51 protein-coding genes (1 of these 51 running past the window's edge) are annotated in these 57,671 nt (G+C 66.7%); 12 read left to right on the forward strand and 39 right to left on the reverse strand.

Features of this window, described 5'->3' with window-relative positions; all coding sequences use genetic code 11:
- The 6 genes from GH2_RS05810 to GH2_RS05835 all read right to left on the reverse strand — a co-directional run.
- Nucleotides 1–9,888 (reverse strand): non-ribosomal peptide synthetase (locus GH2_RS05810; RefSeq protein WP_066164378.1); only part of this gene is annotated, 9,888 nt, incomplete at its 3' end.
- A complete protein-coding gene (locus tag GH2_RS05815) occupies nt 9,885–17,828 on the reverse strand; it encodes a non-ribosomal peptide synthetase (protein ID WP_066165428.1) in 7,944 nt (2,647 codons plus the stop codon). The genes GH2_RS05815 and GH2_RS05810, both read right to left, overlap by 4 nt.
- Nucleotides 17,829–17,884: 56 nt before the next feature.
- Nucleotides 17,885–18,709, reverse strand: a complete 825-nt coding sequence (locus tag GH2_RS05820) for an ABC transporter permease (RefSeq protein WP_066164380.1) — start codon at nt 18,707–18,709, stop codon at nt 17,885–17,887.
- The gene (locus GH2_RS05825) at nt 18,706–19,521 is read right to left on the reverse strand and encodes an ABC transporter permease (protein WP_066164382.1); all 816 of its coding nucleotides are present in this window, start codon (nt 19,519–19,521) and stop codon (nt 18,706–18,708) included. Before GH2_RS05825 ends, GH2_RS05820 begins: the two co-directional genes overlap by 4 nt.
- A complete protein-coding gene (locus GH2_RS05830; RefSeq protein WP_066164385.1) occupies nt 19,518–21,071 on the reverse strand; it encodes an ATP-binding cassette domain-containing protein in 1,554 nt (517 codons plus the stop codon). The genes GH2_RS05825 and GH2_RS05830 overlap by 4 nt, the downstream gene beginning before the upstream one ends.
- Nucleotides 21,072–21,300: 229 nt before the next feature.
- Entirely contained in the window at nt 21,301–21,738 is a 438-nt protein-coding gene (locus tag GH2_RS05835) for a type II toxin-antitoxin system Rv0910 family toxin (protein WP_066164388.1), read from the reverse strand.
- 221 nt (nt 21,739–21,959) lie between these two features.
- Between GH2_RS05835 and GH2_RS22115 the strand changes: the two genes are divergently transcribed.
- On the forward strand, nt 21,960–23,534 hold the full coding sequence (locus GH2_RS22115; protein WP_157086023.1) for a PGRS repeat-containing protein: 1,575 nt from the start codon (nt 21,960–21,962) through the stop codon (nt 23,532–23,534).
- A 104-nt stretch (nt 23,535–23,638) separates the two neighbouring features.
- Here the strand turns inward: GH2_RS22115 and rpsQ are convergent, their stop codons facing one another.
- From rpsQ to GH2_RS05900, 12 genes are all read right to left on the reverse strand, one after another.
- Nucleotides 23,639–23,917, reverse strand: a complete 279-nt coding sequence (gene rpsQ / locus GH2_RS05845; protein ID WP_066164399.1) for a 30S ribosomal protein S17 — start codon at nt 23,915–23,917, stop codon at nt 23,639–23,641.
- Nucleotides 23,914–24,147, reverse strand: coding sequence for a 50S ribosomal protein L29 (rpmC, locus tag GH2_RS05850; protein ID WP_062393766.1), 234 nt, complete (start codon nt 24,145–24,147; stop codon nt 23,914–23,916). The genes rpsQ and rpmC overlap by 4 nt, the downstream gene beginning before the upstream one ends.
- Nucleotides 24,147–24,563 carry a 50S ribosomal protein L16 gene (gene rplP / locus GH2_RS05855; protein ID WP_066164402.1) on the reverse strand — a complete coding sequence of 139 codons (417 nt, stop codon included), beginning with the start codon at nt 24,561–24,563 and terminating at the stop codon, nt 24,147–24,149. The genes rpmC and rplP overlap by 1 nt, the downstream gene beginning before the upstream one ends.
- 4 nt (nt 24,564–24,567) lie before the next feature.
- The gene (gene rpsC, locus GH2_RS05860) at nt 24,568–25,371 is read right to left on the reverse strand and encodes a 30S ribosomal protein S3 (protein ID WP_062393767.1); all 804 of its coding nucleotides are present in this window, start codon (nt 25,369–25,371) and stop codon (nt 24,568–24,570) included.
- 2 nt (nt 25,372–25,373) lie between these two features.
- The gene (gene rplV, locus GH2_RS05865) at nt 25,374–25,781 is read right to left on the reverse strand and encodes a 50S ribosomal protein L22 (protein WP_066164405.1); all 408 of its coding nucleotides are present in this window, start codon (nt 25,779–25,781) and stop codon (nt 25,374–25,376) included.
- A gap of 2 nt (nt 25,782–25,783) precedes the next feature.
- Entirely contained in the window at nt 25,784–26,065 is a 282-nt protein-coding gene (gene rpsS, locus GH2_RS05870) for a 30S ribosomal protein S19 (protein WP_026917259.1), read from the reverse strand.
- 16 nt (nt 26,066–26,081) lie between these two features.
- Nucleotides 26,082–26,918, reverse strand: a complete 837-nt coding sequence (gene rplB / locus GH2_RS05875; protein ID WP_066164408.1) for a 50S ribosomal protein L2 — start codon at nt 26,916–26,918, stop codon at nt 26,082–26,084.
- A gap of 32 nt (nt 26,919–26,950) precedes the next feature.
- Nucleotides 26,951–27,256, reverse strand: a complete 306-nt coding sequence (gene rplW / locus GH2_RS05880) for a 50S ribosomal protein L23 (protein ID WP_062393770.1) — start codon at nt 27,254–27,256, stop codon at nt 26,951–26,953.
- A 2-nt stretch (nt 27,257–27,258) separates the two neighbouring features.
- On the reverse strand, nt 27,259–27,918 hold the full coding sequence (rplD, locus tag GH2_RS05885; RefSeq protein ID WP_066164411.1) for a 50S ribosomal protein L4: 660 nt from the start codon (nt 27,916–27,918) through the stop codon (nt 27,259–27,261).
- A complete protein-coding gene (rplC, locus tag GH2_RS05890; protein WP_066164414.1) occupies nt 27,915–28,571 on the reverse strand; it encodes a 50S ribosomal protein L3 in 657 nt (218 codons plus the stop codon). The genes rplD and rplC overlap by 4 nt, the downstream gene beginning before the upstream one ends.
- A 15-nt stretch (nt 28,572–28,586) precedes the next feature.
- Nucleotides 28,587–28,892: a 30S ribosomal protein S10 gene (rpsJ, locus tag GH2_RS05895; RefSeq protein ID WP_003938093.1), complete on the reverse strand. Its 306-nt coding sequence runs from the start codon at nt 28,890–28,892 to the stop codon at nt 28,587–28,589.
- A gap of 500 nt (nt 28,893–29,392) precedes the next feature.
- The gene (locus GH2_RS05900) at nt 29,393–30,346 is read right to left on the reverse strand and encodes a type IV toxin-antitoxin system AbiEi family antitoxin (protein WP_066164415.1); all 954 of its coding nucleotides are present in this window, start codon (nt 30,344–30,346) and stop codon (nt 29,393–29,395) included.
- A 184-nt stretch (nt 30,347–30,530) separates the two neighbouring features.
- On the opposite strand from GH2_RS05900, the gene GH2_RS05905 reads away from it, so the two are divergent.
- From GH2_RS05905 to GH2_RS05920, 4 genes are all read left to right on the forward strand, one after another.
- A complete protein-coding gene (locus GH2_RS05905; protein ID WP_066164417.1) occupies nt 30,531–31,022 on the forward strand; it encodes a hotdog fold domain-containing protein in 492 nt (163 codons plus the stop codon).
- Entirely contained in the window at nt 31,019–31,747 is a 729-nt protein-coding gene (locus tag GH2_RS05910) for a DsbA family protein (protein WP_066164420.1), read from the forward strand. The genes GH2_RS05905 and GH2_RS05910 overlap by 4 nt, the downstream gene beginning before the upstream one ends.
- Nucleotides 31,748–31,883: 136 nt before the next feature.
- Nucleotides 31,884–32,633: a DsbA family protein gene (locus GH2_RS05915; RefSeq protein ID WP_066164423.1), complete on the forward strand. Its 750-nt coding sequence runs from the start codon at nt 31,884–31,886 to the stop codon at nt 32,631–32,633.
- A gap of 9 nt (nt 32,634–32,642) precedes the next feature.
- Entirely contained in the window at nt 32,643–33,296 is a 654-nt protein-coding gene (locus GH2_RS05920; RefSeq protein ID WP_066165431.1) for a vitamin K epoxide reductase family protein, read from the forward strand.
- A 95-nt stretch (nt 33,297–33,391) separates the two neighbouring features.
- On the opposite strand, the gene mftG is transcribed toward GH2_RS05920, so the two are convergent.
- The 3 genes from mftG to mftE are packed head-to-tail and all read right to left on the reverse strand — an operon-like array spanning nt 33,392 to nt 36,770.
- Complete coding sequence (gene mftG, locus GH2_RS05925) at nt 33,392–34,648, reverse strand: mycofactocin system GMC family oxidoreductase MftG (RefSeq protein ID WP_066164426.1); 1,257 nt, start codon at nt 34,646–34,648, stop codon at nt 33,392–33,394.
- Complete coding sequence (mftF, locus tag GH2_RS05930; protein ID WP_084247341.1) at nt 34,648–36,060, reverse strand: mycofactocin biosynthesis glycosyltransferase MftF; 1,413 nt, start codon at nt 36,058–36,060, stop codon at nt 34,648–34,650. The genes mftG and mftF overlap by 1 nt, the downstream gene beginning before the upstream one ends.
- Nucleotides 36,057–36,770 (reverse strand): mycofactocin biosynthesis peptidyl-dipeptidase MftE, encoded by a 714-nt coding sequence (mftE, locus tag GH2_RS05935; RefSeq protein WP_066164429.1) that lies wholly within the window; start codon nt 36,768–36,770, stop codon nt 36,057–36,059. The genes mftF and mftE overlap by 4 nt, the downstream gene beginning before the upstream one ends.
- A gap of 193 nt (nt 36,771–36,963) precedes the next feature.
- Here mftE and GH2_RS05940 point away from each other — a divergent pair, with 193 nt between their 5' ends.
- Nucleotides 36,964–38,079 carry a CaiB/BaiF CoA transferase family protein gene (locus GH2_RS05940; protein ID WP_066165436.1) on the forward strand — a complete coding sequence of 372 codons (1,116 nt, stop codon included), beginning with the start codon at nt 36,964–36,966 and terminating at the stop codon, nt 38,077–38,079.
- Between the two features lie 103 nt (nt 38,080–38,182).
- Here GH2_RS05940 and GH2_RS05945 read toward each other — a convergent pair whose 3' ends face one another.
- Nucleotides 38,183–38,872: a TetR/AcrR family transcriptional regulator gene (locus GH2_RS05945; protein ID WP_244885315.1), complete on the reverse strand. Its 690-nt coding sequence runs from the start codon at nt 38,870–38,872 to the stop codon at nt 38,183–38,185.
- 82 nt (nt 38,873–38,954) lie between these two features.
- Here GH2_RS05945 and GH2_RS05950 point away from each other — a divergent pair, with 82 nt between their 5' ends.
- On the forward strand, nt 38,955–39,707 hold the full coding sequence (locus GH2_RS05950; protein WP_066164435.1) for an SDR family oxidoreductase: 753 nt from the start codon (nt 38,955–38,957) through the stop codon (nt 39,705–39,707).
- A 17-nt stretch (nt 39,708–39,724) separates the two neighbouring features.
- A complete protein-coding gene (locus GH2_RS05955) occupies nt 39,725–40,054 on the forward strand; it encodes a nuclear transport factor 2 family protein (RefSeq protein WP_066164439.1) in 330 nt (109 codons plus the stop codon).
- 146 nt (nt 40,055–40,200) lie between these two features.
- Here GH2_RS05955 and GH2_RS05960 read toward each other — a convergent pair whose 3' ends face one another.
- The 5 genes from GH2_RS05960 to mftA all read right to left on the reverse strand — a co-directional run bounded on the left by GH2_RS05960 (nt 40,201) and on the right by mftA (nt 44,447).
- Complete coding sequence (locus GH2_RS05960) at nt 40,201–41,001, reverse strand: mycofactocin-coupled SDR family oxidoreductase (RefSeq protein ID WP_066164443.1); 801 nt, start codon at nt 40,999–41,001, stop codon at nt 40,201–40,203.
- Between the two features lie 223 nt (nt 41,002–41,224).
- Nucleotides 41,225–42,445: a pre-mycofactocin synthase MftD gene (gene mftD, locus GH2_RS05965; protein WP_066164446.1), complete on the reverse strand. Its 1,221-nt coding sequence runs from the start codon at nt 42,443–42,445 to the stop codon at nt 41,225–41,227.
- A gap of 253 nt (nt 42,446–42,698) precedes the next feature.
- Complete coding sequence (gene mftC / locus GH2_RS05970) at nt 42,699–43,979, reverse strand: mycofactocin radical SAM maturase (RefSeq protein WP_066164449.1); 1,281 nt, start codon at nt 43,977–43,979, stop codon at nt 42,699–42,701.
- A 4-nt stretch (nt 43,980–43,983) separates the two neighbouring features.
- On the reverse strand, nt 43,984–44,355 hold the full coding sequence (mftB, locus tag GH2_RS05975; protein ID WP_066164452.1) for a mycofactocin biosynthesis chaperone MftB: 372 nt from the start codon (nt 44,353–44,355) through the stop codon (nt 43,984–43,986).
- Entirely contained in the window at nt 44,355–44,447 is a 93-nt protein-coding gene (gene mftA, locus GH2_RS05980; protein WP_157086024.1) for a mycofactocin precursor MftA, read from the reverse strand. The genes mftB and mftA overlap by 1 nt, the downstream gene beginning before the upstream one ends.
- Nucleotides 44,448–44,587: 140 nt before the next feature.
- Between mftA and mftR the strand changes: the two genes are divergently transcribed.
- The 3 genes from mftR (at nt 44,588) to GH2_RS05995 (ending at nt 46,822) form a co-directional block, all read left to right on the forward strand.
- The gene (gene mftR / locus GH2_RS05985) at nt 44,588–45,196 is read left to right on the forward strand and encodes a mycofactocin system transcriptional regulator MftR (protein WP_066164458.1); all 609 of its coding nucleotides are present in this window, start codon (nt 44,588–44,590) and stop codon (nt 45,194–45,196) included.
- Nucleotides 45,197–45,321: 125 nt separating this feature from the next.
- On the forward strand, nt 45,322–46,380 hold the full coding sequence (locus GH2_RS05990; protein ID WP_066164461.1) for a ferredoxin--NADP reductase: 1,059 nt from the start codon (nt 45,322–45,324) through the stop codon (nt 46,378–46,380).
- A 40-nt stretch (nt 46,381–46,420) separates the two neighbouring features.
- Nucleotides 46,421–46,822, forward strand: coding sequence for a DoxX family protein (locus GH2_RS05995; protein ID WP_066164465.1), 402 nt, complete (start codon nt 46,421–46,423; stop codon nt 46,820–46,822).
- A 41-nt stretch (nt 46,823–46,863) separates the two neighbouring features.
- Here GH2_RS05995 and GH2_RS06000 read toward each other — a convergent pair whose 3' ends face one another.
- The 3 genes from GH2_RS06000 to GH2_RS06010 all read right to left on the reverse strand — a co-directional run bounded on the left by GH2_RS06000 (nt 46,864) and on the right by GH2_RS06010 (nt 50,055).
- Nucleotides 46,864–47,583, reverse strand: coding sequence for a DNA alkylation repair protein (locus GH2_RS06000; protein ID WP_066164468.1), 720 nt, complete (start codon nt 47,581–47,583; stop codon nt 46,864–46,866).
- Nucleotides 47,580–48,833 carry an NAD(P)/FAD-dependent oxidoreductase gene (locus GH2_RS06005; protein ID WP_066164471.1) on the reverse strand — a complete coding sequence of 418 codons (1,254 nt, stop codon included), beginning with the start codon at nt 48,831–48,833 and terminating at the stop codon, nt 47,580–47,582. The genes GH2_RS06000 and GH2_RS06005 overlap by 4 nt, the downstream gene beginning before the upstream one ends.
- A gap of 118 nt (nt 48,834–48,951) precedes the next feature.
- Nucleotides 48,952–50,055 carry a DUF6670 family protein gene (locus tag GH2_RS06010; protein WP_066164477.1) on the reverse strand — a complete coding sequence of 368 codons (1,104 nt, stop codon included), beginning with the start codon at nt 50,053–50,055 and terminating at the stop codon, nt 48,952–48,954.
- A 91-nt stretch (nt 50,056–50,146) separates the two neighbouring features.
- Here GH2_RS06010 and GH2_RS06015 point away from each other — a divergent pair, with 91 nt between their 5' ends.
- Nucleotides 50,147–50,764 (forward strand): TetR/AcrR family transcriptional regulator, encoded by a 618-nt coding sequence (locus tag GH2_RS06015; protein ID WP_066164481.1) that lies wholly within the window; start codon nt 50,147–50,149, stop codon nt 50,762–50,764.
- A 29-nt stretch (nt 50,765–50,793) separates the two neighbouring features.
- Here the strand turns inward: GH2_RS06015 and GH2_RS06020 are convergent, their stop codons facing one another.
- From GH2_RS06020 to GH2_RS06060, 9 genes are all read right to left on the reverse strand, one after another.
- Nucleotides 50,794–51,876: a DUF6670 family protein gene (locus tag GH2_RS06020; protein ID WP_066164484.1), complete on the reverse strand. Its 1,083-nt coding sequence runs from the start codon at nt 51,874–51,876 to the stop codon at nt 50,794–50,796.
- A 99-nt stretch (nt 51,877–51,975) separates the two neighbouring features.
- Entirely contained in the window at nt 51,976–52,560 is a 585-nt protein-coding gene (locus tag GH2_RS06025; protein WP_066165439.1) for a hypothetical protein, read from the reverse strand.
- Nucleotides 52,560–53,219 (reverse strand): hypothetical protein, encoded by a 660-nt coding sequence (locus GH2_RS06030; RefSeq protein WP_244885316.1) that lies wholly within the window; start codon nt 53,217–53,219, stop codon nt 52,560–52,562. Before GH2_RS06030 ends, GH2_RS06025 begins: the two co-directional genes overlap by 1 nt.
- A complete protein-coding gene (locus GH2_RS06035) occupies nt 53,216–53,725 on the reverse strand; it encodes a hypothetical protein (RefSeq protein ID WP_066164488.1) in 510 nt (169 codons plus the stop codon). The genes GH2_RS06030 and GH2_RS06035 overlap by 4 nt, the downstream gene beginning before the upstream one ends.
- Nucleotides 53,722–54,318, reverse strand: a complete 597-nt coding sequence (locus GH2_RS06040) for an Rv1363c family protein (RefSeq protein ID WP_066164490.1) — start codon at nt 54,316–54,318, stop codon at nt 53,722–53,724. Before GH2_RS06040 ends, GH2_RS06035 begins: the two co-directional genes overlap by 4 nt.
- 19 nt (nt 54,319–54,337) lie before the next feature.
- Nucleotides 54,338–55,213: an SDR family oxidoreductase gene (locus GH2_RS06045; RefSeq protein WP_066164493.1), complete on the reverse strand. Its 876-nt coding sequence runs from the start codon at nt 55,211–55,213 to the stop codon at nt 54,338–54,340.
- A gap of 24 nt (nt 55,214–55,237) precedes the next feature.
- Entirely contained in the window at nt 55,238–55,843 is a 606-nt protein-coding gene (locus GH2_RS06050; RefSeq protein WP_066164497.1) for a TetR/AcrR family transcriptional regulator, read from the reverse strand.
- A gap of 3 nt (nt 55,844–55,846) precedes the next feature.
- Nucleotides 55,847–57,184 (reverse strand): cytochrome P450, encoded by a 1,338-nt coding sequence (locus tag GH2_RS06055; protein ID WP_066164501.1) that lies wholly within the window; start codon nt 57,182–57,184, stop codon nt 55,847–55,849.
- A 133-nt stretch (nt 57,185–57,317) separates the two neighbouring features.
- A protein-coding gene (locus GH2_RS06060; RefSeq protein ID WP_084247342.1) for an o-succinylbenzoate synthase crosses the window boundary here: on the reverse strand, nt 57,318–57,671 show its end. It continues 708 nt past the right edge of the window; 354 of the gene's 1,062 nt are visible here — the last part of the coding sequence; its start codon lies off the right edge, out of view; the stop codon is at nt 57,318–57,320.

The raw sequence follows: 57,671 nt of genomic DNA on the forward strand, positions 1-57,671 counted from the left end.
ATCGGCGAACAAATCGGTCAACGACCGACCGGCATTCACCGTCTCCGTCACCGCAACCGGCAACCCAGCCAACACCGCACGCTCACCCGCAGACAACACATCCACATCACCCACAGGCAACAACGGATCAGCACACAGCGACTCCAGAACGCGGACGAAACGATCAGCGAACGCCTCCACACTCGAGTTGTCGAACAGGTCGGCGGCCGCGACGACAGCTGCATTCCAAGATCCGTCGCCGAGTTCGACCGTGACCGTGAGGTCGCGCTGCGCCGGGAACTCCTCTGGAGGCATCGGCGCGAACTCGATGCCGCTGATCTCGACCGGGCTAGCCACTGACGCGGCGTCTCGGGCCGCGACCAGCATGACCTGGGTGAGCGGCGTGAACGACTGGGAGCGAACCGGGTTCAGCGCGTCGACGAGGATCTCGAAGGGCACGTCGGCGTTCGCGAAGGCCTCGACGTCGACGGACTTGGCCTGGCTGAGAAGCTCCTCGAACGTTGCTCCGGAATCGACTTGCAACCGCAGGACGAGGGTGTTGACGAACATGCCGATCAACGAATCGAGGGCTTCCCGACCGCGCCCGGCGACCGGGGTGCCGACGGCGATGTCGGAGGTCCCGGTGAGGCGCGCGAGGGTGACGGACAGTCCGGCGTGCAGAACCATGAACGGCGTGACACCGTGCTGTTCGGCAACCGTGCGAACGCGCTCGGCGACCGCGTCGGGGACGACGAACTCCGACCTGACTCCGTTGCCCGAAGCGACCTGCGGTCGCGGGCGATCGGCGGGGAGTTCGAGTACGTCTGGCAGGCCCTCCAGAGTCTGTGTCCACCGGGACAACTGCGATCCGACGACCGAGGTCGGGTCGTCGGGTGAACCGAGGACGTCGTGTTGCCACAGCGCGTAGTCGGCGAACTGAACGTCAAGCGGCGCGAACTCCGGCGCACGGTTATCGGCACGCGCTGCGTACGCCTGGACGAGGTCAGAGACGAGCGGAGCGAAGGACTCGCCGTCGGCGGCGATGTGATGGAGCACCACCGCGAGGACGTGATCCGCCGGGCCGCGGCTCCAGAGTCGCACGCGGATCGGCCAGTCGGTGTCGACGGCGAATCCGGATCCGATCGCGTCTGCGATCGCTTCGTGCGAGTCGACGCGCTGCCAATCGAGCCGCTCGTCGATCGCGTCGACGCTGTGAATCGACTGGTAGGGCTCTCCATCGGTGCTCGGGTAGGTGCTGCGCAGAACTTCGTGGCGTGACACCACGTCGACGACGGCCGCGCGCAGGGCGTCGATGTCCAGGGCACCGCGGAGGCTCATGACCAGCGGAATGTTGTACGCCGGAGACTCCGGCTCCAACCGGTTGATGAACCACATGCGCTGCTGGGCGAACGACAACGGAATCCGATCAGGACGCGGTACCACAGCCGTCACCGGCGGCAGTGCCGCAGCGCGCCCCTGTACGGCGGCGACCAGTTCGCGGACGCTCGGGCCGTCGAAGATGTCTCGGACGGACACCTGCACGCCGAGTGCGTCGGAGGCACGAGCGGCGAGACGCATCGCAGCGAGCGAGTTCCCGCCGAGATCGAAGAACGACTCGGTGACGCTCACCCTGTCAGCACCGACGAGGCCGGCGAAGACCTCGGCGACGGCGGCTTCCGCATCCGACTCGGGCGCCACGTACTCGGCGGCCTCGAACTCCGGATCGGGCAGTGCCCGCCGGTCCACCTTGCCCGCCGCGTTGAGCGGCATCTCGTCAAGCAGGACCCACACCGTCGGACGCATGTACTCGGCGAGCTCGGCGGCGATCGACTCCTGCACAGTGGTCAGGTCGACCGTGGCCGGGGCCGCGTATCCGACCAGCTGATCACCCGCCGGTCCGGCCACGACGCGCGCGGCAGCGTGCGTCACGCCCGGCGCGTCGGCGATCGCGGTCTCGACCTCACCGAGCTCCATCCGCTGACCGCGCAGTTTCACCTGGAAGTCGGTGCGTCCGAGGTACTCCAGCTGCCCGGTCGCGTTGCGTCGGACCAGGTCGCCGGTCCGGTACATGCGCGCACCGGTGTGGCCGAACGGGTCGGCGACGAATCGCTCCGCCGTCAGGTCGGGGCGTGCCGCGTAACCGCGTGCCGACTGAACGCCGCCCAGGTACAGCTCGCCGGCCACACCGTCGGGCACCGGGTGCAGGCGGGAGTCGAGAATTAACGACGTGGTGTTCTGCATCGGCGTACCGATCGGCACCACGCCGTCGACGTCGTCGAGGACGGTCGACATCGTGTAGACCGCCGCTTCGGTGGGGCCGAAGAGGTTGACCACCTTCACGTTCGGCACCCGTTCGACGAACCGGTGGTGGACCGCCGGCGAGAGTGCTTCGCCACCGCTGAACAGAACCTGCAGGCCCGGCATCAGGTCGGCGTCGTCAACCACTTCGAGGAACACCGAGAGCAGCGACGGCACGAACTGCGCGACGGTCACTCCGGTCGCCGCCATCAGGCGCGCCAGGTACTGCGGGTCACGATGGCCTTCGGCCTCGGCCACCACCATCGTCTGGCCCGCAGTGAGCGGCCAGAACAGTTCCAGGACGGAAGCGTCGAAGGTGTGGATCGTCTTGAACAGCAAGCGCTGCTCGCCGTCGGGAACGAACTCGTCGAACCAGGCCACGAAGTTCGCGACCGCACGGTGCGAGATCGTGACGCCCTTCGGCCGTCCGGTGGAACCGGAGGTGAACAGGGTGTACGCAGCGTCGTCGAGGCGCAGCGGTGTCGACCGGTCCCCCGCATCCAACGGCTGCGTGCCCGCGGGGATCTCCGCATCGACGTCGATCTCGATGATCGGAGACCTGGCTCCGAGCGTGGCCACGGCGCTCGGGACGGGGCGACCCGCTTCCACGACCACGGGGCCGACACCGGCCGTCGTGATCATGTACTCGGAGCGGTCGAGCGGAGTCTCGGGATCGATCGGCACGTACTGACCGCCGGCGGCCATGATCGCGTGGATGGCGATGACCGTTCCCGGCGTCCGACGCATGGCAACACCGACCGCGACGTTCGGGCCGACACCGACGGCGATCAATTGGCGCGCGAGTAGCGCGACCCGCTGGCCGAACTCGGCGTACGAGAACGTCCGGTCCTCGGTCACCAGTGCCGGACGGTCCGCTGAGTCGGCGATACGTCCCGCGACCAGGTCGGCAATGGTCTGACCGGCCTCGGCGACCACGGTGCCCGCGGAGTTGTTCAGCAACCGCGTCGTCTCTGCGGTGTCGACCATCGGAGCGTCGCCGACGGGCTGGTCGACGTCAGAGAGGAGTTCGGTGAGCACCTGCACGAACCGCGCCGAGTACTGCTCGACGGTCGAGTGGTCGAACAAGTCGGTGGCGTAGGTGAAGATCGCCGACCAGTCGGTGTCGTCGGCGCCCGTGGAGATGGTCAGGTTGAGGTCCACCTGGGCCGGGGCCTCGGTGATGTCGATCGGCGTCACCGTCATCCCGGCGACCGTTGTCGACGTGGTCGCAGCAGCGATCGGGTCGACGGACAGGATCACCTGCGCCAGCGGTGAGAAGGCCTCCGAACGAACCGGATTGACTGCGTCGACGACCGATTCGAACGGCACGTCAGCGTGAGCGAACGCATCGAGATCGGCATCGCGGACGTGCTTCAGAAGATCGGCGAACGACGTTGCGGGCTCGATCTCGGTACGGAGGACCAAGGTGTTGACGAACATGCCGACCATGGCGTCGAGCGCTTGCTGACCTCGACCGCCCACCGGGGTGCCGACAGCGATGTCGGTGGTTCCGGTGAGACGTGCCAGCAGTGCGGCGAATGCCGCGTGCAGGACCATGAACCGGGTGGCGCCATGCTGAGCCGCGACCGTGTCGATTCGGCGTCCCAGCTCTGCGGGAAGAACGAAGTCGTGGAGTGCGCCGTCGTGGGTCGCGACCAGCGGCCTCGGACGATCGGTCGGGAGATCGAGGACATCCGGCATCCCCGCAAGGTTCCGGGTCCAGAAGTCCAACTGCTCACCGAGCACGGACGACGGGTCGTCGGGAGCACCGAGCACCTCACGCTGCCAGATCGCGTAGTCCGCGAACTGCACATCGAGCGGAGCCACGTCGGGCACCGAACCGGCGACGCGCGCCGAATATGCGATCAGCAGGTCGGCGGCGAGCGGGCCGAACGACTGACCGTCGAAGGCGATGTGGTGCGCCACCAGTCCGAAGGTGGCCTGGCCGTCACCGGTGTGCACGAGCCGCGCGCGCAGGGGAAGGTCACGGGACACGTCGAAACCGCGACGGAGGTCTGCCTCGAGCTGATCCGCCGATTCGACGACACGCCAGTCCAGCGCGTCCGGTACGGCGTCGATGTCTGTCACCGACTGGTACGGCGTGCCCTCCACATCGGGGAACGTCGTGCGCAACACCTCGTGGCGTGACATGACGTCGACCGTCGCTGCCCGCAGCGCATCGACGTCGATCTCACCGGCGAGCTGGAACAGCGCCGGGATGTTGTACGTGGCGAGCTCGGGTTCCATCTGGTTGATGAACCACATGCGCTGCTGCGCAAACGAGAGAGGAACAAGTGCCGGGCGCGCCTCCGCATACGTGACCGGCGGCAGTGCCGGGGCGCGTCCAGCGACGGCCGCCGCCAGTTCGCGGACGGTCGGGGCGTCGAACAGGTCTCGGATGGAGACCTCCACCCCGAGGGCGTCCGACACGCGCGCCACCGCGCGCATCGCAGACAGCGAGTTGCCGCCGAGATCGAAGAAGGATTCGGTGGCCGACACGCGGTCGGCACCGACCAGGCCGACGAAGACCTCGGCGATGCGCTGTTCGGCGTCGGTGGCCGGCGCGACGAACTCGGCGTGCGTCACGACCGGAGCGGGCAGAGCCTTGCGATCCACCTTGCCGGACGACGTGAGAACCATCGTGTCGACAGGCACCCAGACGGACGGGCGCATGTACTCGGGCAGTGCTTCCGCAACGGCCGCGCGGAGCCCGTCGACGTTGACGCTCGACGGGCTGAACCAGCCGACGAGTTGGTCGCCACCGCCGATCGCGACCACCGACGCCGCGGCGTGCACGACACCGGGCGCGGCGCTGATCGCCGACTCGACTTCACCCAGCTCCAATCGCTGGCCGCGGAGCTTGACCTGGAAGTCGGTGCGACCCAGGTACTCGAGCTCACCGGCGGCGTTCCACCGCACCAGGTCACCGGTTCGGTACAGCAGAGAACCGTTCCCGACCGGATCCGCGACGAAACGTTCGGCCGTGAGGTCAGCACGGGAGGCGTATCCGCGCGCGAGCTGAACTCCCCCGAGATACAGCTCTCCCGGCACACCCACCGGAACCCGCCGCAACCGCGCATCGAGGACGACGGTGCTGGTGTTCGCGACGGGTGCGCCGATCGGCACAACGAGCTCACCGAGGGCGACACGGTGCGCTGTCACGTCGACTGCGGCCTCCGTGGGGCCGTACAGATTGTGCAGTGCGACGTCCGGCAGACGCGTCAACAGGGAATCCGCGACAGTCGGCGTGAGGGCCTCACCGGAGGTGAACACCGTTCGCACCGAAGTGAGTTCGGCGGTCCGTGCGCCCAGGACGTCCGTGAAGGTGGCGAGCATCGACGGTACGAAGTGCAGAACCGAGACCTGCTCGGCTGCGATCAGCTCCGCCAGGTACTGGGGGTCACCGTGCCGATCCGGCTCAGCGATGACGAGCGGAACGCCTGCGATCAGCGGCCAGTACAGCTCCCACACCGAGACGTCGAAGGTGGTCGGAGTCTTCTGGACGACCCGGTCTTCGGAAGTCATCGGATATGCGGCGTCCATCCAAGCGAGACGATTGACGATCGCCTCGTGGCTGACGGTGACGCCCTTCGGCCGCCCGGTGGACCCCGATGTGAAGAGCGTGTACGCGGCATTCGACGCCCGCAATGCGCCCGCACGCTCAGCGTCGGCGATCGCTGCGGTCGAAAGGTCGATCTCCCCGGAAGCATCCACGCCGAGCAGCCGAACGCCTGCAGCAAGCCCACCGAGTGCATCGGGCGCCTCGACGCCCGCACGCACCAGCACGAGCGAGACACCCGCCGTCGCCACCATGTACTCGGCACGTTCCCGCGGCGCCGACGGATCGATCGGCACATAATGCCCACCGGCAGCGGTGATCGCGTGGATTGCGACCATCATCTCCACCGACCGCTCCATGCACACACCGACGGCGGCGTCCGGGCCGATTCCCGCCGCGATGAGCTCGCGGCCCAGGGTCGCCACGCGCGCACCGAACTCGGCGAAGGAGACACTTCTCCCCTGGAACACCAAAGCGGTTCGGTCCGAGTGGGCGGCGACCGATGCCGCGACCATCGAAGCCAGGGTGTCGGCCGAAACCGTCAGGTCGTCCCCGCGCTCGAATCCGGAGACCAGCGCCGACTCGTGCTCGGTCAGGAGCGGTGCGTCGCCGACCACGGTCGCAGGCGCGGCGGTCAGGGCCGACAGCAGCTGTACGAGCTTGGCGGTGAGGTCGTCGACGGTCGACTGATCGAACAGGTCCGTCGCGTAGGTCACCGAACCCGACCAGTCGCCGGTCGGGTCTGTGGACACGACGACGGTGAGATCCACCTGCGACGGGACGTCGGTGGCGGGAATCTGCTCCAGCCGGAGGCCTGCGACATCCACGGTGTCGACACCGCCGAGCGAGGCCGCGGGATCGAATGAAAGCATCACCTGTGCGAGCGGCGCGAAGGCCTCGCTGCGAATCGGATCCACGGCGTCCACGACGGCTTCGAAGGGAACGTCGAGATTCGCGAAGGCATCGAGGTCGACGGCCTTGACCGCATCAAGCAGGTCCGCGAAGCGGGCGGCCTGGTCGACGGGGGTGCGCAGGACGAGCGTGTTGACGAACATGCCGATCTGGCGGTCGAGGACCGCCTGACCGCGTCCGGCAACAGGCGTCGAGACCGCGATGTCGTCCGTCGCGGACAGTCGAGACAGCAGCGTCGCGAGCGCGGCGTGGACCACCATGAATGCCGTCGCGCCATGCGTCGCGGCGAGGGCTTCGATCCTCTCGGCGACATCAGCGGGGATCGAGAAATTGGTTTCCGCACCGCGGTAGCTCGCGGTGGCCGGACGGGGACGATCGGTCGGCAGTTCGAGCACGTCCGGGACGTCGTCCAACTGCTTCCGCCAGTAGTCGAGCTGCCCGCCGACCACTGACGTCGCATCGTCAATGTCTCCGAGGACGTTGTGCTGCCACACGGCGAAGTCTGCGAACTGGACGGCCAACGGTTCGAAGGCCGGCGCACCGCCTGCGGCCCGTGCCGAGTAGGCGACGAGAAGGTCACCGATCAACGGTCCGAACGATTCACCGTCGGCACCGATGTGGTGCACGACGAGTGCGAAGACATGCTCATCAGCCGAAACTGTCAGGAGACGGGCTCGGATAGGCCATTCCGTGGAGAGATCGAAGCCGTCGGTGACCGCAGCATGGACGTCGTCCGCCGAGGTGACGAGGGCCCAGTCGAGTCGCTCTGAGACAGAGTCCGACGGTGCGATCGACTGGTAGGGACGGCCCTCCTCATCGGGGAAGGTGGTGCGCAGAACCTCGTACCGTTCCACCACATCGACGACTGCCTGCCGGAGCACGGCCGGATCGAGCGTCCCCGTGAGCTTGAGGACCGCCGGGATGTTATAGGTTCCGGAAGCGGCGTCGAACCGGTTGATGAACCACATCCGCTGCTGTGCGAACGACAGGGGTATGCGATCCGGTCGCGATTCGACGGCTGCGATGGGCGGCAGCGCCGGCGCCTTGTCGCCTACTGCGTTCGCGAGTTCCCGAACACTCGGGGCATCGAAGAGGTCGCGCACGGAGAGGTCGACGTCGAGCGCTTCGCCAACACGGCCGACGATGCGGGCCGCCGCCAGTGAGTTGCCGCCGAGATCGAAGAACGATGCGGTGGCGCTGATCTCGTCGATGCCGAGCACCTCGGCGAACTGTGCCGCGATGCGCTGCTCGGTGTCGGTCTCGGGCGAGACGAACTCGTCGGACCCCAGCGTGGGTTCGGGCAGGGCGCGGCGGTCGAGCTTGCCGTTGACGGTGAGCGGAAGCTGGTCGAGTTCCACGATGACGTCGGGGACCATGTAGCCCGGCACGTGGGCGCCGATCGCGCGCCGCAGTTCCGCCGAGTCGACGACGACGCCGTCGGCGGGCACCACGTAGCCGACCAGCAGGTCGTCGCCGTTGGCGGCCTTCGTGACCTTGGCTGCGGCACCGGAGATCTCGTCGACGCGGAGCATGCCGCCCTCCACCTCGCCCATCTCGACGCGGAAGCCGCGGAGCTGAACCTGGCCGTCGCTGCGGCCGAGGTACTCGACGGTGTCGCCGCGACGGATCGCCATGTCGCCGGAGCGATACATGCGGGTGCCGTCGGCGGCGAAGGGATCGGCGATGAACCGGGTGGCGGTGAGGTCCGAACGGTTCTGGTAGCCGCGAGTCACCTGCGTGCCGCTGACGTAGATCTCGCCGGGCACGCCGTCGGGAGTGTGGCGGAGTCGTTCGTCGAGGACGTGAACGGTCAGTGCGGGCAGGCCGTCACCGACATCGGAGGCATCAGTCGACTCGACCAACTCTGCGCTGAGGGCACGGAACGTGGAGTGGACCGTGGTCTCGGTGATGCCGTACATGTTGACTACGACGGTCTGCTCGTCCGGGAAGCTTCGGTACCAGCGACGCATCTGCTCGAAGCTGACGGCCTCACCGGCGAGGACGGCGTACCGGATCGTGGAGTCGACGTGGACGCGCTCGCGCGCCTCGACGTACTGATAGAACGCCGATGGCGTCTGGCTGAACACCGTGACGCCCTGTTCGGCGAGGAGTTCGACCAACTGTCCGGGCTCCCGTGCCACCGCGCGGTCGACGACCAGCAGACGACCGCCGAACAGGAGCGGACCCCACAGTTCGAACACCGACACGTCGAAGGCGTGCGAGTGGAACATGGACCACACGTCGTTCTCGGTGAAGCCGTAGTGGATCTGAGCGGCCGCCATCAGCGCGACGACGTTCCGGTGCTCCACCTGAACGCCCTTCGGCCGACCGGTGGAGCCCGACGTGTAGATCACGTACGCGGAGGCCGAGGCGGGGATGCTCGCGGGCAGTTCGGCGGAGGATTCACGGCCGGCGGCGATCAGCGCCTCGAGGTCCCACCGGGGCAAGTCGAGTTCGTCGAGACGGTCCCCCACCGAATCGTCCACGAGAAGGCCTGTGGGACGCGCGTTCTCGACGATGTACCCGAGACGTTCCGTCGGGTGGGCCAGATCCAGCGGAATATAGGCGCCCCCAGCCTTGAGGATGCCGAGGATCGCGACGGGCAGATTGACCGTCCGACTCACCGCAAGGGCGATACTCGTGTCCACACCCACGCCTCGGTCCACGAGAGCCCGCGCGACCGCCGTCGACTGATCATCGAGTTCGATATACGTCAGTTCCCGGCCATTCGGGTCGGTGACCGCCGTCCGATTGCCGAAGCGGTGGACCGCGGATGTGAACAGCCCCGGAAGCGAGTTCAGATCAGTGGTACCGACGAACTCCAAAGCTGCCGACCGCAGCGCGGTGACAGCCTTCGCGGAGGCGAGCAGGGCATCGACGGGCGTCATCTCGGGTGTCTTGACGATCGCCGACACACCGGCGGTCACCGCACCATCCGTGTCGAGGCCCTGGTCGGCGAGCACGCCCGCCGTCGCCGACAGTCGCGTGTAGAGGGCGGCATAGGTGACGGGGCCCGAGGCGCCCTCCAGTGCGGTCACGTCGGGCGCCAGTGTCGCGGCGACCTCCAGCAGGTCCAGCGTCGCAGGTGTTCGGCCCCAGTTCTGCGTCAGCAGGGTCGACTTCGCCTGACGATCACTCATTGCTTCACAGTCTCCTCAGTCACACTGCCGCCAGAGGCGGCCTCCGCGTTAGTACGTAACGCGTGCAGTACTTCCTCCAGTGCCTCAGAACCGGCTTCCGCCAGTCCGGGCACCATGCTCATCACCGTCATGGTGAGCAGCGAATCACGGTCACTGTCCGGCATCGCCGTCGCCAAGACATCCATCGTCGACGTCAAATCAGCGAAGGTGAGGACGGTCCCGTCGCGCTCAATCGCCGTCGCGATGGCATCTGTGTCAGTAGCCTCTGCCACCAAGTCGCCGAGATTACGGGGGGCGGTGGCCTCATCGCCGACGGCGTCGACCGAAGCCTCGTCGACCACGATGTCGCCGATGATCACGTCGGGGTCGGCGGCGATCGTCTCCAGCACGCGGAGGTATCGGCGCACCATCGCCTCGGCTGTCTCCCGCTCGAACAGGTCCGTCGCATAGATGAGTTGTCCGCGCACAGCCCCGTCGGTCGACGGCGCCTTGGGATCACTCGGGAACAGCGTGAGTTGCACATCCACCTTCGCCGAGGTGAGTTGCTCCTCCTCCGCCTCGATCACCAGACCGGGCAGCGAAACATGCGGGAAGGTCAGGTTCTGGAACACGAACATGGCCTGGAACACCGCGTTGTGCGAGCGAGGAGTGGAGCCCGCGACCCTGGCGACGATGTCGTCGAAAGCCACGTCGGCGTTCGCCATCGCTTCGAGATCGTCTCGACGTACGCGATCGAGCACCATCCGGAACGACTCTCCCGGTTCTGTCCGTGTCCGCATCGCGAGAGTATTGACGAACATTCCGACGACCCCGTCCAGTTCACCGACATCTCGGCCTGCGTAGGGCGTGCCGATCACGATGTCGCGTTGGCCGGACAGCTTGGCGAGCAAGACCGCGAAGGCAGCGCGCGTGATCATGAACGGCGACGCGCCGGAAGCGATCGCAGCAGTCTCCAAATCCGACATCACACCAGCGTCGATCTTGAAGTCGACGGCGTCGCCGACGAAGCTCGGGCTCTTCGGGCGTGTCTTATCTGCGGGCAGTTCCAGAACCGGCGGTGCGCCGGCCAGTCGTTCGGCCCAGAAGTCCAATTGTTGTTCGGCCCGGGTGCGACCGTTGCCACCGACAGCGGCGAGTTGCTCAGCGCGCCATAGCGCGAAGTCCGCGTACTGAAGCGGCAGCGGGGCCCAATCCGGAGCAGTTCCCGCCGCGCGGGCTGCGTAGGCGGTCATCATGTCGATTGCCAGGGGTGCCATTGAGCTGCCGTCGCCGCTGATGTGATGGATCACCAGCACCAAGACGTGCGAATGATCACCAGTCCTCAGGACGGCCGCGCGGATCGGAAGGTCGGTCTGCACGTCGAATCCGCGTGCGGTGACAGCCGCGACGGACTCGGCGAGCGACCCGGTCGCGTCGGAACGGATCAGTTCCAGTCGCTTGCCGGCCGCTACCGGGTCGATGATGTTCTGCAGGATCTCGTCACCGACCATCGGGTAGATGGTGCGCAATGCCTCGTGGCGACCCACGACGTCTGCGAAGGCGAGACGCAGAGCGTCGATATCCAGTGCACCGGTCATCTCCAGCGCCATTGCGATGTTGTACGCGGCTGATTCTGGGTCTCCACGGTTCAGCAACCACATGGTGCGCTGAGTGCCGGAGACGGGAACCATCTCGGTAGTGGTCCTCGGACGGAGTGGCGCGGACGGCGCCTCATCCTCCGCGGCGCGGACCGCCTGCGCGAGCTCCGCGACAGTCGGCGCCACGAACAGATCCCGCACACCGGTATGACGGCCGGTCAACTTGCTGAGTTTGCCTGTCAACGCCGTCGCCGACAGCGAGTTACCGCCGAGGTCGAAGAAGTTGTCGTATCGTCCAACACGTTCCACCCCAAGGATCGAGGCGAAGAGTTCGGCGATCGACGCTTCGATGCCAGGTTCTGGCTCTTCATAGGCGATGTCAGACGTCAGGTCCACCTCGGGCAACGCAGAGCGGTCTACCTTACCGACGTTGTTGACGACAAAAGCTGCCACCGGCAACACGGTGTGCGGCACCATGTGCCCAGGCAACAGCCCCGCGACGTGAACGCGCACGTCGTCGCCGTTCGGAAGCCTCCCGTTGCTCGGCGTCACGTACGAGATCAGGACAGGGTCGCCCGCCGGCCCTGGCACACCGACGGTGAGGGCCGCCGCCACCCCGGGATGCGTTGCCAGGGCCGCATCGATCTCGCCCGGCTCGATCCGCATGCCACGAATCTTGAGCTGAAAATCAGTGCGGCCCAGGTACGTCAAGACACCATCGGGGCCGCGCGTCACACGGTCACCCGTGCGGTACATCCGGGCACCGGAGGCGAATGGGTCAGCGACGAACCGGGAGGTGGTCAGATCTGGGCGGCCGAGGTAGCCGAGCGCTATCTGGTCGCCGGCCAGGTACAGCTCACCGGGGACGTCGGCCGGAGTCGGGCGCAGAGAATCACCCAGAACGTACGCGTGGACTCCCGGTGCAGCGGTGCCGATCGTAACCTCGTCGTCGGCGCTCAATGGCCCGGCAGAGGTCGCCCAGATCGTCGATTCGGTTGGGCCGTAGAGGTTGAAGAATCTCCGGCCCGCCGAGGCCCAACGCCGCATCAGTTCGGGCGGGCATGCTTCGCCGACGCTGGCGAGCGTCTGCAGAGTCGGCAAGCTCTCCGGCTCCAAGCTGATCATCGCCGACGGGGTCATGACGACATGGGTGACGAGGTGCGCGGCGATCAGATCGGCAAGATCGTCTCCGGCAAAGACGTCGGCCGGGCTGATCACCAACGCGCTGCCACTGCACAGTGCCATCGTGATCTCGAAGACAGATGCGTCGAAGCTCAGCGCCGCCACCTGCAACACTCGGCTGCTCTGATCCAGACCAAGAATCGTCCGCTGGTTCACGGTCATGTTCGCCAGTCCGCGATGGCTGACTGCGGCAGCCTTCGGTTTACCGGTCGAGCCCGAGGTGTAGATCAGGTAGGCGAGGTCGTCGATCGCGACGGAACGAACGAGCTCGTCCTTCCGGATCGGAGTCGTATCGATGCCGGCGTCAGAAGAATGATCGACCGTCAACCAATCCACTGTTCCCGGGGCCGCGTCCCGGAGACTCGCCACCGTCAGTCCGAGAGCGGCACCGCTGTCGGCGAGGATGTCGTCGCGACGCTCGTCCGGAAGTGCGGGGTCAATGCTGACGAACGCCGCGCCTGCTTTAGCGATCGCCACCATCGCGAGAGCCGCGTACCCGGATCGGCCGATACCGATGGCGACCAGGTCGCCTGCACCGATACCCCGAGCAATCAAGGTGCGGGCGATCGCGTTCGACGTCGCATCGAACTCCGCTCGCGTCCATTCTCCGTCTGGGTGCACGATCGGCCCGGGCGCCGCCTGCCCGTGACTGTCCCAGAGCTCGCCGAGCGGCATGGGCTCCGCAGCGGTGGGCCTCGGCTCTGCGAGTGCAGCGAGTTCGTTTTCCCCGAGTACATCGATGCGACCGATCGGAGCGTCGAGCCGGCCCGAAGCGATCTGATCGACGACGCGTAGCAGGTAACCGGCGACGGCCTGTACGAACGTCCGGTCGAACAGGTCCGTCGCGTACGAGAATTCGATTTCGTACGTGTCATCGGTATCGACCACGCTGACCGCGAGATCGTACTTCGCGGCAGGTACCCGCGCATCGACGAGTTCGAAGCTCTCGGCACCGGAACGCAGTGCGCTGGTGGTATCGGAGAGCATCGTGAGGCTGACTTGGAACAGCGGAGTGTGCGCTGCCGAACGCGTCGGTGCAAGTTCGGCGACCACACGCTCGAACGGAACCACGGCGTGCGCCATCGCCCGTGCACGCGTCCGGTGTGAAGCGGTCAAGAAGTCGCCGACGGTCGTCTCCGGACGCACGTCGCTACGCAGAACAACCGTGTCGACGAACATGCCGACCAGAGGGCTGAGTCGATCGTCATCTCGACCGCCGACAGCTGTGCCGATGGCGATGTCGGACGTCCCCGAGAGCTGGGCGAGCACCACTGCGAAGGCACTGTGGATCACCGAGAAGGGTGTGACGCCGACGTCTTTGGCACGCTCGGCCACACGGTGCACGAGAGCAGCATCGGCGACGACGTCGACATAGCCTCCTCGACCGGAGGCGACGTGGGGGCGTGGCCGGCTTGTGGGCAACGCAATCAACTCTGGGAGCCCGTCGAGCTCTCGCCGCCAGAAGGACAGTCCGTCGATAAGCGCGTCGGAACCATCGAGGACACGACTCTGCCACATGGCGAAGTCGGCGTAGTCCAACTCCAGTGGAGTGAAGGTGGGAGATCCACCGGCGCTCCGAGCGCGATAGGCCGCCATCAAATCGGCGATCAACGGGATCAGCGAGAAGCCGTCCGCCGCGATGTGATGAACCACAAGGACTAGGACCAATTCGTCGCCCGCACGGACGAGTCGGGTGCGCAGCGGAGTCTCACTGCCAAGGTCGAACCCGAGTGATGCGAAGCGTGTCACCGCAGTCGTGACGTCAGCGTCGCGGCGTTCGTTGAGATCGATCCCGCCGAGCGCGTCGTCAGTTGTGCGAATCACTTGGATCACACGGTCGTCGACCTGTGCATAGGTGGTTCGCAGCGTCTCATGGCGTTCGATCACATCGGTCAGGGCGAGTCGCAACGCATCGAGATCGATGTCCACCGGCAGTCGGACAGCACCCGGCATGTTGTAGGTTCCCGCTGCCGTGTCCATCTGATTGACAGTCCACAACCGCGACTGCGCGAGCGACGCCGGAATCTGCTCCGGTCGGAGTTCGACGTGCACGATGGCGGGCACCGTGGCGCGATTGGATCCGGAGGAGATCGCGGCTGCGAGCTCAGCCAAATCCGCCGATTCGAAGACGTCTGTCAGCTGCACGTCGAGTCCGAGTCCGTCACGCGCGCGGGTCACGAGGCGGGCCGCCACCAGTGAGTCGCCGCCGATCGCGAACAGGTTGTCGCGCATGCCGACCCTCTCGGCGCCAACCAGTTCAGCGACCAAACCGGCAAGTGCTCCCTCGAGTTCCGACTCGGGCGCCACATACTCAGCAGACTTCAGTGCAGGAATGGGAAGCTGTTTGCGATCGAGCTTGCCGGAGGCGTTCAACGGCAGCTCGTCCATCATGACGATCGTGGTCGGCACCATGTGCGAGGGCAGGCGCCGACGGCACCACGCGAGAAGCTCCGGCTCAGAGACTTCTCCGGCACCGGCGCGGACGTAGCCGACGAGGGTCGGGGTCTCGGCAATGTCTTCACGGACCATCGCGACTGCGATGTCAATGGCCGGGTGCGCCGCGAGGACGTTCTCCACTTCGCCGAGTTCTACCCGTTGACCGCGGATCTTGACTTGAAAGTCGGTTCGTCCGAGGTAGTCGAGTTCTCCATCGACGGTCCAGCGAACGAGGTCGCCCGTGCGATACATGCGAGATCCGTTGGATCCGAACGGATCGGCGACGAAGCTGCCCGCCGTGAGTTCGGAGCGGCTGACGTAGCACTGTGCCAACTGAACGCCCGCCAGGTACAGCTCACCGGGCGCTCCGGTCGGCTGAGGGTGCAGACGGTCGTCGAGGACATAGACCTGACTGTTGGGGACCGGCTTACCGATGGTGGGAGCCGTTTCGCCGTGTGTCACTCGATACTCGGTGATGTCTACCGCGGCCTCTGTCGGACCGTAGAGGTTGACCAGATCCACCGTTCCGTCGACCAGCGCACTCGCCGCCAGCGGGCCTCCGAGAGCCTCACCCGAGGTGAATATCCGGTCCAGCGACTCAGCGAACAGGTTCTCACCTGCCGGTCGTGAGACCCGCGACTCAATGAAGACGTCCAGCATCGACGGCACGAAGTGTGCCACTGTCACGCCGCTGTCACGCATTTCTCGGTGCAGGTAGTGAGGATCGCGGTGTCCATCCACACGCGCTATCACCGTGGTCGCCCCGATCGCCAGAGGCCAGAAGAGTTCCCAGACCGACACGTCGAACGTGATCGGCGTCTTGTAGAGGACTCTGTCGTCCTCGGTGAGCGGATAGTGCTCCTGCATCCACGCCAGGCGGTTGAGAATGGCGCGGTGCGAGACTGCGACTCCCTTCGGCGTTCCCGTGGACCCGGACGTGAAGATCACGTACGCAATCGAGTCCGCGGGCACGTCGGCCGTCCCGAAGATTCCGACGGGCGCGCCGGCGGCTGCCGCAATGAACGCTTCGTCGATCACACACGTCGCCTGCGCGGTGCTCGTCACCTGGTCGCGGCGATCTTGCGGGTCCGTCGGATTGACCGGAACATAGGCTGCGCCCGCCGTGATCGTCGCGTACACCGCCACCAGTTGATCCACGCCACGTGGGAGCGACACGATCACGCGATCCCCAGGATTCACGCCCGCCGCCGTGACACGAGTGGCCAACGCTCGGCGGCGTTGGTCGAACTGGCGGTAGGTGACTTCGACATCGCCCTCGATGAGGGCAATCGCGTTAGGTGTCGCGGCGACGCGGGCCTCGAAAGCGTCGAGCAGATTGCCGTCCGCACCGTCGTACGAACATGCGGGGCCACGCTCGTGTTCTGCAATGGTGGTTCGGTCGAGCGCTGTCAGCAAGTCGACGTCGCTCAATCTCGTGTCGGGTTGAGCGATCACCCGCTGGACGAAGGTGAGGAAACGGTCGAGGTGGGTTTCGATCTCTTGGCGCGAGTAGAGATGCTCGTTGCCATGCAGGTCGACGACGATCGGTGCGGTCGGACTGGACTGGTAGAAGTTGACGCGCAGGTCTTCGAGGATTCCGGAAGCCAGAATCTGGTATTCGACGTCGGCGCCGACGATCTCTATCGGGCGGTCGAAGAAGACCATGTTCACGACAGGGCCGAACGACGCGGTGTTCGCATCTCGAAGTCCTGCGTCGATCCGGATGTCCTCGAATCGGTATCGCTGATGCCGCAGCACACCCGTCATCTCGATCTGCGTCTGCGCCGTGAGCTCACGCAGCGTCAACTCAGCGGCACCGGTCGCCCGTACCGGGAGCATGTTCGACACCATGCCACTGGCGCGCTTGATCTTGGCGGTGGCGCGTCCGGTCACGGGCACGCTGAGCACCACCTCATCGGTTCCCGTCATGCGTGACAGGTACGCGGAGAAACCCGCTGTCAACAGCACCGCGAGCGAGACGTTCAACTCTGCGGCAAGCGCGGACAGGCGGTCTTGCAAGGCATCATCGAGCGCGCGTCCGGCCATGATGTTGATCGGCGACAACGGCGCAGTGGCCGCATGCTGAGCAAGTGAAACACGCTCGGGGAGATCGGCGACATGGGCTGCCCAGTACTCGCGGTCACGTTCGCGGCGGCTACTGGTGGCATATGTGGAATCGTCGCGAACCAATTCAGTGAGCGAGGCTCGCGGCTTCTCGACGAACGGTTCTCCGTTGACATCGGCGTTGTACTCGTCGACGCCTCGCAGCAAGGCGTTCAGTGCTGAGTACCCGTCCATGATCGCGTGGTGCCCTCGCATGTACCAGAGATGGCGATCATCGGCGATACGGATCAACACCGCGCGCGCCAGACTCCCCGGTTCCAGTAAGTCCACTTTGCGCCGGTAATCGTCGTTCATGAATGCGTGCGCGGCAGCAAGCGGATCTCGTTCGGCTCGGAGGTCAACAGACTCCAAGTGGAAGGGCAGCGCGTAGTCGACAGTCTGCATCGGCACGCCGTCCACATCGATGAACCGCGTGAAGGCCGCTTCCAACTCACGCGCCCCCTGGTCGTGGATACGAGTCAGGAGGTCGGTATCAAGAGGTCGTTCGCTGTCTACGATGTCGAGATAGTGCGCGACGTTGACCGAATAGTTCGGAGACATGCTCTCCGCGAACCACATCCCCCGCTGTGCGGCGGTCAGCGGTAGGAACTCTCCGTTCACTAGCGACCCCGTTCCAGTCACGTTCAATCACCCTTCACCTGTGCGCGTCTGCACTGCCATCGATCGCGTACCCATCATCACCGATTGGTCGCAGCCCGACGATATCCCCGCAACGCCGGATAGACGCTGACACCGGCGAACAACAGCGTCCAAATCGCCACCTTGATCAAGTTCGTCGCCATGGGCCCGCCAAGGGCGAAGGACCGCATCACCTCGATCGCCGGCGACATCGGCTGGTTCGCGACGATCGGCTGCAACCACCCCGGATACCCGTCGACCGGGGAAAACCCTGAGTTGAAGAACATCATGACGCTCATCAGCAATCCGAGATACTGCACCAGTGGTGCACCCGTCGACGAGTTGACCGCGAGCGCGAGGACGAATACCGCGTATGCGCCGCCGAAGACGATTGGAACCGCGATCAGTCCGAGCGCACCTAACGGCCCCTGCTCAAATCTGAAGCCCATCGCATACCCGATCGACAGCAAGACGATCGTCACGACGAATATTCGCACGAGTTCTGCGGCAACCCGGGACGTCAGGTCGGCCGCGCGGTTGATCGGGAGCACGTACAGTCGGGCGAGAAGCCCCGTCGACTGTTCCTTGTTGAGCCGTACAGCCGACACCATGGAACCGCCCATCGCACCCACGATGATCATCAGCGGCACTGTGCCGTAAAGACTGTTCTCGCCGGTGCTGCTGCCGACCGCGTCGCCCAGTACGACTTTGATCAAAACCAGTGAGATTGCGGGAATGATCAGTGACTGGAGGACTGTCACAACGTCGCGGACGTAGACGAGCAGTTGCCGCCACGTCAGGACCCGGGTCGCACCGAACCACGCGGTCAGCGAACGCTCGTTGGAATCACGCAGTCCTGGCTGCGCCATCGCTGTCGCCGTCATACGCGGACTCTCCTCGCACCGATGACAAGGAGCACGCCCGCGACAGCGGCGAGGCCGACGCACCACCACACGGTCGGCTGAATGACGTCCCAGGTAACACGTCCTGGCGAATCAGCCGCGCGCATAGCCTCGACGAACTGCGAGATCGGCTGGTTTCTCGCGAATCCTCGGATCCACTCCGGGAATCGCTCTTCAGGCACGAATCCCGTCGACACCATGCCGAGGATCATCGTAGGCAGTCCGAGCATCTGGCTGGTCGCTTGCGGGCTGCCTGCCACCAGTCCGATACCGTCCGACATCAACGCCAGCAACAGCCCGATTCCCAGCGCGATCGCGAACAGCAGAACTGTTCCGGACGCTCCACCGTTCGGCCGCCAACCGATGATCAACACTGCCACTGCTCCGCAGATCAACGAGACGACAAGCAGCGCCACATTTGTCGCCAAGCGTGCAAAGAAGGGCACGACTCCAGACATTGGCAACACACGGAACCGCGAGTTGATTCCGCCGCTGACATCGAATGCAGACCTCATTGCTGCGGAAGTGGCTGCGAAACTCACGGCCTGCAGGATGATGATCGGCATCAAGAACTGCCCGTAGTCCATGCCCGGCATCGAGTCCATGATCTTCCGCAAGGGAAGGAAGAAGCAGAGCGCCAGAAAAGCCGGCGAGATGAAGGCGAAGAGGAACTCGCCATTCCGCAGAACCTTCAACAGTCCGCGCGCAGTCAGGGTCCACCATTGTCGGAATGTCCGGAGCCATGGCGACGCGATGTCATCGATGGCTTCCGGACCGTGGTCGATCAACGTCACGGGCGATCGTCCGCCTCGGAGCCGGACCCATCACCGGTCAACGCAAGGAACACCTCATCCAGCGATGGACGGCGTAACGCGATGTCGGCGAGCGGGATCTTGGCTGCCTCAGTTCGACGAATCACCTCGGCGAGGGTTGTCGGGCCGTCTGGAGCAGGGACCGACACGGTGAGGGCATCCGGCTCGGAGTTCTCGGCGTCGCCGATCATGTCTCGAAGTCGCGCACGCAAACGGGGGAGGTATGCAGGATGGGAAGGAGTGATCTCGCAGTAGGCGGCGCCAGTCTCCGCTTTGAGTTCGTTCGAGGTGCCTTCGGCGATGACGCGTCCCTTGTCGATCACGACGATGTTGTCTGACAGGACGTCGGCTTCCTCGAGGTACTGGGTCGTCAGCAGAATCGTGACACCGGAGTCACGAAGCTGCTCCACCACCGTCCACACGTCCTGGCGGCTACGCGGGTCCAGACCGGTCGTCGGCTCGTCCAGGAACACGACCTCGGGCTTGGTGACCAGACCGCAGGCGATGTCAATGCGTCGGCGCATACCACCCGAGTACTGGCCCACACGGCGGCCCGCCGCCTCCGTGAGGCCGAACTCCGCGAGGAGTTCATCGGCGCGAACTCCTGCAGACTTCTTCGTCATCCCCAACAGCCGTCCGAAGAGAATGAGGTTCTCCCGCCCAGTCAGCGCCTCGTCCAATGCAGCGAACTGACCGGTCAGCATGATCGCACGGCGAACCCCGGGAGCGTCATCAGCTACATCGCAACCCGCCACTGTCGCTGAACCTCCGTCCGGCTTGAGCAGGGTACAGAGCATATTGACGGTCGTGGTCTTACCTGCGCCGTTCGGACCGAGGAGCGCAACGATCTTGCCCTTCGGGACGGAGAAGCTCACGTCGTGAACGGCGACGAACTCACCGAACCGCTTGTGCAGCTTGGATGCTTCGATCGCGATCTCAACCGGCGCGTCGTCAGCGAGGTGGTCCGCGACGATCGTCGGGAAGGCCACGGTGCTCGCATCGGCGAGTTCGCGCTCAGCAGCAGTCCGGATCGGCTCCGGTTCTGCGGGGCCCGACGACATCACGTCCCACATCGCGTGGCGGGGAACCGACCGCTCGGCGGGTTGTGACGAACGAACGTCAATCGTCGGCTGCGGCGTCGCCACGGAACTACTCAGGCGGCTGAACGGCAGCCAAGGCATCTCGTCCGCAACCCGGCGAGGACGGACAGGCTCCCTGGTCGGCTTCGCCGCATGTCGTCGCTCGGAACTGATCGCGGGCTGCGGAGCCACCTCAGGCTTACTCACATCCGACGTCGGGGCTTGCGCTCCCCCACGTGCCGCCGGAGCGCCAACCGGAGAGACCGGGCGGACAGTCTCTGCGGCCGGGTCGCCGGCCTGGCCATCGGTACCGAGTTCGTGGCGCCACGCCCGCAGTTCCTTGAGAATGGGATCGTCTTCTGGCGTCCAAGGCATGGTGTCCTGGAGTGGGTCCGGAACGTACGAGGCACGGTCCCGGCCACTCGTCTGGTGACCGTCAGTACCGTCTTCCATACATCCCTTCCTCACGGTTAACCGCCCCCGAGTGGTTAACTCTATCGAATCTATCGTCGCTATCAGCGGCTGCGTTAGCCCGCGCCGTGCGGGCGATCCCACCCGTCACGCGGTCACGATGTCCACTAGCGAACATCCTTCACCGTTCGAGATGCACGAATATTCGAAACGCGGTCACAGCCTCGTCACAACCTGACAGCTGCAGCGTCACCGACAAACGCCGTCCGACTCACGCCCCGACCAGCGCACCGAACTGCGCCACCGACGTCTTCACGTCGTCCGACAGCGACTTCACCACTGCTTTGCCGACCGGGCCGGCCATCGGCAGGCCACCGAGTTCCAACTGGAACGAGACCTCGGATCCGCTCCCCGCAGGCCTCACAGCCAACACGATTCGCACCTTGACGCCCTTCTCCTTCCCGGAGAAACGAAACTCACTCGGGGGCGTGTAGGCGTCCACAGTCCAGTCAAAGGGCGCCGTAGCACCCTTCACTTCGAGAACGGACGACACCGACACTCCCTCCCGCAGCGATTCCCGCGACGGTGTCGCGCCGCGCCAACTGTCGTGGAACACCAGCCACTCGCCGAACCGCGAGAGGTCGGTGAGCGTCTCGAACACCGCTTCCGGGGGGAGCGCTACGACGACAGAGGAAACGGTCTTGGCCATGATTGACAATGATACGGGCTGGGGTCATATCACTGCCGCATCCCCCGAACGGCCTAAATGAGACGACTTGACCACGCGTCGCTCAGTCGCGGCAGTACGTTGCACTCACCCGCTCCTCCGGGCACCACTGTCGAAGAAGTGGGAGCCGCCGCGGCCCCGTCCACGACGACGCATCGCCAGAGTCGACCGACTGGCCGACACCGCCCTCCGGAGGAACAGACATGTCCGGCTCACACCGCAAGTCACGTCACAACAGCCCCGCCCGACGAGCCGTCAGCATCGGCAGGCGCAGCGTCGCCCTCGCCTCAACGCTCGTCCTCGGCGGAGCACTGGCTTCGCCCGTCGTACCGACCAGCTCAGCGCAGTCCACAACACCGGCCAACAACTTGGCCGAGCTCGCTCAGCACTTCCATGCACCCGCACCAACTCACCACATCGGCCTTCCGTCACCGACGACGACCGATGTCACGCTCGAGCAGCTCGCTGCCGCAGCCGCGAACCCCAGCGCAAGTCCTGGCCTGCGCCAGCTGGCCGCCCGCGTCGACCGAGTTCTGCGCAAGCAGACCGGTCAATCACTCGTCGACACGGCAGGACAACCGCGAAGCACCACCGCACCGACGCCGACCTCGCTACCGAGATCGTTCACCGCTCAACCAGCACTGTCATTCGTCACCGCACCCAACACGGGCCCCGTCTCCCCTCCGTCACCACTCACCTCTCCATCTCACCAACCATTGCAATCCACCGTCGTCAGCGTCACCGACGCCGACGGCTTCACCCTCAATCTGCTGATCATCACCATCCAGTACGCCCCCGGAACCAGCCCCGGCACCGGAGGCCTGCGCGTCTCACTCCTCGGCATCCTCCTCGTCGGCGACGGCGCCGACGGTACTGCCGCATCGCCCAACGGGCAGAACGCCGGCCTTCTCTGGGGCAACGGCGGGAATGGCTACGACGGGACGGACGGGGTCGCAGGCATCGACGGCGCACCCGCCTCCTCCGGCGATGGCTACAACGGTGGGGACGGTACCAACGGCACCAACGGTGGCAGTGGAGGCAACGGCGGTTGGCTCTTCGGAACCGGCGGCAACGGCGGCGCCGGCGGAAATGGCGGCGATGGAGGCACAGGAAGTACCGGCGGAGTCAGCTCCAGCGCCAACGGAGGAAACGGAGGTACCGGCGGGGAAGCAGGCTCAGGAGGATCGGCCGGTCGGGGCGGTCTCTTCGGAACCGGCGGTCTGGCAGGTCAGTCAGGCATCGCCGGTGATGGAGGCCGCGGAGGAAACGGAGGCACCGGAAGTGCGTCCGCAAACGGCGGTAGGGGCGGCGATGGCTACGTCGGCGGCGACGGCGGCGACGGCGGTCGGTCCGAGAACCACGCCGATGGCGGCCAGGGCGGAAGTGGGACCGTTCTCGGCGGCGACGGCGGCGACGGCGGGATCGGAAACGCCGCGGGCGGTGGGAACGGCGGACAGGCCTCTGCTCCGGGCGGCCAGGGTGGCAGCGGCGGTCGAGGCGGGGACGGCCCGATCTTCGGCTCTCCCGGCGGCGCGGGCGGCGCCGGCGGCGACGCACAGTTGGGTACTGGCGGTGCTGGTGGCGATGGCGGCAACGGTGGCACCGGCGGGTTCAACGGCGGCAACGGCGGCAACGGTGGAAAAGGCGGCGACGGCGGCGACGGCGTGGTCGGCGGCGCCGGCGGATCCGGCGGCAACGGCGGCGCTAGCACTCGTCCCGGCGAAGCCGGAGGCGCCGACGGTGCACCCGGCAAGAACGGCACCAGCACAGCCCCCTGACGACACATCACACACCCCACCAAAAACGAACCGCCCGTCCCGAGTCTCCTCGGGACGGGCGGTTCGCCAGTCTAGATACGTCGCTCTGAAGCGCCGATCAGGCCCTACTTGGCCTTCTCGAGCACCTCGACCAGACGCCAGCGCTTGGTCGCCGACAGCGGTCGGGTCTCCATGATGCGGACGCGGTCGCCGACGCCGGCCACCTGCTCCTCATCGTGCGCCTTGACCTTGCTGGTCGTGCGGATGATCTTGCCGTACAGCGGGTGCTGCGTACGATCTTCCAGCTCGACCGTGATGGTCTTGGTCATCTTGTCGCTGACGACGTAGCCGATCCGCTCTTTGCGGCTGGCGCGTACTTCAGTCACCTTCTGGTCCTCACTCATGCGTCTTCACCCTCCGGTCCGGACGCCAGGCCCAGCTCACGCTCGCGCATCACGGTGTACACGCGGGCGATCTCCCGGCGGACGGTGCGCAGCCGGCGGTTGTTGTCGAGCTGGCCGGTAGCCATCTGGAAACGAAGGTTGAACAGCTCTTCCTTCGACTCCTTCAAGCGAGCGACCAGATCGGCGTCGCTGAGCTCACGGAGCTCAGAAGCAGCAACTCCGAGTGCCATCAGAACTGCTCCTCTCGGGTCACGATACGGGTCTTCATGGGGAGCTTGTGCTGTGCGCGACGCAGTGCCTCGCGAGCAGTCTCCTCACTGGGGTAGCTCATCTCGAACAGCACGCGGCCCGGCTTCACCGGGGCCACCCACCACTCGGGCGAACCCTTACCGGAACCCATGCGGGTCTCGGCGGGCTTCTTCGTGATCGGGCGGTCCGGGAAGATGTTGATCCAGACCTTGCCACCACGCTTGATGTGGCGGTTGATCGCGATACGAGCCGACTCGATCTGTCGGTTGGTGATGTAAGCACCTTCCAGAGCCTGGATGCCGTAGTCACCGAAGGTGACCTTGGTTCCGCCCTTGGCCCGGCCCTTGAGGCTGGGGTGGTGCTGCTTGCGGTGCTTGACCCTGCGAGGGATCAACATGGCCTCAGCCCTCCTGGTTCTCTGCAGGCGCTGCGGCCGGCGCGGTGGCGTCGGCGGCAGGAGCCTGCGCAGCGTCGTTGCGACCGCCCTGACCACCGCGCGAGTCACGGCGCGGACGGCTCGGACGACGCGGGCCACGACGGTCCTCGGACGGTGCGGCTGCTGCCAGCTCGCGACGTCCGCCGACGATGTCACCCTTGTAGATCCACACCTTCACGCCGATGCGGCCGAAGGTGGTGCGTGCCTCGTAGAGCCCGTAGTCGATGTCGGCGCGCAGCGTGTGCAGCGGCACGCGACCCTCGCGGTAGAACTCCTTGCGGCTCATCTCAGCGCCGCCGAGACGACCCGAGCACTGGACGCGGATGCCCTTGACGCCCGGCTGACGCATAGCCGACTGGATGGCCTTGCGCATGGCGCGACGGAAGGCGACGCGGTTGCTCAGCTGCTCGGCCACACCCTGTGCGACGAGCTGTGCGTCGGCCTCGGGGTTCTTCACCTCGAGGATGTTCAGCTGCACCTGCTTGCCGGTCAGCTTCTCCAGGTCGCCGCGGATGCGATCGGCCTCGGCGCCGCGGCGACCGATGACGATGCCCGGGCGAGCGGTGTGGATGTCGACGCGGACACGGTCGCGGGTGCGCTCGATCTCAACCTTCGAGATGCCTGCGCGCTCGAGGCCGGTGCTCAGCAGCTTGCGGATCGCGACGTCTTCCTTGACGTAATCCGCGTACTGCTTGTCGGCGTACCACCGCGAGCTCCAGTCGGTGGTGATGCCCAGACGGAAGCCGTGCGGGTTGATCTTCTGGCCCACTGTTAGGCTCCCTTCTTCTTCTGCTGCTGGCGACGCCCGGATCCCGCGTTCTCTCCGCCGGCCACGACCACGGTGATGTGGCTGGTGCGCTTGCGGATGCGGAAGGCGCGACCCTGTGCACGCGGCTGGAACCGCTTCAGGGTCGGGCCCTCGTTAGCGAAAGCCTCCGAGACGACGAGGGTCCGGCGATCCAGGCCCACGTTGTTCTCGGCGTTGGCGACGGCGCTGGCAAGCACCTTGTAGACCGGCTCGCTGGCGGCCTGCGGGGCGAACCGCAGGATGTCCAGGGCCTCGTCCACGTTCTTGCCGCGGACCAGGTCGAGGACGCGGCGTGCCTTCATCGGGGTGACGCGAACAAACTTCGCGGTCGCCCGTGCGCTCTGTACTGCGTTGTCAGTCTCAGTAGTCATGGTTACCGGCGCTTCGCTTTCCGGTCATCCTTGATGTGACCCTTGAAGGTGCGGGTGGGGGCGAACTCGCCCAGCTTGTGACCCACCATCGACTCGGACACGAACACGGGCACGTGCTTGCGACCGTCGTGGACCGCAAAGGTGTGACCGATGAAGTCGGGGATGATGGTCGAGCGGCGCGACCAGGTCTTGATGACCTGCTTGGTGCCCTTCTCGTTCTGCACATCCACCTTCTTCAGGAGGTGGTCGTCGACGAACGGGCCCTTCTTCAGGCTGCGTGGCATTTTTTACCTCCTCCTATTATCGCTTGTTCTTGCCGGTACGACGGCGGCGGACGATCAGCTTGTCGCTGGCCTTGTTCTTGCGGGTACGGCCCTCGACCTGACCCCACGGGCTGACCGGGTGACGGCCACCAGAGCTCTTGCCCTCGCCACCACCGTGCGGGTGGTCGACCGGGTTCATGACGACACCGCGGACGGTAGGACGCTTGCCCTTCCAGCGCATGCGGCCGGCCTTGCCCCAGTTGATGTTGCTCTGCTCGGCGTTGCCGACCTCGCCGACGGTGGCGCGGCAGCGCACGTCGACGCGACGGATCTCGCCGGAAGGCATACGCAGCGTGGCGTACGGGCCTTCCTTGCCCAGCAGCTGGATCGACGCGCCGGCGCTACGAGCCATCTTCGCGCCGCCGCCCGGACGCAGCTCCACGTTGTGGACCTGGGTACCGGTCGGGATGTTGCGCAGCGGCAGGTTGTTGCCCGGCTTGATGTCGGCGTTCGGACCCGATTCGACGACGTCGCCCTGCTTCAGGTTCTTCGGCGCCAGGATGTAGCGCTTCTCACCGTCCACGTAGTGCAGCAGCGCGATGCGCGCGGTGCGGTTGGGGTCGTACTCGATGTGCGCGACCTTGGCGTTGATGCCGTCCTTGTCGTTACGACGGAAGTCGATCAGACGGTAGGCACGCTTGTGGCCGCCACCCTTGTGACGGGTGGTGATGCGACCGTGCGCATTGCGGCCACCGGTGTTGTGCAGCGGACGCACCAGCGACTTCTCGGGGTGCGAACGGGTGACCTCGGAGAAGTCGGCGCCGCTCGAACCGCGACGACCCGGGGTCGTCGGCTTGTACTTACGAATTGCCATGAGTCTTAGTCCCTACTCTTCTTCGCGGGCGGTCAGGAGACCGCGCCCCCGAAGATCTCGATGGGCTTGCTGTCAGCGGACAGCGTCACGATGGCGCGCTTGGTGTCCTTACGCTTGCCGTAGCCGTAACGGGTGCGCTTGCGCTTGCCCTGACGATTGGCGGTGTTGACGCTGGAGACCTTCACATCGAAGATCGCCTCGACGGCGATCTTGATCTGAGTCTTGTTCGAATCCGGGTGCACCAGGAAGGTGTACACGTTGTCTTCGATCAGCCCGTAAGCCTTCTCCGAGATCACCGGCGCCAGGATGATGTCACGCGGGTCTGCCTGCGTAGCCATTCCTAGGCCTCCTTCTTCTGGTTCTGCTCGATGAAGGCGTTCAGGGTCTCAACGCTGAACACGACCTCATCCGAGTCGAGGACGTCGTAGGTGTTGAGCTGATCCGGCGCGATCGGCAGGACGTTGCCCAGGTTCGCGACGCTCTTCCATGCGGTCTGATCCTCACGGGAGAGGACGACCAGGAACTTGCGACGCTCGCTCAGCAGCTCCAGGAACTGGCGGGCTGCCTTGGTCGACGGGGTCTGGCCTGCGACCAGCTCGGTGACCACGTGGATGCGCTCGTTGCGAGCACGGTCCGACAGTGCGCCACGGAGAGCAGCAGCCTTGACCTTCTTGTTGACCTTTTGCGTGTAGTCGCGCGGCTGCGGACCGAAGACGGTGCCACCACCGGCGAACTGCGGTGCGCGGGTCGAACCCTGACGTGCGCGGCCGGTGCCCTTCTGGCGGTACGGCTTGGCGCCGCCGCCGGAGACCTGACCACGGGTCTTGGTCGCGTGCGTGCCCTGACGGCCGGCGGCCTGCTGGGCGATGACGACCTGGTGCATGACCGAGATGTTCGCGGTTGCGTCGAACAGCTCGGCAGGCAGGTCGACGGTGCCGTCGGTGCTGCCGTCAGCCTTGCGGACGTCGAGCGTCAGCTTGGTTGCGGTTTCGGTGCTCACTTGTTGCCACCCTTCACTGCGTCGCGGACCACCACGATGCCGCCCTTGCGGCCGGGGATCGCGCCCTTGATCAACAGCAGACCGGCTTCGGCGTCCACCTTGTGGACGGTCAGGTTCTGCGTGGTCACCTTGTCGGAGCCCATGCGGCCTGCCATGCGGGTGCCCTTGAAGACGCGACCCGGCGTGGCGCAGCCACCGATGGAACCCGGCGAACGGTGCACGCGGTGAGCACCGTGGCTGGCGCTCAGACCCTTGAAGCCGTGACGCTTCATGACACCGGCGTAGCCCTTGCCCTTGGAGGTTCCGGTCACGTCGACCTTCACACCATCGGTGAAGATGTCGGCGCCGAGCTCCTGGCCGACCTCGAACGCCGAGATGTCGTCGATGCGAATCTCGGTGAGGTGGCGGCGCGGGGTCACTCCGGCCTTCGCGAACTGACCGGAGACCGGCTTGTTCACCTTGCGCGGGTCGATGGCGCCGTACGCGAGCTGGATGGCGGTGTAGCCGTCACGGTCTGCGGTGCGCAGCTGCGTGATGACGTTGGAGCCGGTCGCGATGACGGTCACCGGGACGACCCGGTTCTTCTCGTCGAAAACCTGGGTCATGCCGAGCTTGGTGCCCAGGATTCCCTTGGTTGCATTCTGATTGCTCATTTAGTCAATCCCCCGTCACTGAATGTTGACGTCGACACTGGCCGGGAGGTCGATGCGCATGAGCGCGTCGACCGTCTTCGGCGTCGGGTCGAGGATGTCGATGAGTCGCTTGTGCGTGCGCATCTCGAAGTGTTCGCGGCTGTCCTTGTACTTATGCGGCGAACGGATAACGCAGTACACATTCTTTTCGGTGGGCAACGGCACCGGGCCGACCACACGTGCACCCGTGCGGGTCACGGTCTCCACGATCTTGCGCGCAGAAGCGTCGATCGCCTCGTGGTCGTAGGCCTTGAGCCTGATGCGGATCTTCTGTCCCGCCACGCTGTGTCCTCTTCCGTCTGTTCATCTCTCGACAGCACAACACCGCGTGACTCCACACCTGCGGTAATGACTCGCAGGCGGCAACTGATGCCACATGACCACGCCATGACATTTGGCGGATCGACGCTGTTCTACTGTCGTTGTACGGTGCCGAACTCTCGTCCGGCTGTCGGTTTGCACCGACTCGCCTCCGGCACCCGCGGTCGGGCGTGTCGGACCGGATCCCCGGATGAAATCTCATCCGGAGCCTCACCGAGGTGAGGTTCCGCGTTACACGCCCAGCTCCGCGCTTTTGCGGCCTGAGGAAGTTGGTCTACCCCTCGCGGGGCAACCTGAATAGTATGCAGCACGACGCGGCCTGGATCAAATCCCGGGACGTCGTGACCTTGGTCTCCCCGCGTCGGCCCGCTTCACTCTGTCCACCGCACGTCACCCCTTCAGTCACTCCCCACCGCCTCAGCTGAGGATGTGACGAGCGATCAAGAGTGTGACGAGGCCCGTCAGAGCGTCGGAAGCCGGTGAAAGTTCTCGAGCCAGTACTTCACCCGCGGGATCATCCGATTGTTCTCCAGGTCGGCCCAGATCCAGCGAACCACCATGATGCCGAGGGCGCGCAGCCGATCCTCGCGTTCCTTCTCCCGCGTGATCGCCTCGTCGCGCGCCTCACCCGGCCGGAGGAGACGACCGTACTTGATCTGTCCGTCGAACTCGCCGACCAGCCGGCAGTCCCAGTCGAAGTCGGAACGGTACTCGTGCCCCTCGGCTACGTGCGTGCACTGCAGTACCGGGAGCCGCAGGTTCTCGGTGATCATCTGCGCCCGGCTCCACGACTCGCCGACCGACTCCGACAGCCGCGTCGCGAACCGCAGCGCACGTCGCGCGACCCGGACGCCCTGATTACGTCGACCACCCAGCATCTCCGCCATCGTCTCGCGCGACGCCCCTCGGGCGAGCGCCATGTCGAACACCGTCAACGCCTGGGCGAACGACGCGCCGGCCGTCGCCACGTCGACCGCCGTCCGTTCCAGCGAGGTGACTCGGAACCGACCCAGGTCGACGACGTCGTCGTCGGGCAACGCGACCGCGTGGACCTGCCGCTCTGCTCGACGACCACCTCCGCTTCGGGCGTCACGTGTCACGTGCACCAGACTGCGGTCGGGTTTGAGCAGCGCGATGCCGTGCACGGCTGCCGCAGACTGATGACTCAGGACGACGCCGTCGCCGCACCGCAGCGAGGTGACCGCGGCCAGTCCGCGCAATCGATACAGTTCGTCGGCGCCGTCGTCCGTGGTGAACCACGGATCGGCCCGCACAGAGACGCCCGGTGCCAAGAGAATCAGGTCGCCGCGACGGACCGCGGACCCGAGAGCGGTGTCCGACCACCCCTCCGCGAGCACCGCGGTTCGTCGAATCAGTCCGAACTCGTCGGTCGGCAGCAGCTGAACGTCGTACATCGACTCCCCCTCGATCGCTGCCGCCCATCGTCGAACACCTTCGCAAAAGAGGCGAATGCGCTATCCACAGTTCTGCGAACGCACCAGAGCACAGCCTCAACCCCTCGTCACACCCTCAGCCGATGATGTGACGAGACAGTGAGGGGGTGACGCCCGGATCGGACAGCCGATATCATCACCAGCTATGGCTGATACTTCGAGTAACACCAACAGTGCGACGTTGGCGCTCCGCCGCCGACTTCCCGACAACAGACTCGGCGACGTGCTGTTCTCGCTCGGTCTGATGGCGAAGGCGCCGTACTTCGCCACCGTCCTCCCACTCGTGGAGGAGATCGAGCCCGGCTACGCCCGCGTCGCCGCACCCAAGTGGTTCGGCGTCCACAATCACATCGGGACGTTCCACGCGATCGCCGCCTGCAACCTCGCGGAAGCCGCAATGGGTGCGCTGATGGAGGCGACGACGCCGAACACGCATCGGTGGATCCCCAAGGGCATGAGCACGCAGTACCTGGCCAAGGCGACGACCGGCCTGACCGCGCACGCCGAACTCGCCGCCCCGGTCGACTTCGCCGAGATCACCGAGGGTCGCGACGTCGTCGTCTCCATCCGCATCCTCGACAAGGCGGGCAAAGAAGTGGTGCACTGCGACATCACGACCTGGGTGACGCCGAAATGAGTCGCCTGCGCGCGATGATCGTCGGCGCCATCGCGGCCGTCATGGTCCTCGCAGGTTGCAGCGTCGACGGCACGGCCGTCAAGGGCTCCCGCGACGACCCCAGTCGGACGTCGGACGTCCTCCCCACCCAGCCCGCGCCGACCACCTCCGATTCGGGCGCACCGATCACCGCCGACGGCGGATTCCGAGTCACCGCCTCCGACGACGTCCAGGTGGTCGTGACGGTGATCGAGGACATGGCGTGCCCGGCGTGCCGGGCGTTCGAATCCGCCTACGGCTCGACGCTCGATCAGATCGCCTCGCTGCCGGGCGCCGCGGTGGAGTACCGCATCATCTCGTTCCTGGACCGGATGAGCGACGACGAGTACTCCTCGCGGGCGGCGAACGCGTCGTACTGCGTCTGGAACCGACCCGGCGGCGATGCCGACCGCCAGGACGTCTGGCTCGCCTTCCAGAGTTCCGCGTTCCGAAGCCAGCCCGCTGAGGGCGGCCCCGGTCTGCCCGACGAGAAGTTGATCTCACTGGCGAAGGCGGCCGGCGCCGACGACGTCGCCGACTGCATCACCGCGGGTCGCTACCGCGATGCGGTGCGCGCGGCCTCGTCGACGACGACGTCCGACCCGTCGTTCGAAGGCACCCCGACCGTACTGGTGAACGGCGAGAAGGTGGACCTCCGCTCGGTCGGCACACTGCTCGACACGGTGACGGCGTTGCTACCGGACTAGCCCGATCCGGACTTTCGGATCAATTCGGTGCTCCTGTAATGAGTTTCTTAGGTAGTGGACAGTAGGGTTGCACGGGTAACGACCGTGCGCGCGAGCGCGCGGCACTCGACGCGAGCACTCAAGCGGAGGAAGAATCGTGGCGCAGAAGAGCCGGACCGTCATCGACCCCCGGGAGGCGGAACGCCGCCGGTCCCTGCTGTACAAGATCGGCGCGGTCGTCGTCCTCGTCGCCGTTGCGGCGGGCGTGGTGATCTGGGCGGTCAGCCACAACAGCGACGGGCCGTCGACTACCGGCGGTTCGGCGACGCCGACGGTGCTGGGTGAGAACGGCGCGATTACCATCACGAAGGCGCCGAAGGGCACCGATCCGAAGGTCACCGTGCGACTGGTCGAGGACTTCCAGTGCCCGGGCTGCGGCTCGTTCGAGCGCACCTACCGTTCGACGATCGACAAGCTCGCCGAGAACCCGCAGGTCGCCATCGAGTACACCCCGATCGCATTCCTGAACAGCATGTCGACCACCGACTACTCCAGCCGCGCGATGAACGCGTCGACGTGTGTCGCCGAGTCCACCGCCAAGGACGGCGACTGGACCACGTGGCTCAAGTTCCATGCGCTGCTGTTCGAGAAGCAGCCGGCAGAGGGCGGCTCGGGTCTGCCCGACAGCGATCTGATCTCGATGGCGCGTGAAGCGGGCGCCGACGGCATCACCGAGTGCATCAACAACAACCAGTTCGGCCAGTGGGTCACCAAGACCACTCAGACGGTCACGTCGAACCCGGAGTTCACCGGCACCCCGTGGGTCCGCATCAACGACCAGAAGTTCGAGGTCACCGGCGACCCACAGGCGCTGATCCAGGCCGTCGACGCAGCCCTCGCCAAGTAAGTGGGAGCGATGAGCGACGCCGCCGAGACCGCATCCGTCACCCCCGCAGCCGACGAGCCGGAGTCCCCGGCGGCGTCGACCGGAAGTTTCTGGTCGCAGCCGCGGTCGGCACCGATCGCGACCGGCTGGGTGCTGCTGGTGACGGGTGCACTCGGCATGGCGGCGGCCATCGCCCTGCTGCTGGACCGCATCCAGCTGCTGATCGACCCGAGCTTCGTGCCGGCGTGCAGCATCAACCCGATCATCTCGTGCGGCTCGGTGATGGTGACCGAGCAGGGCAAGTTCTTCGGATTCCCGAACCCGATGCTCGGACTGCCCGCGTTCGCAGTGATCCTGGTGACCGCCGTGCTGACCCTCGGGCGGGTCCGGCTCCCCCGCTGGTACTGGTTGGGGCAGGCGATCGTCACGTTCCTCGGTCAGATCTTCGTCGGGTATCTGATCTTCCAGAGTCTGTACCGCATCCATGCACTGTGCCCCTACTGCATGGTGGTGTGGACGATCGTCCCGATCATCTTCCTGCTCAGCATGTCCCGCGTGCTGCCCGACGGCCACCGCGGCCGCTCGATGCGCGAGTGGCTGTGGATGCTGCTCCCGCTGTACTACGTCGTCGTGATCTCGATGATCACCGTCGAGTTCTGGGATTACTGGAAGACGTTGATCTGAGTGTGAATCTCGGCGGTCACCGAGTACTGCGCTGATTTCCCGAGACACATGGCGACATGTCCGAGTCTCAGGACTCGGAGATGTCGCCATCGTTGTCAGATCGACGCGGCCACCAACCCCGCCACCGCCATCACGCTGGCGTGCGGACCCGACCGCAACGGTGCGGGCAGCACCGATCCGTCGGCCACATGCAGGCCGGTGAATCCGTCGACGGCGCCGGCGGCGTCGACCACCCCACCGAGCGGCAGGCTGCCCCACGCGTGCGACGACATCCCGATCGCGTCGTCCACGCGCACCGACCCGGGTTCGACGAGGTCTGCGAACTCCTCGCTGTCGAGCATCTCGCGCACCAGGTCCACGCCGGCGTCCATCCGTCGGAGCGACCCCGCATCGGGCTCCCCCAGATCGAGCGCATCCGCCGTCAGTGAGCCTTGGGTGCCGACGCCCATGTCCGCGACGCCGATCGCGATCCCGGTCCGCGGCACCCCGGCGATGAACGCGGCGAAGTCGTCGCCGTAGCACCGGAGCTCCAGGCCGTCGGCAGTATGCAGCACCGTCTGCAACAGCGCGGGCGCGGCGACGCGACACCGCGGGGTGAACCGAACGAGTCGCTCGGCGTGCTCGTGGATCGGCAGCTCGCCGAGCAGCGGTACCGCGAGCGCACCGCTGCCGAGTGCACCCGCGGCCAGGATCACGGTGCCGGCGTCGACGCGGCCCGCCGACGTCTCGACTCCGGTGATCCGACTACCCGCGACGGCGAGCCCGAACACCTCGATGTCGCCGAGAACGGTGCGCCCGGGACGCGGATTCTTCAGGAATCCGTCGACGGCGGTGATCCGGCGTCCGTCGCGGTGATTGCTGCGGATCCGATGGAGACCGACAGCCGGGAAGGGCAGCTGGGCGGGCTCAGCCGCTCGGTCGCGCCAGTACCGCTCGAACGCCGTCGCGACCGTGCCGACCTCGTCGTCGGCGAAGGCGCTCACCGACATCGTCTGTTCGACGGCGTCGAACTGCGCAGCGATCTGCTCGATCGGCCACGGCCACGCGGCGTAGTCGTCGCGATGTCCGCGGAGGAAGTATCCTCCGTTGACGACCGAGGAGCCGCCCAGCCCGCGCCCGCGCACCACGTCGCGACCGCGCGCCTCCGGGTAGCGATGCACACGCAGCGCCCCGGGCTCGATCGGCAGCCGCGTGAGGCGGGTCTGGGACGCGGGCGCGGGCGCGGCGGTACCGGCGTCGAGCAGCACGACGCGCCGCGCGGGATCACGCGAGAGTCGTTCCGCCACCACGCAGCCCGCGCTCCCCGCGCCGACGATGACGACGTCGGCCGTGGCGAACGCGGGCGTCGCCATCAGCGTGTGACGACCGGACGCAGCGCGCCGAGACTGCGGCCGGCGATGGCCCCCTGCCAGAGCCCGAGCCCGTAAGCGAAATCGTCGAGCCGGTGCATCACGGAGTAGCCGAGCGGTTCGACCATCGGCGACGACGGCTCGTCGAGCCGAGTGCGGACCCACGTCGCGACGGCTTCCGCGATGGCCGCCTCCACGAACCAGCGGCGAAAGCGCGGGGAGACGATCAAACCCACCACCGACAGCGGCCAGTAATGCCGCAGCACCGCCGACCACACCTGCAGCACGCCGAATCCGAGTGCACGTCCCACGTTCCGTGCCGCGATCAGATCGCGTGCGGGCACGCCGGCGAGCGGACCGCGGAGGCGGTGAAAGATCCACCCCGACAGCACGGTCGCGACCACGAAGCCGATCCGCGTCCGCGACAGCAGTGCCAGGACGGCCACGGCGAGCGGCACGCTGGTCATCACCGGGGCCACCAGCCCGCCGTGGCGACTCGCCAGCTGGGCCGCGCCCGTGCCGTAGAAGCGTCGTCGACCGAGCAGTCCGCGCAGCGTGTCGCGGTGGTCGTGCGCGACGTGCGCGATCGGGTCGTAGCGGACCACCCAGCCCGCCGCGTGCGTGCGCCAACAGAGGTCGACGTCCTCGGCCACGCGCAGCGTCTCGTCGAAGCGTCCGAAGGCCTCCCGCCGCACCACGAGCGCGGCGCTGGGCACGTATGCGATCGGCGTGCCCGGGCGGACCGGCCCCTCGTGCGGGCCCATGTCCAGGGAGGAGAACTGATTCGCGTATGCGGCGACGGGTCGCCCGCGACGATGCCGATCGTGCTCCAGCCCGACGATCCGCGGCGCGACGATGCCGACCATCGGATCCGAGAAGTGACTGAGCAGCATCATGAGCCACTCTCCACGCGGCACGGTGTCGGAGTCGAGGAAGGCGACGAACGGGGTGTCGGCGGCGTCGAACCCGGCGTTGCGCGCCGCGGCGGGACCGGCGTTGACCTCAAAACGGATGACCCGGCACAGATCATCGTCCGGAACCGTGAGCGGCGTCGGTGAGCCGTCGTCGACGACGATCACGCGGAGTCCGGGCAGTGCGGCGATCAACCGGTCGACGCCCGCCTGGTTGCCGCGGGCGGGGATCACGACGGTCACCTGGTCCTCGCGCGGGCCGGTCATCGGACGCGGGTGGGCGATCCCGGCGTCGAGCAGCTTGCGTGCGAGACCGCGGGTACCCGCATCGCAGACCTCGATGCGCCCGTCGTCGGACGTCATGCCGAGCGCGGCGTCGGAGAGCTTGAGGACGCGCAGCGGCGAGCCGCCGACGAGGGTGCGGAGGTCGCCGCGGCGCACGCAGCGGTGATCGATCTGGACCTGGAAGCCGACCGGCAGATCCGTGGTGGACGGACTGGTCACCGAAGCCTCCCGGAGGCGTCGACGGTCCAGGATTCGAGTGCGGCGGTCAGCCTGCCTGCGAGGTCGTCGAGCAACGCCTCGCCTGTGGCGGCGTCGGCGGTCGTGGGATCGCCGAGGACACCGCTCGGCGCCACCGCGGCGACACCGCCCTCGCGCAGCGCGTCGAGCAACTCGGCGATGGGCTCGGTGTTCCCTGCGGCCACGTGCTCGTCGCGCACCTGAGACGGCGCCAGCGCCCGCATCACACTGGTCTCGGTGTGGCCTGCGTGAGCGTCCGCGTCGGGAAACGCGCACGGAAACCACGCGGCGTCGCGACCCTCGTACCGCAAACGCGCAACCGCATTCGCGACGGCGTGCGCGTTGCCGCCGTGCGCGTTGACGAAGACCAGCCGATGCGCCCAGCGCATGGCGCTGCGTCCGTACTCCAGAATCAGCAGCTCCAAGGCCTCGCGACCGATGGAGATGGTGCCAGGGAAACCCTCATGCTCGCCCGACGCCCCGTACGCGATCGCAGGCGCCACCAGCGCAGTCCGCGAGTCGTCCACGGTGGCAACGGCTTTCCGTGCGACGGCGACCGCGACGCGGCCGTCGGTGTCCAACGGCAGGTGCGGTCCATGCTGCTCAACGGCCCCCACGGGCACAATTATCATCGGCTCAGTTCCAACGAGATCGCGCCACGTCCGGGACGCCAGTTCAGTCGCCGGTGTCATTGCGCCAACGTTACCGATACCGACCCGAGGTAGGGAACGCCTGGGCCCGTTTTTCGCGCCGGCCAAGGCCTCACCTGAACCACTGACCACAGCAGCCCAGGAAACCCATTCCGGTACACGTGTATAGTGACGCTTCGAAGCGTGATACACACCACGCATCCTCCCCCACCGAGTTTCTGTGATCGGAGTTTCCTTGACTTCTCCCGCCACCCGTCAGCCGTCCGGCCGCTCCGGCCCGCTCGCCGGAATCCGCGTCATCGAGTTCGCAGGCATCGGGCCCGGGCCGCACGCCGCGATGCTGCTCGCCGACCTCGGCGCCGACGTCCTGCGCGTTCAGCGTCCGGGACAGCTTCCCGAGGCCGGCCGCAACGCCGACGCCCTCCTCCGCGGCCGCCGGGTGGTGGAGGCCAACCTGAAGAACCCCGCGGACCGCGAGACCATCCTCAACCTGGTCAGCAAGGCCGATGTAGTCCTCGAGGGCTTCCGTCCCGGCGTCATGGAACGCCTCGGCTTCGGCCCCGACGATCTTCACGCCGTGAACCCCGCCCTCGTCTACGGTCGCATGACCGGCTGGGGTCAGACCGGCCCCCGGTCCGAGCTGGCCGGCCACGACATGAACTACATCTCGCTCACGGGCATGCTGAACGCGATCGGCCGCACCGAGGAGCGCCCGACCCCACCGCTCAACCTGGTCGGCGACTTCGGCGGCGGCTCCATGTTCCTCGTGATGGGCGTGCTGGCCGCCCTCGTCGAGCGGGCGAGCTCCGGCAAGGGCGAGGTGATCGACGCCGCGATGTGCGACGGCGCGTCCGTCCTGGGACAGATGATGTGGGCGTTCCGCGGCACCGGCCTGTGGCAGGACCGCCGCGGCGTCAACCTCCTCGACACCGGTGCCCCCTACTACGAGGTGTACGAGTGCGCGGACGGCAAGTGGATGGCCGTCGGCGCCATCGAACCGCAGTTCTACGCCGAACTCCTCAAGGGACTCGAACTGGATCCGGCGTCCTTGCCGCAGCAGAACGACACCGCCAAGTGGGGCGAGCTGAAACAGATCTTCACCGACACGTTCAAGCAGAAGTCCCGCGACGAGTGGGCCGCGATCTTCGACGGCACCGACGCCTGCACGTCGCCGATCCTCGACTACACCGAGGCGCCGAGCGACCCACACCTGGCCGCGCGCGGCACCCTGGTGGAGATCGACGGCGTGATGCAGGCCCAGGTGGCGCCGCGGTTCTCCCGGTCGACCACCGAGACGCCGACCGGCCCGGCCCGCGAGGCGACCGATCCCGCCTCCATCTGGGCGGACTGACACCAGCACTCCAAACTCCTGCTCTCTCAGCGAGGTCCGACGGCAATCTTCCGTCGGACCGGGCTGAGAGAGCAGGAGTTTGCCGTTTCAGAAGTAAGGAGCGCTACTCCGCGTCCGCCAATCGGCGCAGCCACGACGCCAGCAACGCGGTCTCCGCCTCCCCCAACACGTCAGGGCGACTGACCGCGTAGTCGAGCGCGGTCAGCAACGCCGCTCGTTTCGACGCGTCGTCACTGTGCACACCCGTGATGCCGGCGATCACCGCATCGCGCGCCGCAGCCGTGAGCTCCGGGTCCGGCGCGGCGAGGATGATCTGCCGAAGCGTCACTCCGATGTTGGTCGCGAGGATGTGCGCGGCCGCCTGGTCCGCGGACACCGCGAGGCGCCCCTGCTGCTCGGCGGCACCGGTGAGCTCACGCAGCATCTGGGTCGGCCGAGCCAGTGCCGGCCGGACATCACCCGGCCGAACCTGGCCGTACATCAATGTGTAGAAACCCGGGTTCGCCAACCCGAAGGCGACGTGCGCATCCCAGCCGTCGCGTAGATCCTGGATCGGATCACCACTGGACTCGTGTGCCGCCTTCGCCGACAGATACAGCTCGAACCCGTGCTCGACGACCGCGTCGAGCAGCCCTTCCTTGCTGCCGAAGAAGTGGTACAGCGTCGGCATGCGCACACCCACGCGTTCGCACACCGCCCGCAGCGAGATCTCCTCGCCGGGTGATGCGGCGATCAACTCGGCAGCGGCCTCTAACAGGCGTTCTCGTGTATCGCCTCGCGCTTTCTCTGTCACTCCGCTACAGTAACTCCATATCATCGATATGTATTTACATATCGTTGATATACGAACACCGGGACATCAGAAGGGGAATCGCATGACACAGGATCTGACCGGCAAGAAAGTCCTCGTCGCAGGTGGCGGAAAGAACCTCGGCGGCCTCATCAGCCGCCTCGTCGCAGCAAACGGGGCCGACGTCGCCGTCCACTACAACTCCGAATCGAGCCGCACCGACGCCGAGCAGACCGTCGCGGCAGTGCAGGAGCAGGGAGGTCGGGCCGCCCTCTTGAGCGGCGACCTCACCGACCCGAACGCCGTCGAGAAGTTGTTCGCCGACGCGACGGCCGAACTCGGCGGTGTCGACGTGGCCGTGAACACCGTCGGCAAAGTGCTGCGCAAGCCGATCGCCGACACCACCGAGGCCGAGTACGACTCGATGTTCGACGTCAACAGCAAAGCCGCGTACTTCTTCATCAAGGAGGCCGGCCGCAATCTGAACGACGGCGGCAAGATCATCACCATCGTCACGGCGCTGCTGGCCGCCTTCACCGACGGCTACTCGACGTACGCAGGAGGCAAGAGCCCGGTCGAGCACTTCACGCGCGCCGCCGCGAAGGAGTTCGGCACCAGAGGCATCTCGGTCACCGCGATCGCCCCCGGCCCGATGGACACGCTCTTCTTCTACGGCCAGGAGACCCCGGAACGGGTCGAGTTCCACAAGTCGCAGGGCATGGGCAATCGCCTGACCAGGATCGAAGACATCGCGCCGATCGTCACCTTCCTCGCCACCGAGGGCGCCTGGATCACCGGCCAGACCATTTTCGCCAACGGCGGCTACACCACCCGCTGACCCGAGAGGACCATCAGATGAGCACCGTACTCAACGCACCCGTCGACGCCTTTGTCGAGGCGGTGAACAACCATGACGAAGCCGCCGTGCTGAACGCCTTCACGGCGGACGGCTTCGTGGACGACTGGGGTCGCATCTTCACCGGACGCGACGCCATCAAGGCCTGGAGCGACAAGGAGTTCATCGGCGCCAACGGCACGATGACAGTCACCGACGTCCGGTCGGACGGCGGCGACGTCGTCGTCATCGCCGACTGGCGCAGCTCGTGGGCCAATGGTCTGAGCAGCTTCACCTTCCGCCCGGCAGGCGATCAGATCGCCGCCATGATCATCCGCGGCGCCGAATGATCGGATAGGCCGAACGCATGAGCGCCGACGACGAGCACCGGCCTGCGGCGATCTCGATACGGTCTCGGCTGGCGCCTCGACCTACTCGATCAACGTATGGGGGCTCGACCAACGCATGAGGGCTCGACCAACGTATGGGGGTCGCCTCAGACCTTGGTCTCGCCCATGTCGATCTGGAATTCGGAACCGGTGACGGCGACGGCGGTCGACAGGTAGACGACGGCGTCGGTCAGGTCGTCGACGCTGGCCACCGGGTAGTGGTCCATCATCGACGGGAAATGGCGACCCCAGTCCTGAAAGGCCTTGATGGCCTGCGAGTCCTCGAGCCCCATCGGCGTGTGCACGGCGTACGGGTGGACGGAGTTGACTCGGATCCGCTGCGGTCCGAGCTCCTTCGCCGCGGTCTGCGCCAGACCACGGAGACCGAACTTCGACGCCGAGTACGACGCCTGCGCGGGCATCGCCTTGATGCCCGCGCAGGACGAGATGATGACGATGCTGCCGCCGTTGCCCGCCGCGATCATCGCCGGAATGGACGACTTCAGCGTCTTCCACGTGCCGACCAGGTTCACGTCGACGACGTCGGTGAACTGCTCCTCGGTCATCTCCCAGGTGAGACCCCAGGTGAGGATTCCGGCATTGGCGATCACATGGTCCAGGCGCCCGAACCGCTCGACGCCGTCGGCGACCAACTGCTGTTGGAAGGCGAGGTCGCGGGTATCGCCCTGCCGGGCGAGGATCGTGCCACCCGCCTCCTCGACCAGCCGGACGGTCTCGGCGAGATCGTCCGCAGACGCTGCTGGATAGGTCGTGTGGTCCGCGACGCGATCAGCGATGTCCATACCGATGATCGACGCCCCCTCCTTCGCGAACCGGAGTGCATGATTGCGCCCCTGGCCTCGGGCGATGCCCGTGATGTACACGACCTGACCGTCGAACTGTCCCATTGCCGAACACCTTCCTGAAGCACACTGGATTCGCCGAACTGTAACACGTTCTAGTGTTGCTTCCCGGGTGCAGGCTCGTCAGACCCGGCGCGCGTCGGCTGGTCTTGGACGTGGGCTGGTCTTGGACGTCAGTTGGTCTTGGACGTCACCTGGTCTCGACCGACGCCTCGGCCTTCGGCCTCGGACGTCGGCTCGACCTGTCGCTCCGCTCCACTCCGCTCCATCACTCCGCTCCAAACACCCGCTCGAAGCCCTCCGGGATGATCAGGTCGTCGCGCGAGAGACCGGCGACGTCGGACTTGCCGAGTCCCATGAGCGCGGAGTCGACACCCATGCGCATCAGGTCGAGGACGTTCTCGACGCCGGTCTGGCCGTTGGCGGCCAGACCCCACAGGTAGGCGCGGCCGATCATAACGGCCTTCGCTCCGAAGGCGAGCGCCTTCACCACGTCGCTGCCTCGGCGGATGCCGCCGTCGAGCAGCACGTCGACGTCGCCGCCGACGGCGTCGGCGATGGGGCCGAGGACGCGGATGGTAGCGGGGGTGCCGTCCAGGTTGTTGCCGCCGTGGTTGGAGACGGAGATGGCGGTGGCACCGATCTCGACGGCGCGCTTGGCGTCGTCGATCCGGGTGATGCCCTTGACCATGAACTCGCCGTCCCACTGCTCACGGAGCCACTTCAGGTCCTCCCACGTGGGGGGCGGGGTGTTCATCCACTGGCCGTAGACGTCGAAGAAGGTGGGGCCCGGCTGGCCCTTGTGCGCGATGTTCGGTGCGGAGAGGTCCGGGATGATCAGCTTGCCGTCGCGGAACCAGCTCAGCGCGTAGCTCGGCTTGGTGATCATCTCCGGCGCGAGCTTGGCGATGGCGTTGAGATCCACCTGCTCGGGAATCTCCGGGCTGCCCCAGTCGCGGCCGACGTTGAACACCCAGTCGGTGGTGACGATGAGACCCTTGCAGCCCGCCTCCTTGGCGCGCTGCGCGCGGGCGAGGATGTCTTCCTTGCTGCCGAGCCAGTAGATCTGGAAGAAGATCTTGTCGTTGACCGCGGTGACCTCTTCGACCGGCTTCGAGGCGAAGCTCGACAGCCCCATCGCGGTCCCCCGGTTGGCAGCGGCCCGCGCGACGGCGACCTCGCCGTCCGGGTTCACCGCCTGCACGCCGGTCGGCGAGATCATGACGGGGAACGGCAGTTCCTGCCCCATCACCGTGGTCGTCAGGTTGCGCTCCGGCGTGGTGCCGATGACGTGCGGTGCAAAGCCGAGTTCGCCATAGGCGTCGACGTTGTCGTTGACGGTGATGCCGGCCTGAGTTCCGGCGATCAGTGACGAGTAGACCGTCTTCGGCAGTCGCTTCTTAGCACGACGCTGAGCCTCCCCGACTGTCTCGAACCACGGGTTCCGACGCCAGGGATTCTTCTCCATGATCTCGGAGATTTTGGACATGATGATATTCCTTCGGTGTTTCAAAGTTGATTTGAGCAGCGCAAGGCGCTGCCCCTCGACGCCACCCCCACGCTGATCGAGTAGCCCGAGGCGACGCCGCCCCCACGCTGATCGAGTAGCCCGAGGCGACGCCGCCCCTACGCTGATCGAGTAGCCCCAGGCGACGCCGCCCCCACGCTGATCGAGTAGCCCGAGGCGCTAGCCGAGGGCGTATCGAGATCGCCGCGGGCAGAATAGTGAGAGTCAGCTGACCTCAGCAGGACGAGCATCCCGACGCGGTCGTCGGCATGAACCCGGCGAGCGGGTTCTCGTCGCAGTCGCGCGACGGCGGTCGGGTCATCAGCGTCAACGGGACACCGCGCGAGTGGTCCTTGTTGGCGGACGGCTTGGAACGCTCTCCTGCGAGCAGCGCTTCGCCGTACCCCTGAACGCATTCGGGATCGGGTCCGTCGAGCGGCAGGCCGGTGAAGAACTTGGCCGCCATGCAGCCGCCGCGGCAGGAGTCGTAGAAGTTGCAGCTGGCGCAGGCGCCCGCACTCTGCGGCTCACGGAGTTCGGTGAACAGCTCGGACCGCTGCCAGATCTCCTGGAATCCACCGTCGGTGGTGATGTTGCCAGCGAGGAAGTTCTCGTGGATCGCGAACGGGCAGGCGTAGACGTCGCCGACCGGGTCGATCAGGCAGACCACACGTCCGGCACCGCACAGGTTGAGACCGGGCAGTCCGCTGCCGCCGCCCTCGCTGAACGCCGACAGGTGGAAGAAGGAGTCGCCGGTGAGGACGCGGTCGCCGTGTGCGACAAGCCAGTCGTACAGCTCCTTCTGCTGCTCGGGCAGCGGATGAAGGTCGTCCCACACGTCGGCGCCGCGACCCGACGGGCGCAGTCGAGTGATGCGCAGGGTGGCGCCGTACCGGTCTGCGAGAGCCTTGAACTCGTCGAGCTGGCTCACGTTGTGCCGGGTCATCACGACGCTGATCTTGGCGTCGCCGAACCCCGCGTCGCGCAGGTTCTCGAGCGCGCGGACGGCCATGTCGAACGAGCCGGGACCGCGGACGGCGTCGTTCACCTCGGCGGTGGCGCCGTCGAGCGAGATCTGGACGTCGACGTAATCGGATGCCGCGAGTCGCTCGGCGACCTCCGGCGTGATCCGCAGCCCGTTGGTGGAGAACTTGACGCCGACCTGGTGGTCGGTGGCGTAGTCGACGAGCTCCCAGAAGTCCGGGCGCACGGTCGGCTCGCCGCCGCCGATGTTGACGTAGAAGACCTGCATGCGCTGCAGCTCGTCGATGATCGCCTTGCACTGCTCGGTGCTCAGCTCCCGCGGATCGCGCTTGCCGGAACTCGAGAGGCAGTGCACGCACGCGAGGTTGCAGGCGTAGGTCAGCTCCCACGTCAGACAGATCGGTGCGTCCAGTCCGCGCTCGAACTGGTCCACCAGCCGACCGACCTTGGGCGGCGCGGGGACGTTCAGCGGCGGAGTGGTCGACGGCATGCCGAGCAGTTCGGCGCCGGGGCGGGTTTCCACGGTGGTCACGATGTCACTCCTGGGTGGGGGCGGCTGCGGCATCGGCGACGTCGGGGGCGACCTCGACGATCATCCCGGAGACGCACAGGGCAGAGAGGGCTTGCAGGTACAGCGGACGCTCCGCGTCGGCGATGCCGGTGGCGGCCATCGCGGCGTCAGCGCTCGGGTGCTCGGACAGCGCCTGGACCAGGTCGACGACGACGAGGTTCTTCAGGAACGAGAGCTTGCGGGTGCCGAAGTGGTAGAGCAGCGCGCCGAACGGCTCCGGGCGCAGCGCCACCTTGGGGTTGAGCTTCCAGGCACGCGCCGAATCAAATGCAGTTTCCGGGGTACTGCTTCCGGCGACCATGGGGTCGCCGGAAGCAGTGGTCGATGGCGCCGTCATCAGTAGACGCCACACATCCCGTCGATGGACACTTCCTCCACCAGCGACTCAGCAACAAGCTCCTGCTGGGTCGAGTTCGCCTGATCGGCCATATGAACCATCCTCCTTCACGAGTACTGATGTGGTTCGCTTCACACCATAATGGCACTGAGTGCATAATCGCTAGTGTTCGGCGGAAATTCTTTGTCGTAGCATCGTGACCGGCGGGTTTACGCCGAGAAGGAGAGCAGTGATGAGCAGACCGGGGCGTAGCGGAGTCCTCGGAGGGCGGCCTGCGGCCACCACGCGGGGCCGATTGAGCAGCGTCGCGATCGAACTCTTCACCGCCCACGGCTTCGACGAGACGAGCGTCGACGACATCGCCGCTGCCGCGGGTATCGCGCGCCGCACCCTGTTCCGCTACTACCCGTCCAAGAACTCGATCGCCTGGGGCGAGTTCGACGACCACCTCGATGGACTGCGCGACCTCCTGCGCGCAACCCCCGCCGACACTCCCCTCGGCGTCACCCTGCGCGATGCCCTGATCGCGTTCAACACCGTCCCGGACTCCGAACGCGTCCATCACCGCCAACGCATGTCGTTGCTTCTCGGAGTTCCTGCCCTCCAAGCACATTCGATGATCATGTACGCCGACTGGCGACGCGTGGTCGCCGATTACTGCGCCACCCGACTCGACGTCCCGGCCGAGTCGCACCTGCCGCAGACGGTCGCCTGGCTCACCCTCGGAACCGCCCTGGCGGCCTACGACCAGTGGCTGCTCGACGACGACGCCGACCTCACCGCGTTGCTCCACGCCGGGGGCGACGTGTTGATCAGCGGAGTGTCGTCGCTGACAGCGTGAACGTTCGCCCCACCGACTGGCGCAGGCCCTATGGCACACTCGCAAGCGCTGATATCCTGAAGTAGAACACGTTCTAATTTTAGCTCGGATCTCCGCCGAGCCCGATTCCCAGAGAGTCAACCGCGATGACCGATCTGACCCCGCACAGCGCACGCAGCGCCATCCTCACCGTCGCCGAGGTGATCGATGAGACGGCTGACGCGCGCAGCATCGTCTTCCACATCCCCGATGTGCACGCGGACAAGTTCGCCGACTACCAGCCGGGCCAGTTCCTGACCTTCCGCATCCCGAGCGAGCAGACCGGATCCGTCGCCCGCTGTTACTCGCTGGCATCGGCGCCGGTGCACGACGACCTGCCCAAGGTCACCGTGAAGCGCACCTGCGACGGGTACGGATCCAACTGGATCTGCGACCACCTCGAGGCGGGTTCGCAGATCGAGGCCCTGCCGCCGTCGGGAGTCTTCACACCCGACAACTTCCACACTCCGCTGCTGCTGATCGCTGCGGGATCCGGTGTGACACCGGTGATGTCGATCCTCAAGCACGCACTCAAGACCGGCACGCATCGGATCACGTTCTTCTTCGCCAACCGCAGCGAGTCGGACGTCATCTTCGCCGAGGAGCTGCGCGAACTGCAGGCCTCGTACCCGGCCCGCTTGACCGTGCTGCACTGGTTGGAATCGGTGCAGGGCCTGCCGAGCGACCGCACGCTCGCGACCCTCTTCGCGCCGATGGCCGCCACCCATACCGCCTACATGTGCGGACCCGGTCCGTTCATGGATGCCGCGCACAGCGCCCTCTCCAAGGCCCGCTTCCCCACCAAGAACGTGCACGTCGAGATCTACAACTCGCTCTCCGGCGATCCGTTCGAAGACATTGAGCGCGGCGAGGTCTCCGCCGAGGAGGCTGCGGCGGCCGCGGAGGTGGACGTCGAGTTGGACGGCGAGACCCACACCCTCGCGTGGCCGCGGTCGCGCACGCTGATCGACATCATGTTGGCCGCCGGGCTCGACGCGCCGTATTCCTGCCAGGAGGGCGAGTGCGGCTCGTGCGCCTGCACGCTGGTGGAGGGGTCGGTCGACATGGAGGTCACCGGCGCCCTCGATCCCGACGACATCGCCGACGGCTACATCCTCGGCTGCCAGGCACGACCGACCGCGGACAAGCTGAAGATCGAGTTCTGAGCCGCCGTGGCCGCCACGGCCGCCACGTAGACTCGAGGCCATGACCAACGATCGCCTGGCCCGAGTCTTGTCATTGATCCTGCTGGTACCCGGCGTCTTACACTTCGTGGCGCCGAAGCCGTTCGACGCGATCGTCCCCAAGGAGCTGCCGGGTGATCCTCGCGCCTGGACGTATGCGTCCGGCGCCGCTGAGATCGGTCTGGGCGCAACGGTTCTCAATCCGCGGACGCGCCACCGAGCCGCCGGGCTCGCCGCGCTGCTGTTCATCGCAGTCTTCCCCGCCAACGTCACCATGATCCGCGAATGGGTCGACAAGAGTCCGGCGCTGAAGACCGTCGCCTGGGCCCGCCTGCCCCTGCAGATCCCGCTGATCGTGCTCGCCCTGATCGTCCGTCGCGGGGCGCGGAAGCAGACCGTCGACGTGGCGCCGAGCGCCGGGTAACAACTCTCCCCCGGCAGCGGCCCGCCCCGGAAGGCGTGCGGTCAGGAGAGGCCGCGGAAGTGCTTTCGCTGATCGGGAGACAGTCGCTCGATCGCATACGACAACGCGGTCCGGCCGATGGCCGCAGCGTTGGTCTCGAGGAAGTCGAGCAGGGCGGGTTCGTCGACGCGTTTGCCCATCTCGCGGAGCATCCACCCGAGCGCCTTCTGAATGAGATCGCGGCGGTCGTCGATCACCAGCGGGGCGACGGCGAGAATCGCATCGCTACGACCTCCGGTGGTGAACGCATGGGTGGCGACGATGCCGACGCGGCGCTCCCACAGCCCGTCGGACGCCGCCCACCGCAACAACTCGTCGACCCCGTCGGCCTGGACCAGCCAGTCACCGAGAATCGGTGCGGCGGAACAGTCGACGAGATCCCAATTGTTCACCCGCCCGGCCCGAACGGCGCACCGATACTGCTCCACCCAACTCGCTGGATCATCGGCGCGCCGATAGTTCTCGGCCAGGACCAGCAATGCGAGCATCCGGATCTCGTGCAGTTCATTGGCTAATAGCGCGTCCACGACCTCCGCGGGCAGCCCGCGCAGCCGCGTGGCCAGCGACCGCAGCACGGGCACCGCGACGCCGAGGAAGCGATCGCCTTCGCCGTATTCTCCCGGCCCGGTCTTGAAGAACCGCTGCGCCGACGCCGCCCGCTCCGGGGAGCCCGCAGCCACGACCTCCGCGACGATCTCGTCGGTCGTGGACTCCGCGTTCACGCGTCGAGGAGGGACGCGATCGGGGTCGGGGTCAGCAGGTACTGCCGCGCCTTCATCAGTTTGCCGACACGGCCGGCGCCGACGACCCCGGTGAGCAGGCCCTCCCGGCTGTAGTAGGCCAGAAACTTACGGCCGTCGTCGTCGACGACGTGCACCTCGTCGTCGGACCGCGGCGTGCCGAGCATCTGGAACTTGAGCCCATACTGATCGCTCCAGAAGTAGGGCACGGTCTGGTGCGGGATGGTGTGACCGAGCAACTGCGCCGCGACGAGCGCCGCCGCGTCGACGGTGTGCGTCCAGTGTTCGACGCGGTGACCGCGACCGTCGGCATCGTGCCAGTTGGCGCAGTCGCCGAGGGCGTAGACGTCGGCGGCGCTGGTCCGGCCGACACCGTCGCACGCCACACCGCCGCCCGCGGACCGATCGGCGAGTTCGATTCCGGAGCCGTCGAGGTAGCCGAGGTCCGGGACGCCGCCGATCCCGACGACGACCAGGTCGGCGTCGACCCGGCTGCCGTCCGAGAGCACCACGGCCGACGCCCGACCTTCGTCCGCGACGATCTCGTCGACGCCGACGCCGACCCGCAGGTCCACGCCGGCCTCCACGTGCAGGCGGGTCACCATCTCGCCGATCCGCGGGCCCAGCGGCCCGGACAGCGGCGTCGGCGTCGGCTCGATCAGCGTGACGGGGACGTCGAGTTTCTGCAGGCTGGCGGCGACCTCGCAGCCGATGAACCCGGCGCCGATGACGGCGGCGCGGGTCGCGGCACCGGCATCGGTGCGCAGTGCAAGCGCATCCTCGACCGTCCGGATCACGTGGACGCCGGCGATGCCGTCGGCGCCGGGGAATCGTCGCGCGACCAGTCCCGTCGCCAGCACCAGGGTGCCGTACTCCACCGGCTGCGCGGCGCCGTCGCGCTCCACGGTGACGGTGTGCGACGCCGGGTCGACGGCGACCACGCGCGACCCGGTCCGCAGGTCGATGCGGGCATCGTCGAAGAACTCGGCGGGCTTGAGGTCGACGCGCTCGTCGTCCCCGGTGAGCACGGTCTTCGAGAGCGGCGGGCGGTCGTAGGGCGGGTGCGTCTCGGCGCCGAGCAGCACCAGTTCTCCCTCGTATCCGCCGTTCCGCAGGTTCTCGGCCAGGCGGACGCCGCCGAGTCCCGCACCCACGATCACTACCGGTGCCTTCACCACGCCCGACTCCACCTCTGTCCGGTTCGACGAATGGTCACGGCAGACTGCTGCCATGACAGGTCTCTGCGACGGGACACCACTTCCGGGGCCTCGCCGACCTCATTCACCTTAGAGAGCAGAGCACCTCACGTACACCCTGTGCACAGGATCGCCGTCGTCGCGCGGGACGCCGTCATCGTCGATCGGCGTATTCGACGTACCCTCGGCCGTTTCTGGGCTCGCCGTCGATCTCCCCCGACCACGAGTATCCGGCGATGTAGCCGATGCCCGCGTACAGCCACGGGGTGTCGACGGTGCCGTGGATCTCCGAGACGTCGCCCGCGGCGGTGAACGTCCACCGGAATCGCACCGGGACAGGCATCGTCGACCGTCCCCGATACGACTGCGGCTCCGGGGCGAAGTCCAGCACCTCGAAGGAGACCTCGTCCCCGAACCGTTGTGCACCGTCGGCCACGCTTCGCACCTCCGCGCCGACACCCGCGGTCAGATCGCCGAAGGCACCGAGCACCACCGCGACGAGTTGCCGCTCCGCGTCCAGGTCGATGACGTGGTAGGAGAAGAAGTCTGCGGGCAGCTTCAGCGGCCGGGGCAGTGGTCGCGGCAGGTCCATGTACGGCAGGTACCCGATGCCGTATTCGAACGTCCCGGTGCCGGACACCGCCAGCGGCGTCTCACCCGTCACCCCCACCGTGCCGGTGTAGGTGCACAGGAACGAGAAGTGTCGATAGAACGCGCTGTCCGCCACCCACGAGACGACGTCGGTCGACGTCAACACCAGGTCCACATCGAGGCCCTCGACCGTGCTGCGCACACGGATTTCGGGGTAGTCGATGTCCAGCCGATAGTCGTCCCCGAACTCCAGCGAACGACCGGCCGGCTCCAGCCGAACGTCGTCGGGGGCGAAGACGTGGAACGAGTTGCCCGCGAGCGCCGCCGTCCCCCAGCCCAACTGGCACGTACCGCGCGGTGCACCGGTGAACGCGCCGTTGTCATCCCACGCCTTGAATCCCGTCGCACCGATGATGATCATGTTCGCGAGGAAGCGGTGTGGCTCAGGCAGATCCGCGATCATGATTCCGTAGTGCGCCGCCCCTTTGCCGAAGCGTTCGGTGCTCGACGGCGGGAAGGTCAACTGCTCTGGAAGTCCGGTGCGGACCACTCGATCCTGATTCGCCGCGCGCATCAGCCTGGTGGCCGCGTCGACGGCGATCCGCCGGAGCCCTCCGTGGCGGTCGGCGCTGGAATAGGCGACAGGTCGCGGATCAGTGCTGTTCATCGTGATGCTCCTTCTCGATTCTGAATCCCGCTGAGGTGTCGATCGCGCAGGCGCCTGGGTCGGTGCGCCACGACCGGGTACCGTGCCTGACGTGGGACGAACCAGGTCAGGAACCAAGGGCGTACCGCGCGCCCATCGCGAGGACCTGATCCTCGATGCCGCGGGCTACGAGTTCGGCACCCGCGGGTTCGCGGCAGCGAACGTCGCCGACATCGCTGTTCGAGCCGGCATCTCGAAGCCCCTCGTCTACGGATACTTCGACTCGAAGGACGGGCTGTTCGCGGCCACGTGTCGGCGAGCCGGAGAGCGTGTGACCACCGCCATCGACGAGGCGATGGCGGCCTGGGGTGAGGTGCGGGTCGATCGCGGCGCCGCCGTCATGGAGGCGATCTTCTCCGCTCTGGCCGGGCGTCCTCACGAATGGAATGTGATCTTCGATCGCACAGTGCCCGGCGGGACGGAGTCGGCCGCGGTGGCCGCAGAATTCCGCGAACGGTTGGTGAAACAGTCCGCGAGCGGCATCGAGGCGTCGTACGGGGCGGCACTGTCGGACCCGCGCGATCTCTCGGCACTGGTCTACATCTGGACCGCCACGGTCGGTGCCCTGGTGGAGTGGTGGATCAGAAACCCCGAGTCGACGTCGACGGAGATGGTGGCCCGGACGGCACGAATTCTCGGTGCTCTGCAGACCCCTCCGACGCGCCCCTGATCTGTGCGCGACGCCGATCGCGGTCGCGCTCATCCCTCGCAGTCGATCCACTCCAGATAGGCCGATCCGGCGACCTTCTCACCGTCCCATTCGCCGGTGAACGAGTAAGCGCTCGAGAAGCCGCGCCCGTGTCCGGTCCGCATCGGCGCGTCGACGACGCAGTCCAGGTGCCCGCGACCGCCGACGTCCCATCGCATCACTGCGGGCACCCGCATCGGCACGCCCGCGGTGTCGGCCAGGAGTTCCGGTTGATATTCGACGACCTGGAACTGCACGTCCTCCGCGATCTCGGCGGGGCCACCGGTGCTCCGGCGGATCTGCGCGAGGCGGCACGCCGTCGTCCCGTTCGCGCGCACATCGGTCAGCAACAACTGGGTGGTCGAGTTGAGCGGAACCACCTGATAGGTGAAGAAGTCGACCGGCAGACGCAGCCCCGGTCCGATGGCCGTCGACCTAAACACCTGCGGGCTGACAGATCGCGCGTACTCCACCGTTCCGAGGCCTTCGACCGCGACGGACTCACCGCCCGAGGTCACCGTGCCCCGGTACGGCGCCAACACGCTGAAATGCTGATAGATCGGAGTGCGGACGAAGTACGACACCTGGTCGGTGGCCTGGAGCGTCAGGTCGATCGAGAACGACTCGTACCGGCCGGACACCCGATACTCCGGGTGGGCGCACTCGATCGACAGATCGTCTCCCCAACGCAGTCGGGAGCCGTCGACGGCGAAATCGCAGTCCCGCTCGGCGTCGTAGGCCCGATAGTGATGGTGGTTCCCGTACGCCGTCGATCCGAAGACGGTGGCGTTCTTCCGGGCGTCCTGCGCAGCGATGACCCCGTTGTCGAAGATCCGCGTGCCGGTGGCGCCGATCAGCGTCATGGTGTTGACGTACCGAAAGGGCTCGGGCAGATCGGGGATGAAGAAGCCGTAGTGCGTCCATCCCCACAAGGTCGAGTCCACCTCCGGGCGCATGATCGCGGAGTCGTCGAAGGGCCGCACCGAGGCGGACCGCCGACTGTCGAGGAGCGGCCGGGCACGGACGAGGATCGGGGCCAGCCGATCCACCACGCGTCCCCTCGTGAGCAGGCCTTTATGCAGGTCACTGGACATCTGACTACTCTCCCCCGTCGTCACGGCACCGAACTCGCCGTTGAATTGACTTTTGAGTAAGTTAGGTCCCGGGCGTGATGCCTGTCAAGGACACGAGACTCACTGGGGCGAGATGTTCTCCACCCGAGACACGCGCCAGCCGTCGTCCACCTTGGTGACGGTGACCCACCGCGCGATGCCCACGCGCTCGGGATAGTCGCTCCGTTCACCGACGCGGATCTCCTGCGTCGCGAAGACGAGGACCGTCATGAAATCCAGGCGCTTCTCGCCGGGAGCTGCGCTCGACACCGTGGTCGTCATCGACACCTTCGACGCGACCGCGTTCGGGAACACGACGTCGGCGCCGCGAGCCTGATAATCGGCGGCGATGGCTCCAGTGAGGTGGCGCGCCACCTGGGTGCGCTGCTCCGCGGTGTCGTCGGGAGTGAACGTCATGAGCGCGGTGACGCCGTCGGCGGCGGCGCGGACCGCGGTGTGGTCGGGCCGTGGAGGTTCGGCACGCGATTGTGCACCGAGGGTGAAGCCGAGCACGGCGACGGCGGTCGCCACGACGCTGACGAGGAGCCACAGGGTCTGCCATCGGCGGTCGCCGGGGACCTGTTCGCGCCATCGCACCCACGGATTCTTCGACACTTGAACGGGCGCGGGCGTCGGCTCGGGCTGCTCCGCCGAATGCGTTCCCATCACGACACCGCCTCGGCTCGCGCGACGAGCCAGTGGTCGTCGACCTGCTTCATCGTCACCGAGACGCCGACCCGATTGCGATCGGCGTCGCCGCCCACGAGTTCCGGGGTGGTGGTCTGCGCCACCACCAGCACGGTGATCCCGGACCGGTCCCGTCCGACGACGCCCGATGCCAGGATCTGCCCGGTCGCGGGACGCGGTTGGGCGGCGACGAGTTCTTGGAGTTGTGTGCTCGTCCCCCGGACGCGGACCTGTTGGTCGCCGGTGGTGACGTCGACGACCTTCTTGACGTACTCCGCAGCGTGGGCGGGGTCGGCGGTCAGCATGGTGACGATGGCCTGTTCGGCCGATTTCTCCGCGGTGCGCTCGTCGTCGAGGTCGCCGCTGATCGACGCCGCCGAACTGTGCGCCCACCATCCGATGGCGCCGAGCACCAGAGCCGCGAGCACGGCGACCACTACGGTCAGTCGTATCGCGGCTGCCCGTCGATGCGACCTCCGCAGGCGCGCGGGAGCTGCGGCCTCGCGCGCCTGCGCCTCCGCTTCGACGGCGGCGTCGTAGCGCTGCTGCGCCTGCTGCAGTCGGAGGTTCGCGGACTGGCGGTCACGACTGGCCTGCGGATCGGGCGCGGGCCCGGCGTCGGTCTGCTCGTCGGTCACTGCAGTTCCTCCAATCCGCTCAGGAGCCAGCGGTCGCCGGACCGCGTGAACGACGCCTGCACCGACTTCACCCGGCTCTCGCTGAGACCGCTGCGCGACGTGACGGTCACGCGCACCACGATCAGTGCTTCTCCGCCGGTGTCGTCGGCCCAGGTGACGCCGACGTTCTGCGGCACCCAGCTGACCGATGACGCTCCGTTCGGCGGCGGTCCGGTCAGCGCCTTGCTCGACGACACCGACAGCGGCGGCGCCACCAAACTGCGCGCCGTCTCGCGATCGCTGGACCAGGAGCGGGCGTCGACGGAGAAGACGTCGGAGACCACCGAGCCGGCCTTGTTCTGCAGAGCGGTCCGGGCGTCGACGATGCGCGAATCGGTGTCACGGGAGTCGATGCTCGTCACGCAGAACACCACCGCTGCGATGAGCAGGACCACCGCGGCCACCAGGCGAAGTGCGCCGCCGACCCGGCCGATCGGCTTCTGCAGGTAGGTGACGACACGATTCACGGGACCAGCACCAACCCGTCGATCTTGAGGTCGCCGTTCTCCGGAACCATCGTGACCACGAGTCGGAGATTCCGGATCGGGTCGTCGGCGTCGTCGTTCGATTCGTTATTGCTGACCTGCACGCTGGCGGCGATCAGGACGGCGGCGCCGTCGGCGGAGCGCCACTGGACGGCGGCGGCATCGATGGTGCCCTCCCCGTGTGCACCGCTGTCCCGGACGAACGTGGAGTACGAGTCCGCCGATTGCCCGAAGGCGTCGTAGAACGAGCCCGTGGCGCCCTGGAGAATCTTCTCCGCACGATCGGGGTCGCCGGAGTCGACGTTGAGCAGCAGCTTCACCTTGCTGGTCGCCGCAGTCAGATAGTCGTCGTCGGAATAGTGGTGCGGCGCGGACGCCGCATACCAGATGCCGATCGCGGCGACGATCAGCGCAATCCCGCCGATCACCGGCAGCAGCAGCCGAGTGCGGCGGCCCATGACGCGTCGCAACCCTGCCGATGCCTGCGCCTCCGCGAGCGCGTCGCGCGCCGCACGCACCTCTCGGCGGGTGTCGCGCCAGTCCTTCAGTCGGTCGTCCGCTCGTCCAGGCCCCACCCGGTCGACCTTAGTGGACTCACTGCTGGCCGATCCGACGGCTGTAGTCAGATCGTGACTCGGAATCGGGGTTCAGGAAGATCTCTCCGGTCTTGGTGGTGCGGAGAAGTGCCCGTTTGATCGACTGAGGCAGCACCGGATACAGATTCACCCAGCCCATCGAGCGGGGCGCGGCCACGCGCACGCGCACCTCGGCGATCGAGGCGAGGACCTCGCGGGCGATCACGTCGGTGTCGACGGAGGTGACCATCGCATTGGTCGCGAGTCCGTCGATCAATCCGGTGTTGGTGAACGTCGGCATCACGGTGGACACCCGCACACCGCGACCGGCGAGTTCGGAGTCGAGCGCCTCGGAGAACTCGATGACGCCTGCCTTGGCCGCGTTGTACACGGTCAGGCCGGGCGTCGGGAGGCGCCCGGCGACCGAGGAGATGTTGAGGATCTGTCCGTGTCCGCGTACGACCATCCGCGCCGCGGCCGCCTGGCTGCCGAGGATCACACCGAGGAGATCGATGTTCAGGGTCGCGCGAATCAGGGATTCGCGGTAGTCGAGGAACGGTCCGACGGGCATGATGCCCGCATTGTTGACCAGAACGTCGACGGGTCCGACGCGCTCTTCGACGGCGTCGAGGAAGTCGTCGAGGGACTGCCGGTCGGTGACGTCGAGGGCGATCCCCTCGATCCCCAGATCCGCGGCAGCCTTCTCGACGGCGTCGACGTCGATGTCGCCGATCGCGACGCTCGCCCCGGCGTCGAGCAACTCGGTCGCGATCTCGAGACCGATGCCGCGCGCACCGCCGGTGATGGCGACGACCTTGCCCGCGACGCCGTCCCGGATCTGGTGCAGGCGCGCGTTCTGTCGCTGCGATCGCGAGAAGATACTGGTCAGAGACATCGGACTCCAGTCGGGTCGGAACGGTCAGTGGATCATCGGGGCGAGGTGCTGGGTCGCGATGCGGCGGACCCGATCGGGCGTGGCTCGGTCGGGATCGGTCGCAGGCACTTCCAGGTACGACAGCACCAGCCGCACCAGGAGTTCGACGGCCTCGAGGAGCTCGTCGTCGGGCATCGTCGCGCCGCAGTCCCGGAGAGTGCCCGCCACCCGCGCACTGACCACCTCGATGAACAGCGCGCCGATGCCGCCCAGGGCGTCGCGCACCGAGTGGTCCTCGAGAACCACGCGACGCAACAGCGGAGTGGTCTGGACCAGTTGCGCGCCGAAGGTGAAACCCGCGACGACGGCCTCGCGCGGCGCCATCCCCGCCACCAGGTCTTCGAGTCGGCTCAGCCCCGTCTCGAAGGACTCCCTGGCGACGGCATGAATCAAGGCATCCTTGTCGGGGAAGCGACGATAGAGCGTCGACCGGCTCACTCCCGCGGCGCGCGCGACCTCGTCCATGCTCGCCTTACGCAGACCGACGGCGGCGAACTCGTCGGCGGCCGCAGCCAGAATCCCCTGCTCCTGTTCGGGGACCGACGCGGTGATCCGCGGCTTCCGGGTGGTCGGCTTGCCGGTGGTCGGCACCGCCTACCGCCGCCGCATCTGCACGGGCAGTTTGTCCTTCGGCACCGGCAGTGCGCTGTAGTCCATCGGCATCGTGTAGCCGGCAGGCACCGACCACTCGTAGTTGCGGAGCAGGTGGTGCATCACGGTCTTGATCTGCATCTGCGCGAAGTAGAGGCCGATGCACTTGTGGACGCCGCCGCCGAACGGGGTCCACGCCATGCGGTGGCCCTTGTCCTCGGCGCGCTCGGGCGAGAAGCGGTCTGGGTCGAACATCTCCGGGTGCGAGTAGTACTGCGGGTCCCGGTGGTTGATGAGTTGCGGGATCGTCACCATGGTGCCCTTGGGGATGTAGAAGCCCTGCACCTGCGTGTCCTTGACCGCCATCCGCGGCTGCGCAGGCACCGGCGGGCACAGCCGCAGCGACTCTCGCATGATCAGGTCGACGACGGTCAACTTCGCGAGGTCGGCGTACTCCAGGGTCTCGCCGAATTCGAAGGACTGAGCGCGCGCCTTCTCCTGCCACTCCGGATGCTTGGCCATCCAATACGACATCTGCGTCATGGTGATGGTGGTGGTGTCGTGGGCGGCCATGAGCACGAAGATCATGTGGTTGACGACGTCTTCGTCGGTGAACTGCGCGCCGTCGTCGCCCTCGGCGTGACAGAGGACCGAGAACAGGTCGGGCGTCTGCGTCGCACGCTTGGCGTCGATGTGGGCGTACATGAACTCTTCGAGGATCTTCCGCGACCGGACGCCCTTCCACCAGCGGCCGCCGGGGACCGGCTTGCGCACGTAGGCGACGCCGGCGCGGACCGTCTCGATGAACGCCTTGTTGATGCGGTCGGCCTCGGCCTGCTCCAGTTCCAGGCCGAGGAACACTTCGAGCGCGACGTCGAGGGTCAGCGCCTTGAGTTCGGACAGCATCGTGACGCGGCCGGTCGGGAACCGGGTCATGCGGTCGGCGATCATCGGCTGCAGTTCGTCCAAGTAGCCCTGCAGCACCTTGGGCGTGAACGCCTGCTGCAGGATGTGCCGGTGCTCGCGGTGCTCGTCGAAGTCCAGCAGCATGATGCCGCGGTTGAAGAATGGGCCGATGAAGTAGCTCCACGCCGGGCCGTTGGCGAAGGCGCGGTCCTTGTTCATCAGGATCTCGCTGGCTGCGGCTGCCCCCGAACACGTGACGAACTTGGTGCCGAAAGCGTTCATCCCGGAGACGTCGCCGAACTGCACCCGCTTGCGGTCGGCGAACCCGAACGGGTCGCGTCGCATCGTCAAGATCTCGAGCACCCCGTTGCGCTCGCTCATCGGAACCGGTTTGAGATCGCTGCCTGCCTCCGGCTGCGCAAGTAATGCCACCATCGTCGTCGCTCCTCGGGTCGCGCCGCATCGCTGTGATGCGGCCCATATCCCAATTGAAACAAATGGAACGATGTGTGTCTATAGGCTCTGGGACAAATCTTTCAATTCGTCGCAACGCGCTGCATATCGACCGTCAGCGGCGCACCAGCTCGGCATGGCAGCGACGCAGGCGGTCGTGCCACCACTGCGTCCGTTCGGGCGACGCCAGCGGCAGATCGATGCCCGGCTCCACGCGCCGCGGCTTCACCACACCGCGCTCGATCCGGAACGACGGCGCCACGTCGCGGGTGAACAGTTCGCCGGTCCCGAGGCCGCACGCCCGATGCAGATTCGGCAGCGCGGCAGCCGCGTTGACCCCCGCGGCGATGCCGACCGCGGTGTCGAGCGCACTGGAGACGACGACGTCCATCGGCAGTGTGTGAGCGAGGTTGAGCAGCGCGCGCATGCCGCCGAGCGGGGCCACCTTCAGGACCGCGACATCGGCGGC

The sequence above is a fragment of the Gordonia hydrophobica NBRC 16057 genome (assembly GCF_001592365.1).
GTDB classification, from domain to species: domain Bacteria; phylum Actinomycetota; class Actinomycetes; order Mycobacteriales; family Mycobacteriaceae; genus Gordonia; species Gordonia hydrophobica.

What these genes read in the sequence shown, in the direction of transcription:
- GH2_RS06010 (WP_066164477.1), bottom strand. Translation starts at nt 50,055, where the DNA reads ATGAACAGCACTGATCCGCGACCTGTCGCCTATTCCAGCGCCGACCGC.
- GH2_RS05830 (WP_066164385.1), bottom strand. Translation starts at nt 21,071, where the DNA reads ATGGAAGACGGTACTGACGGTCACCAGACGAGTGGCCGGGACCGTGCC.
- mftD (WP_066164446.1), bottom strand. Translation starts at nt 42,445, where the DNA reads ATGTCCAAAATCTCCGAGATCATGGAGAAGAATCCCTGGCGTCGGAAC.
- GH2_RS06020 (WP_066164484.1), bottom strand. Translation starts at nt 51,876, where the DNA reads ATGTCCAGTGACCTGCATAAAGGCCTGCTCACGAGGGGACGCGTGGTG.
- rpmC (WP_062393766.1), bottom strand. Translation starts at nt 24,147, where the DNA reads ATGGCACTCGGAGTTGCTGCTTCTGAGCTCCGTGAGCTCAGCGACGCC.
- GH2_RS05960 (WP_066164443.1), bottom strand. Translation starts at nt 41,001, where the DNA reads ATGGGACAGTTCGACGGTCAGGTCGTGTACATCACGGGCATCGCCCGA.
- rplC (WP_066164414.1), bottom strand. Translation starts at nt 28,571, where the DNA reads ATGAGCAATCAGAATGCAACCAAGGGAATCCTGGGCACCAAGCTCGGC.
- GH2_RS05995 (WP_066164465.1), top strand. Translation starts at nt 46,421, where the DNA reads ATGACCAACGATCGCCTGGCCCGAGTCTTGTCATTGATCCTGCTGGTA.
- rplB (WP_066164408.1), bottom strand. Translation starts at nt 26,918, where the DNA reads ATGGCAATTCGTAAGTACAAGCCGACGACCCCGGGTCGTCGCGGTTCG.
- GH2_RS05905 (WP_066164417.1), top strand. Translation starts at nt 30,531, where the DNA reads ATGGCTGATACTTCGAGTAACACCAACAGTGCGACGTTGGCGCTCCGC.
- GH2_RS05910 (WP_066164420.1), top strand. Translation starts at nt 31,019, where the DNA reads ATGAGTCGCCTGCGCGCGATGATCGTCGGCGCCATCGCGGCCGTCATG.
- rpsS (WP_026917259.1), bottom strand. Translation starts at nt 26,065, where the DNA reads ATGCCACGCAGCCTGAAGAAGGGCCCGTTCGTCGACGACCACCTCCTG.
- GH2_RS05950 (WP_066164435.1), top strand. Translation starts at nt 38,955, where the DNA reads ATGACACAGGATCTGACCGGCAAGAAAGTCCTCGTCGCAGGTGGCGGA.
- GH2_RS05900 (WP_066164415.1), bottom strand. Translation starts at nt 30,346, where the DNA reads ATGTACGACGTTCAGCTGCTGCCGACCGACGAGTTCGGACTGATTCGA.
- rplP (WP_066164402.1), bottom strand. Translation starts at nt 24,563, where the DNA reads ATGTTGATCCCTCGCAGGGTCAAGCACCGCAAGCAGCACCACCCCAGC.
- mftB (WP_066164452.1), bottom strand. Translation starts at nt 44,355, where the DNA reads ATGACGGCGCCATCGACCACTGCTTCCGGCGACCCCATGGTCGCCGGA.
- GH2_RS05990 (WP_066164461.1), top strand. Translation starts at nt 45,322, where the DNA reads ATGACCGATCTGACCCCGCACAGCGCACGCAGCGCCATCCTCACCGTC.
- mftR (WP_066164458.1), top strand. Translation starts at nt 44,588, where the DNA reads ATGAGCAGACCGGGGCGTAGCGGAGTCCTCGGAGGGCGGCCTGCGGCC.
- mftA (WP_157086024.1), bottom strand. Translation starts at nt 44,447, where the DNA reads ATGGCCGATCAGGCGAACTCGACCCAGCAGGAGCTTGTTGCTGAGTCG.
- rplW (WP_062393770.1), bottom strand. Translation starts at nt 27,256, where the DNA reads ATGGCTACGCAGGCAGACCCGCGTGACATCATCCTGGCGCCGGTGATC.
- GH2_RS05820 (WP_066164380.1), bottom strand. Translation starts at nt 18,709, where the DNA reads ATGACGGCGACAGCGATGGCGCAGCCAGGACTGCGTGATTCCAACGAG.
- GH2_RS06025 (WP_066165439.1), bottom strand. Translation starts at nt 52,560, where the DNA reads ATGGGAACGCATTCGGCGGAGCAGCCCGAGCCGACGCCCGCGCCCGTT.
- GH2_RS22115 (WP_157086023.1), top strand. Translation starts at nt 21,960, where the DNA reads ATGTCCGGCTCACACCGCAAGTCACGTCACAACAGCCCCGCCCGACGA.
- mftG (WP_066164426.1), bottom strand. Translation starts at nt 34,648, where the DNA reads ATGGCGACGCCCGCGTTCGCCACGGCCGACGTCGTCATCGTCGGCGCG.
- GH2_RS05920 (WP_066165431.1), top strand. Translation starts at nt 32,643, where the DNA reads ATGAGCGACGCCGCCGAGACCGCATCCGTCACCCCCGCAGCCGACGAG.
- rplV (WP_066164405.1), bottom strand. Translation starts at nt 25,781, where the DNA reads ATGACTACTGAGACTGACAACGCAGTACAGAGCGCACGGGCGACCGCG.
- GH2_RS06005 (WP_066164471.1), bottom strand. Translation starts at nt 48,833, where the DNA reads ATGGCAGCAGTCTGCCGTGACCATTCGTCGAACCGGACAGAGGTGGAG.
- GH2_RS05835 (WP_066164388.1), bottom strand. Translation starts at nt 21,738, where the DNA reads ATGGCCAAGACCGTTTCCTCTGTCGTCGTAGCGCTCCCCCCGGAAGCG.
- GH2_RS06045 (WP_066164493.1), bottom strand. Translation starts at nt 55,213, where the DNA reads ATGTCTCTGACCAGTATCTTCTCGCGATCGCAGCGACAGAACGCGCGC.
- GH2_RS06055 (WP_066164501.1), bottom strand. Translation starts at nt 57,184, where the DNA reads ATGGTGGCATTACTTGCGCAGCCGGAGGCAGGCAGCGATCTCAAACCG.
- rpsQ (WP_066164399.1), bottom strand. Translation starts at nt 23,917, where the DNA reads ATGAGTGAGGACCAGAAGGTGACTGAAGTACGCGCCAGCCGCAAAGAG.
- GH2_RS05955 (WP_066164439.1), top strand. Translation starts at nt 39,725, where the DNA reads ATGAGCACCGTACTCAACGCACCCGTCGACGCCTTTGTCGAGGCGGTG.
- mftE (WP_066164429.1), bottom strand. Translation starts at nt 36,770, where the DNA reads ATGACACCGGCGACTGAACTGGCGTCCCGGACGTGGCGCGATCTCGTT.